This is a genomic window from Allorhizobium sp. nf9_anc, assembly GCF_056323085.1.
The window spans coordinates 229,580-287,250 of sequence record NZ_JBWHZM010000002.1; the positions used below are offsets into that span (position 1 = coordinate 229,580).

Below are 57,671 nucleotides of genomic sequence, written 5' to 3' on the forward strand. Positions count from 1 at the left end.
AGTACAAGGATGTCTGATGGACAGTTAAGAGCACACCAGTAAAATTCATTAAGAAAAGGCTGCTATTCAGGTATCTACAATCTTTAGTTCCAGTGTAGCGCACCTCATGCTCGTTCAGATCGATAAGTTCCAACTGGAGTTTGGCATGTTTGTGGAGGCCGTCGCGTGCCCTCATGAAGAGTTTCAGAAGAAGCGTTTTATTCTGAAAAGCCAGGCGGATCTTGCCGCGATTCTAGCTAGTTCTGCGCAAAGAGTAGAGATCAACACGAGCCTCGGCCACGCATGCAGAAAAGACATGCAGAGCGATGCAAAAGGCTTGGCCGCTGTTAGAAGGTCCGTAGATGGAGCGGTCAACGAGCTAGGACCAGCGCTTGGTAAGCTGGCACGAGATCAGAGCCTGGATGTCGATCAGCTGGCGAGTATTTCTTCTGCCTTGGGAAAGTCTGTCGAAAATGCGCCGGACGTGCTTCTCAAGGTGACGCGCCTGAAATCAAAAGACACGGTGACGTATCTCCATTCTGTCGCAGTAAGCGCGCTGATGATGCGTGTCGGTCAGGTTATGGATCTGCCAGATAATACAATCAGCGAACTCGGGATGGCAGGTCTGGTACATGATGTCGGAAAACTGCTGATTGAGGACGCGATCCTTAAAAAGACAGGCGCGCTTGCAGCTGACGAGAAGGCCCTAATTCGGACTCATCCGCAGATTGGTTATGATCTATTGAGATCGGCAGAAAACGTCACCCAAGTCATGCTGGATGTCTGTCTATGGCATCATGAAGTTCTTGATGGTTCAGGTTACCCGCATGGCCTCAAGTCGGCTCGACTTCCCCTATCTTGCAAGATTGCGGCAGTCTGCGACGTCTTTGAGGCGCTGACATCAGCGCGCCCCTACAAAGCCGCTTGGCCTGTCGGCAAGGCGCTTAAATGGCTCTATGAGCAACCTGACCTTTATGACTACAGGATCGTGGGGCGTTTGCATGAGGGCATTATGGCCAAAAATGCATCGATCGGATGATCAATTTGCTACACCTATTCTGGCTCAGTTTGGGAGCTGACAGTAAAGTCATATCACGCGCGTCTTACTCGCGATTGGAAAGGACGCGAGCCGAGGGTACCCACACCCCTGCTTGGCTCCCTTTGTTGGACTGATCACTAATAAAGCGCTCGAAATTAAACGGTATGCAGTCATGAAGCGCGTGCAACGCTGAATATCATGCCGCCCAAGGAGATGCACTAATCCACTCTCGCTCCAATCCGACTGCGCTCTCTTTCCGCTAACCTCTAAATGGCCGCCGCTCCTGATTGTCACTTCATCGCTGCGCGAGCTCTGCAGGCTCAGTCACCTTGAACGGCATTTTCGACCCTGGCGGCAGTCGTTATGCCATCGAGAGTCTAGAGACGTCTGGACATAATGGATCGAGTATTTACTTCGATCAGTTGGCCGGGCCGTTCAATAAGCTAGGTCTCAGCACGCCTTCAATAGTCGACCACGACAACATGCATCCCAATTCTGATATGAGCTTCATCCAGCCATTTGAAATGTACCTGGATGCAACGATCGAGTTCGACATCAGCATCAACAATGCGCCGGAGACCACCTACGTGATTGATCGGGGCGTGGTGGACGCGGCGCTTGGTACATCGGACGGAATGATCAACAGTGCAGCCGACTTTAAGGCGATTGTCGATTATCTCACGCCAAGCCTGGGCCTCGACGTTGAAACGAATGGAAACAAGGTATCGTTCAGACTCGATCAGACGGTACGTCCAGGCTATGGTTCCAAGGCGATAGCGTTCTTCATCTCCGCGTTCCGGCCCGATCCTCCCTTCACCCTGCGCTTTGACCTCGATGAAATCGACCTCGCCTCCGGAGCGTTTAGTGTTGATGACTACATTGACCGTTTCGAACATATGCTGAAGGAAGCCATCAGCAGCGCAAGCAGGCTTGGCGCGTTAAAGACGCGTGTTGAGATACAGCAGGAGTTTGCCAATAGTCTCATAGACAGCATCGACAGCGGTATCGGTCGACTGGTCGATGCAGATATGAATGAAGCGTCTACACGTCTGAAGGCACTTCAGACCCAACAGCAGCTTGGCGTGCAATTATTGTCGATTGCCAATTGCAGTAGTGAGGAATTGCTCACGTTATTCCGCTAAAGCCAGATCCGCGAAACGGGCGGTGACGCTATCATTTTCCAACTCGATGGATTCGGTCAGGATTTACTAACTTAGACCCGCGCGGGGGTCGCGAAGAGCGCGCCATCATCAGTTCCCGGAAGACCGTCAGGTCGAATGACCGTTGAAGGTCGAGTGCCACTTCCAGGCGGAGCGGATGATGTCGTCGATTCCGTGCTTGGGATCCCAGCCCAGCACCTCGCGGGCAAGCGTGTTGCTTGCGACGAGGCCCGGTGGGTCGCCGGGGCGGCGCTCGGTGCGCTTGATCGGCATGGGGCGGCCCGACACGGTCTCAATGGCCGTGATCAATTCCTTGACGGTCGTGCTGTTGCCGGTGCCGAGATTGATGGCGATGGTCTCGCCGCCTTTCAGCAGATAGTCGACGGCGCGCACATGGGCGTCGGCGAGATCGTTGACGTGGATATAGTCGCGAATGCAGGTGCCGTCGCGGGTGTCATAGTCCTCGCCGAAGATCGAGAAGAACTCGCGGCGTCCAAGGGCCGTTTCGATCGCAAGCGGGATGGCATGGGTCTCGGGCGAATGCCACTCGCCGATCCTGCCTTCGAAATCGGCGCCGGCGGCGTTGAAATAGCGCAGCATGACGGAGCGCATGCGGCCGCAGAGGTTCAAGTCGCCCAGCGCCTGCTCGACGATGTGCTTGGTGCGGCCGTAGGGGTTGATGGGCTTCTGGCTGTGCTTTTCGTCAAGCGGCAGGTATTCCGGCGCACCATAGGTGGCGCAGGTCGAGGAGAAAACGAAGTTGCGGATATCGGCTTCGCTCAAGGCCTGCAGCAGGCTGAGCGTGCCGGACACGTTGACGTCGTAGAAGTGCTCCGGCTCCTTGAAGGACTGGCCGACCTCAATGAGGCTGGCGAAGTGCATGGCCGCCTTCGGCTGGTACTTCGCGAGCACTTCCTTGAGGCGCGCATTGTCCCTGATATCGCCCTGTTCGGCCGGACCCCATTTGACAAATTCCGGATGACCCGAGGTGAAGTTGTCGTAGACGACGGGCAGATAGCCGCGCTCGGAGAGGGCGAGGCAGGTGTGGGAGCCGATATAGCCGGCGCCGCCGACGACGAGGATTGGGGTGGCAGTCATCTGTTTGTCAGTCCGTTATAAACCTGGTTTCTCATAAAATTCAACAAATATAGTCGCACTGGAAAGAATGGAGTAAGACCTGAACAAAGCCGAAAGAGAGCGAGCTTAAAATCATACCCGGGGGGCTTGTTGTCGCGCTACCGGTGAGTCCTAGCGAAAAAGAAGCTGACTGACCAGTATTCGGGACCTGATAGCGGCACGTATATCTTATTGTATGCAGGGAAATTTTACAATTTCTGTGGCATGTTTGAATCCGGCAAATGTGAACTGCCAGTTCGAATTAAATATAGAGGAAAAATCGTTGCGGAATAATTCTAAGCTTCGAAAAGCCGTATTTCCTGTCGCCGGTCTCGGCACCCGTTTCCTGCCGGCAACGAAGGCGGTGCCAAAGGAAATGCTGACAGTCGTCGACAAGCCGGTCATCCAGTATGTGGTTGACGAAGCCATCGAGGCTGGCATCGAGCATTTCGTCTTTGTCACAGGCCGCAGCAAGGCGGTGATTGAAGACTACTTTGACATACACTTCGAGCTAGAACATACTCTAAAGGCTCGCAACAAGGCTGCCGAACTCACGCTACTTGCAGAATTGCAGCCGCCGGCCGGACAGACCAGCTTCACGCGCCAACAAGAGCCGCTGGGTCTCGGTCATGCCGTATGGTGTGCTCGCGATATCGTCGGGCACGAACCCTTCGCCCTTCTTCTTCCCGACATGATCATGCGCGGAGAAAAAGCCTGTCTCAAGGGAATGGTGGAACTTTACCAAAAGACCGGTGGTAACATCGTGGCTGTCGAGGAGTGTGCGCCCGAACAGGCTCACAAGTATGGCATCGTCGGCGTGGGCGAGACGCTCGAAGGTGGCTTCAAGATCACCCAGATGGTCGAGAAGCCGGCCAAGGGGACGGCACCTTCCAACTTCTTCATCAACGGTCGATACATTCTGCAGCCTGAGATCTTCGAGATCCTGTCGACCCAGGAGCGCGGTGCTGGCAATGAGATCCAGCTGACCGATGGCATGCTGAAGCTTGCTCAGAGCCAAGACTTCGCGGGCTACCACTTTAGGGGCGAGACCTTCGACTGCGGAGCAAAGGACGGCTTCATTTTGGCCAATGTTGCCTTCGCCATCGAGCGTGCCGATATTCGTCCGACCGTTGAGCATCAGCTGAAGGCCCTGATCGCGGCTTTGAAATAACCGTCCAGGAATGCTGGCGCGCGTCTCGGTAAATTCGATCGAGGGCGCGCCAAATTTCTTCTACTGAGCCTTAACGACATTCAAGTCGCGAATTAAAAATAGCACTAGCCGCTCAGCTTAGTATGCTCCTGGCCTTCACCGGGTTGTTCAGGCACTTTCTTCTCCCATGTTAATAGTTCCGTCGACGCGGCCAACCCGGAGTCGGCGAGCGGGAGGAGTATCGAACCGCGGCATTTCTCTTTGGCTGCCTGATGGTCGTTCTGGGTCGATGATGCGCCATTCCCGTTCGAGCCGTTCAAGAACATTCATTGGGATGAGTTCCTTCATTCAGTTTTTCTTTCAGTTGCTGCCGGTACTGAACATGATGGGCGAGAGCTTAAATATATGATGCAGCTTAAAGTATAATAGGATGCTGCTCTGTTGCATATGTCAAACGTCACTCAGCGAACTTCTGCCTTTGATATTCTCATCGGCTATCATGAAACTCTTTATTGGGGTCGGTGAAGCTAAAATCCAAGCCGGCTGACACGTGACAGCTCTCAGGTGACCAACCTCAATGTGTCTTTTGAAAATTGCAGTTGATCCGCAAGAGCTGTCGCTTCGGGCGCAGTGATTGCCGCCGTATCAAATCTACCAGATAGACATTTGTGAGCAGTGATCCACAGGCGCCAGCGGACACTGTGCAGACCGGAAGGCGCAGTTGTCTTGAGCTCCAACTGCGTTTTGCTTGTGGTTCATTCGGCTGTTCGGGAGAACGCTCACCCTTCCCGACGCTGCTCGTCTAGGACACGTTGTTCGCCATAAATTAAACGGGTTCAATTTGAAACATATTAAGTAGGCATTTGCCGTAGTTTTGTTCAGACCAATTTTGGGTAAGTCTCTAGTTCGTTGCTGCAGCGCAACACGAAATGTAAATCAAGAACAGCAGAGTTAACCATCGGTTAAGAATGAGGTCGACGGGGGCATTAGACTGAAGTATGTGAATCGCGATTGTGGTGTGGTGCCGTTGGGCGCCAGCGTGTGTCGAACAAGTCATATAGAGATTTTGCTATGGTAGAATTTGGTGCCGTCAACAACGCAAGCAGTTACCCATCTGCCCACAGTTGGGCGCGCATTCGCCGTCAGCGCCCATTTGACTTCGTGTTGAAGCGGACGCTCGACATCGCGGTCTCTCTCTCGATGCTGTTGTTCCTGGCTCCGGTGCTCATTCTCATCGCTGTCTTGATCAGGCTAGAAAGCCCAGGTTCACCATTCTTTTCGCAGCTCCGATATGGTCAGCACGGGAAAAAAATAAGGATCTACAAGTTCCGCTCTATGCGTTCGGACTTGTGTGATCCGTCCGGTGTGGCCCAGACAGTGGAAAACGACCCGAGAGTGACGCGCTTTGGTGCTTTCTTGCGGAAGTCAAACCTCGACGAGCTTCCGCAGCTTTGGAATGTCCTGATCGGAGACATGTCCCTTGTCGGGCCACGTTGCCACGCCATCGGAATGCTGGCGGGTGGAGTTCTGTATGAGCATCTTGTGCCGGGCTATCACAAGCGTCACGTCATGCGCCCAGGCCTGACGGGATTAGCTCAGATGCGCGGTCTCAGAGGCCCCACGGATAAGCCATCCAAGGCGCGTGCCCGCATCAATGCGGATCTCCACTACATTGAAAACTATTCGTTCATGCTGGACGTGAAGATCCTAATCGGTACCGTCTGGTCAGAGTTGAACGGTGGCAAGGGCTTCTGAGGCGCACTTAGAACAGGGGTACTGTCTGGATGTCAGGTCAGCCATACCCCGCATTCACTCACCGACATGGACTACATGTCGTTGGTATCCTTGGCTCTCCAGGCAAATCCCGTCTTTAGGACGGTCAATTTGGCCGGAGCCATCGTTTTAGCGATCAGAACAATGGCGCTGGTTAGCTCTTAGTGACCCTTCAGATGGCGGCACCATGTTGGTCGGCCAGCTTGTTATCGACTACAGCGTCATCCATAAACGCGGATTGTCAGAGGATTGGATCTTCAGCCAGGTCAGATCTGTTCTTTTCCAGTTTTTGACCACGTCTGAACGGTTATCCAGGACAAGATCTCCCTTGGATGTCCTGGCGACCAGGACCGCATGCCCCTCACCAGCCACGGTGCGCGTGACTGCAATCCGCAGGGAACGCGGTGACCAACCCATGCGGATCAACTCTTTTCGTTTGGCGAGCGCGATATCCTCGCAGTCTCCGGAAGCAGTCGCCACCTTCCAGCCGTCGCCGAAGTCAGAATTCGTATCATCGTTGATCTGCTTGATACGCCTGTTGATCTCTCGGTTCACTGCAAGCAGGTCTGTTTCCATATCTTCCGTAGCCGTGTCCGCAGCCCCTGCCTGAGCAACCGCGCAGTCCTGCGGGTTTTTCATGCAGAACCGAACATGTGCGAACGGCGCCAGTGTTGGGGTCTTCTCTTTTATATAATTGACCGAGAGGCCAGGTGCTATGCCGCGCGCCATTTCGCCAGGTCCTGCCGCATGACCGAGTGTGGGCGCAAGACCGAATGTTGCAATGATGGTGAGGGCTCGAAAAGGCAGCTTCAGCATGTCGGTGTCGCTTTCTTATTCTTGTTCTTGTCTTTTCGCGTTGCGAGGGCATTGCGGTCGATCGAGCGGTTTGAGCCGCCTTCTGTCCGGCAAGATACCGCGCATGTTTTGCAGGCTGCTTAAATGGTTGTATTCAATTTTACATATCGCCGTTTTGGACACTGGAGCCTTTGCAGGAATGGCAAAGCCTGACGCATGTATTCGCCGACCCCAATCTCGTGGTTGGCCCCCGACTGACTGCGATCCACAGGCGTGAGCGCTCTCGGCAGACCAGACCGTTAGCTGCGAGGCATTGATTTCCACCGATCACGCTGGCCGATTGTGTCGGCCGGCCAGCCTTAGAACCGGGGGCAGTCTTCGATGCCTTGATTGCCGATTTGAGGCGCTCGTCCAATCTGGCCATGGGCGCGACCTGTGCTCAGGTTGTCGGTCGAGCATACGAAATCGCAGTGTGCGGCATGATGATGCGCCCATTCGGGAGGCGATGAAGAAGGTGGCATCCGAGCGGCGGCTCTTTGGTAACCGTCTCAGCTACGTCAGCTAGACCGGCAGCGGAGCGCTATGAACTTGAAGAAACTACGGCGTCTTTATCGGTAGGTGAAGCTGACAATGTGCAAGCGTGGCGGTCGAAAGGGGGCCTTGGGCACGAGACTTCATCTGGCTCTGCCCTCACGTCCCAATGAGCGCTGGAGCTTGGACTTTACCAGCGGTGACTTCAGCGACGGCTGCCGGTTCCGTATTCTGGCGGTGGTCGACGACTTCACCCGTGAATGCCTTTGCCTGGTCGCAGACGGCATTGCTCTGGGACCAAATCTTGGACTGCCGCGGGCGATGCATTCCCGCGTGAACTCATCGATCACGTTAAGTTTGCGGATTTTCCTGCCATTGTGCATCCGATCCTCAACAAAATCATAAGACCAGACATGGTTGGGGTATTCCGGTCGTAGTTCGGATGCACGAACTGTCGTTCAACCACAGCCGACCGCGCTTGGGTTGCTTGTGCGGCACTTTCAGCACCTGCCGTCGCCAGATGCGCTCGACCCGTTTGACATTTACGATCCAGCCAGCCTGATGCAGCATCGCAGTGATGCGGCGATAGCCATAACGGCCATGCTGGAGAGCGAGCGTCGTGACGTCTGCGGTCAACGCCGCTTCGTCATCCGGGGCCTTGGCGATCTTGCGCTGTGTGGAACGATGCTGACCGAGAACCCGGCATGCCCGTCTCTCGGACACTTTCAGTTTTTCGATGACATGATCCACGCGAGCGCGACTACGGGCGGGGCTCAGAAGTTTCACTTGGCGGCCTCTGTTAAAATCATCTTGTCCAAGGTGAGGTCGGAAACGGCGCGCCGGAGCCGAGCATTCTCCGCTTCCAGCTCCTTCCGGCGCTTCACTTGATCACCCTTCAAGCCGTCGTATTCGGAACGCCACCGGTAGTATGTAACTTCCGTCACGCCTATCAACCGAATCGCTTCCGCCATCGATTTTCCCTGCGCATTCAGCACGTCAACCTGACGAAGCTTCGTGACGATCTCTTCTGCCTTGTGTCTTTTTGCTGCCATTTCAATGTCCTTCTGAGGCTCATAAGCCATACTTCATGAAGGATCACTTTTCATGGGGCAGACCATTAGGCCGTGTTCGAATATTCGAAATATTCTACACCCCGAAACGCAAACATGTTAGACGCCGAATGCTGTCGCCCGTCGAGTTCGAGAAGCGGGAGAAAATCTAACCCGAGAGGTGTCTACGAAACTCTGTTTCAAGTTGGCGTTCGCAACCTTCCATTAAGCAAATTGGGAGCCTGCTAGATTGGATCCGCCTTGCAATGATGCACATGTCGTGCATCATGTAGTCGTAAAAACGTTTTTTTCTAAACTGGGTTTCTCCGTCATTGACAGAATATAGGCGTGATATTGATGGCCTTCGCGCGCTGGCCGTCCTACCCGTTGTGCTTTTTCACTTTGGTGCTACCTTCATCCCGGGTGGTTTCACTGGAGTTGACATATTCTTCGTAATCTCTGGCTATCTCATCAGCGGCACTCTGGTCGCCGATCTGGAGCGCGGCCGTTTCAGTATTATTGACTTCTACTGGCGCCGGTTCAGGCGGATCATGCCGGCGTTGACGGTCGTCCTAGTCGTATCGACTCTGGCCGCTTTCCTCATATTGCTGCCGCCTGACTTCGCCGAATACTGCGCCAGCCTGGTCGCCAGCGCGACATTCTGGTCCAATATTTACTTCTGGAAGACCACGAATTACTTCGCCACAGAAGGCGCACTGCGCCCTCTTTTGCACACTTGGTCGCTTTCGGTGGAAGAGCAGTACTATATATTTGCGCCTTTTCTTGTGTGGATGATCCATCGCTGGCTTGGTGGGCGTTGGATGCTAGCGTTGGCACCGATCATCATTGGAAGCTTCGCGATTTCGGTCTTGGCAACCTCTGCAGCGCCGACGGCGGGCTTCTATCTACTTCCTACACGTGTTTGGGAGCTAATGCTTGGAGCGCTGGTGAGGTTACATCGGTTCCCGGCACCGCGTAGCCGCGCCGCGGCGGAGAGTGTTGGTCTTGCCGGACTAGGGCTGTGTGCGTATGGCTTTTTCTGCCTATCCGAGACGGACGCTTTTCCGGGTTTGAACGCTCTCTACCCCTGTGTGGGCGCTGTTTTGCTGATCCAGGCAGGTCGTGGAGCGGCCGATGGCGGTCACATGTCTATCGTAACGCGTTTCCTTGTCCTTAAGCCGATGGTGTGGATCGGCCTCATTTCGTATTCGCTTTATCTTGTCCATTGGCCGATAAGTGCATTCGCGCACTACCTCAGCATGGACGAAGTAAGCGCCGCTCTTTCAGTAACAATGGTCGTCGCTAGCTTCGCGCTAGCAACGATGTCCTGGCGTTTTGTAGAGCAGCCATTTCGCCGTAACGAGCGATTGGGAAGGCCGAAATTAGTCTTCGCCCTATCCGGAGCAACCATCTCGGTGCTGGTTGCGATTGGATTGATTGGGACCATGCTGAATGGTGTTCCTAGCCGCTTTCCGAACTATCGTCCCGAGTCAATTGAGGTGGGGAATTGGAACTGGGGCACCTGCTTCAACCTAGGGGGTGACCCGCTGGAAAACTGGAACGCGGAAACTTGCCAGTTAACTAAAACGCACCGTACGAGAGTCTTACTATGGGGCGACTCTTTTGCGGCCCACTATGTGCCGGGACTTACTGCCGGAGGCGTTGATTCGATCGGCGCTGACGTGGTTCAGTACACTTATGCCGGCTGCCCGCCCGACCTCAGCTATTTCTCATATGCTCGGCGGTCTTGCTCTGACTTTAACCACAACGCACTGAGGTTCATAAAAGAGCTGGACATTGAAGCCGTGGTGTTGTCCGCCCGCTGGGTTGATTATGAAAATCGCGGATTTGAAGGGTTGCAGCAGACAGTAGATCGAATCCGTGCTCTCGGCGTTGCGGTTACGGTAATCGGCCAGTCACCGCAATTTGTAACCGACATTCGAAAGCTCGACTACTATATCCGTCAACGGGGAAGCTCTGATCAGGCCTGGAAGTTCGCTATGGATCCGCAGATAAACATGGAGCTGAAAAAGTACACGTTAGGCGCGGATTTCATCGACCCTCTCACCCGCCTGTGCGTAGGCGATATCTGCGCCTATGCAGGCCCGGAGGGCTACTACTTCTCGGACTACGGGCACCTTTCGCCCGCGGGCGCTAGAAGAGCGATCGAGCTCTACTGGCCACGCTTCGGCGCACAAGCCAAAGCGCAGGTATCTGGTGGCTAGAATTTTTGGCAAGTGTCGCGTTGTTTAGTCACGGAGCTACAGTCCTGTTTAATCCGGTCCATATCCAGCAGCATGCAAGCAGCTTTAGCAACATCTTAGCGTGAAAAGAAACTTTGATTTCTGATGATAGCGGACCCGGCAGGGTGACCTTGCCCCCAAGTTTTATCCAGTTCTGAGTTCGCTCCGGCTAATTTGGCTTGCTGCATTTGGGGCGGTAGAGGCGTGCTGCGGTGTGACCCTTACCTGTTGCACAGCACCGCATCATTTTGCGGGTTGAAGGTCTGAGCGAACTCGGCCGGTGTGAGCCAACCGAGGCCGGAATGTGGTCGATCATCGTTTTAGTCGCTACGCCAGCTTGAGAGCGTCGATCGGGCTTGGTTCTAGGACGAGAACGATCATCTTCGGCTTGCCACGCCTCTCGATGATCCGCTCCAACTTACGGGCAACGCGCAGGCCAGGAGGCAATGTAAGGCGACGAGGGCCAGGCATTCTCTGGTGCAATCATTAAAGATCGTCAGTACCCGGAGCCTTTGGCCATCGGTGAGTTGATCCGACACGAACTTCAGCGAACAATGGTCATTGGCTACTATCGGGACCAGCATCGGTGCTGGTGTACCGATCGCTCGTTTCCGGCCGCTAAGTTTGCACAGGGTCAGCTTCTGCCGATAAAGCCGGAAGAGCTTCTTGTGGTTGATGAGGTGCCCCGCGCGCTTGTGAAGCACATAAAGGCACCGATACCGAAGCGACGACGCTCATGCGCCAGCGCCCTCATCCGCTCGCGAAGGTCATGGTCATCGCTGCGCCTGGTTTCGTAACGAACCGTCAATTGGCAAAAAGTCGCTGGCTTTACACGCCCGACGTTCGCTCATCTGGTGATGATCCATCAGATACACGACAGCTTTCCGCCTTGCTGTGGACATCACCATCTCTTTCCCAACAGGTCATTCAGAGCTGCGTTGTCGAGCATCGCACCTGCCAGGAGCCGCTTCAGCTTCGTGTTCACGTCCCCAGCCTCTAAAGCCGTTTGGCCTCCGACACGTCTATGCCGCCGAACTTCGTTTTCCATTTATAGATGCTGGCATCGATGACACCGTGCCTACGGCAAAGCTCCATGACCGGTGTGCCTGTCTCATGCTCCCTCGATATACCGATAATCTGTTCGTCAATGAAACGCTTGCGCTTCAATCTCTGGTCCTCCCAACAGGCCAGAGCTTACTTCAAAATGGATTAGTACGGCGGGCAGAAGGTCATACTTCCCGGTGGTCCAAGTTTTCGTTCGCACCTCCTAGCGGGCCGCGCCACGTCAGCTCTCTGTGGAAATCAACACTGTGACCATCAACAGAGACGCTGACGGTCCCGTGCGATTACACCGGCTTCGCAATTCTGAGCAGAGTGCGGAGACGTTTTGTGATAGGCATCCGGAGATGGCGTAATGCACGCGGATTGCGCAGGGCCACTTGAAGAGATGCGATGAGCGATTTCTGCTTAATGTTCTCGACAAGGATGAGAAAGGCGCGCGCCTCTTCTAGACTGCGGCTCCGACGCTGCTGCGCAACGGCCGCAGCTGAATCAAGATTGTAGAAGGTTAAGAAGCGTTGGTCAGCGGCAACCATGGCATCCACGTGCTCAAGCTTCAGAACTCTCGATATTGAGCCTTCCCGGACGTTGTAGATATATCCGGGTTCGGGTTCGACTGCACATATCCCACCACTGGCAAGGGCAGAGGCCAGCAGGAGATAGTCTTCGCCGATCCTTAATCCTTCATCAAACTTTAAATCGTGATCCTGAAGGAAGTCTCGCGAAAACATCGGCTTGAGGTAACCGAAGTTGAACGTGGATCTGAACAGAACGTTGGAATCGATGAATTCCACCAGACTGAGTGTCGGCCGCTGCTCGAGGACTTGGCGTGAGAACATTGTCACGGGCTTAGACCCGGCTTCAGAGACCTTGAGGTTGTCAACAACGATTTGCGCTCGCAACCGTAAGGCTTGGGCGATCATGTTCGCTGAGCGATTCGGGAGGATTTCATCGTCTGAATCAAGGACGGCTACCCATCGGCCACGCGCCTGTTCGATGCCTCGATTGCGTGCAGCACCAGGGCCACGGTTCTCCGCCAGCCTGATCAGCCGAACACGTGGATCGATGACCTGTTGCACAACCTTGGCGGTGTCATCGGTGGAGAAATCATCCACAACGATGACCTCCACAGAGACATCAGTCTGGGACAAGGCGCTTGCCAGCGTCCTTGAGATGGTCTCCCGCGTATTGTAGGCCGCAACCACGAATGTGACATCGATGATATCGTCCACGCTCACGTTGCCTCCACAGAGCCGTATAGCCGCAATTCACGCATTCCTAAAAGGCCACCAATTGCCCCGAAATGCAGTGCAGCTCGCAGGAGAAACCCGGTTCGGCCGGGTGCTGAGAAGACGTTCGCGGCGCATGCTGTCAGGCAAAAAACCGCCTTTAGTCCGGCAAGACCCAACTCCTTGATAAGCCGAAGCGATGAAGAGCGCGCGCGTAGCAACCGCCCATGGGTCTGTCCCGATCTGAACCGTCTATTGATGAGCCAGGACAGACTTGCTCGTTTTGCAGGCACAGGCTCCTCGAGCTTCGCCTGCGGTGCGAAGGCTATATAGCCGCCGTCGGCTGTCACATTTGCAAAGAAAGCAGTGTCCTCGCCACCGCTTTGGCCAAGCGCCAGATCGAACCTCCGATGTTTGATGAAGCGGGAGTTCATGTCGAGAAGGACATTACAGGTATAGCCGGTTTTTATCTGCCCATTAACCCATACTGGCTGCGTGGAGTGAAAATCTCCCTCCTTCATCCAGGTCGGCGCATTTGTGGCGTAGATTGCCTTGACTGGACCGAGCACGACATCGGCCTTTGTCTTGATCGCAGTTTCGAGAAGACTGGCTATCCAGGTTGGACCGGCTGTTTCATCGTCATCGATAAATGCTAGATAGTCTCCACTGCTTTCATCGAGGCAGGCATTCCGAGCCAGGGATATATTCGACATAGGGCAATGAACGTAGGAGACTTCAAATGGGGATCCGCTACGCAAGCTGTCAACCAGCGCCTCGGCGCTCGGAAGCTCATCATTGTCGGCAACAATCAATCGAAGTTTTATGTTTGACGATAACTCCTGGGCGAACAAGGACTGAAGCGCATTTGCAAGTTCCGAGCGGCGAAACGTACAGATCCCCACGTCAACTTGTACCGTCATTGGCTGTTCCCCGATCTTCATGTCCACACTTTCCGCGCTCTCTTCCACAACCGTACTTCCTTCTATAAAGCATGGATTAGGGGGTCATTCGGAAGTGATTTTTGCCGCATTTGCGAGTGTTCGAACTAAGGCTCTGCAGCCCGTCTCGTTGATGGACCAACTCGTGTCGTCCGTTTTTGCGAGAGCACCTGACATTGCCTGGTAATCTGAGAGTTGCAGGCTTGCAAAACACGACATGAGCGTTTCAGGCTCAGCATCATCGAGCAGCAAGCCCAGGCCCATGGTTTGGAGATGCTGCCCCGTTTGAGTACTTTTGAGTGCGATGGGAATTGCACCATGAAGTGCGCCTTCATAAAGCCGATTCGGAAGTAGCCACTCCGAGTTCAATCCCTCTTCGAAGAAATCAATGGCCCAAACAAACTGCACTTGGTGATAGATGTCCGCAAGATCCTCGGGATTGCGATAGGCTCCGTGGAAAGAGATGTATGGGTGCGACGCGATCTGCTGTTCGAAATCCGGAAATTCTCTAGGTGAAACGCGACCGCGAATGACAATCTCGACCTGGCCCTTCATGGAGATTGCGAAATTTGACAGCAGATCAAGGCTTTTGCGACAGCGGATCGCCCCGAACCATCCGATGCGCCATGGTTGGCCAGGGCCCGGTGGACGAGCGTCACGAGTGCTTCCACTTGTTCCCCCGAGATCCAGCACCTTGTTTTCAACAAGCAAGAACGGCAAATTGAGTTTTGAAATAGGTTTGAAGTAGTGAGTAACGAAGGCGGGTGAACTGGTCATGAGCAATACAGCAGCCTTGCCGAAATGCGCTTCCGTGGCTCGTAAGAGCCGGCCCTTTATCCCGCGATCTAGCAGCAGCCGGTGGATGTCAAGGCATTCGTAGACGATCGGAACCCCGCCGAAACAGCGCGATACTGCTTTGGAAAGCACTAGCATCTCGAGATTGCGGGCTATGATCAGATCGGGCTTTGGAAGGCCTTCCAACAAGCGTCTCAGCCTGATCCACGCAATGAGGACGGCCCTGATTCTCTGGCCGAGACGGCCGTCAGCCGTTTTGCCGAGAAGCACGAGAGACAAATCTGCGTCGCTCTTGAGCAGGTTGTCGTCACGCAAAAAGCCTGCCACGGATAGTCTCGCGCCCCCGGCTTTCAGCATTAGAACTCGGCGTCGAATGGCGGGGTCAGACACATCATGCGCTAGATAAAGTACATTTGGACTCATGATATCTTTTAGCTCATATGTGGCCGCCACAGATATCTGCGCTCATATCCTGCAAGGAACATTCAATCAAGCTTCACGCTTTATTCGCAGTAGATGGCGAATGAAGAGTTTATTCTTGTTCCCTTGAGTGGCCGCGGCAACCAGTGAAATCAATTTTCGGTATTCAAAGGGAATTATCGACTGGCATCAGCAGACGGGATCCAGCAGTAGAGGACGAGTCTCGAGCGAGGATGAACTTCATCTTGTCCCGCAAAATGGCGGCCGTAACGTCTCTGAAGCGTCGTGGTGATTCAGACAGGAAACTTGCGGCTGCAAGAAGTCCGCGGGACCGCTTCAAATCCAGAAACCACCGATGCTCGTAGCGCGATCTGATGTGACCTGCATGATCCGACAGCACAGATCTCAGGTCTTCGCTCAGATCTGGCTTGGTCAGGACCTTCATGTCGGCTAGATAAAGGTTCTTCAGATCTTCCGTGGCATGCTGGCTGCTCAGGGAGTTACGCCTGACCACGGCGCAGTAACCGCAGGATTTCATGAGTTTGAATTTTGCACCGGCGACGAGGCATCGGAGATAAAGATCATAATCTTCACCAAGCCTCATGGTTTCATTGTATCTCAGATCGTGTAGGTCCAGGAATGCCCGCGAGACGACGGGCTTCAGGAAGCCGAGTTGTCCACGTGCGAATTGCTTGTTCGGTAAATTCCCCGCAACAAACGCTGGCGCGTTCAGAGAAATTGGTTCCTGCCGCATATCCGTCGGATCTTTGAACTCTTTGCATTGAGTGACATCCGTAACGAATAGAATGTTGTCCGCGAGCAAATCCCAATCGCTGACTTCAAGCATCGATTTGAAGCGTCCGGGAATGAAAAAGTCGTCAGCGTCAAGAATGGAAATCAGTGGCGCCGTCGAGGCCGCAATCGCCTTGTTCCTGCCGATTGAAGGCCCGAGATTAACCTCGCTCCTGATCACCTTGAGCCTTTTCGACCCATCATCGGCAAGCAGCGCTTCGGCCGAGGTATCGTCGCTTGAGGCGTCATCAAAGACGACCACTTCGAGAACCTCCGGTTCTGCTAGGGCCGAAGCAATGGCTCTTTGGATCGTATCGCGAGCATTGTAGGCCGCAATCACCACACAGACCCGAGCGAGTTCCATCGATTGCCTTTCCCCGAGGAATACTGTTGTCGCCAGCTTACATCAGTTTCTGGCAACCGGTGCGATATAGATCCGTTTCCACAATTTTTATGCGTCCTCGCATTGATGATCGTGAGCAGGCTTATCACTGGTGGCTTTGTTCAGCCTATATCTTTGAGTGTATTACGCTGAAGTCATTCCCTGAAATCCGGACGGCGGAAAGAACGCCCGTTGCAAAGGCGCCGGTATCAACATTGATTCGGTTCGGCTGAATGCTGACATCCTCGACCGGCGTATGTCCGTGAACAACAGTGAATTCGGCGCCCTGGTTGGGCCATTTGAAATCCTCAGGGCGTGCCCACATGATCGTTGTCTCCTTCTGCTGTTCGAAGCTGCGCTTGGGATCCACGAAGCCGTGAACAAACCAGTAGTTTCGCAGCCTGATGGCGGATGGAAGGCTCCTGAGAAACTCAATATGAGAGAGCGGCACGGCCTCTGCCGCTTCCAGCGCCAGCTGTCTGGCCGTTTTGTTCGCTGTTCTGATACCATAGGATTTAAGAGTTTCAATTCCCCCATAAGTGAGCCATTTTTCACTATCACCGGTCGTATCGATGAAGGAGAGAAACATCTCCTCGTGGTTTCCGCACAAATTCAGGAGCGTTATTCCGGTGTCGACCTGAGATTCCAAGCGCCTGCAGAAGTACTCGATAACATGCGCCGAGTGCGGGCCCCTGTCGATGTAGTCGCCCAGGTATATGATTGCCTTCCGCCCAGGGAGAGTTTTTGCCTCCGACAATATCATGTTGTCCAAAATCATCAGGTTCTTGAGGCATCCATGGATGTCCCCGACGGCATATATGATGCTTGGAATATTTGTGATCGACAGCCGCCGCCGTGAGGGTGGCGACTGCGACGTCGTGCCGCCTATGATCTTTTTGAAGATGGAACGTAACAAAACCTGTCCTGGCGTGTCCAAAGTGATCCGGCTTCCTAGGCTTCCAGTGCATTCGTCCCTCTCGGTGGTCGCGAAGCTTGCCGGGAGGTCAATCTAATCGATCGGTACGGTTCTTGTCGATCATCCGAGAGTGCGCTGCAAAATGCTAACTCGAAACGACTCTTGCATGACGGCGGATCAGGAGAGCAGTTGTGTCGACCGTGTCATGTCATTATCTGCCCCGTATTTCAATCAACCTGCAATTAAGGAGTGGTCCGCCGATCAAGACGAGAATAGGCCGATTGTGTCAGGTGGTTGACGTGCGCGGGTCTGATATGACGTGTATTGAAGACGCCTGTATCTCAGACTTGTTGGAATCGATCAAAAATTTCGTTTAGTGCTACAGGTTAGATCATACTAGAAGGGTTGAAGCGCAGAAAATGCCTAGCATCATTCTCGATGACTGGATGAGGGACTTTGCATGAGGATCGGGATTGTTCGCTCCCTGGCGCTCCTCGCAATGATTGCCCTGTCACTGGTGCCCGCCTTTGCCACATTTGCCGCGCTGATTTTTCTGTTGGCTGGCACCGCTGTTGTTGCCCTGACTCTCAACCGTAGTCTGGCGGCCATGAGCTCGACTGCGATCACACTGATCCCGGTCTACTGCTTCGCATCCGTTTTGTGGTCGGATTATCCGACTATAAGTGCCCGGCTTGGTATTTTTCTGGCGCTAACCATCGCAATTGCCATCTCCGTCGGATCGCATCTGAGTATCCAGACAATTGCGCGGTTTACGTTTTGGTCGCACCTAGTGCCAGTTGTGCTCAGCTTTGCGATTGGGAACATCCCGTCCAGTGCCCCGTGGTCCGGGATCTTCGGAAGCAAAAACCAGTTCGCGATTTACGCGCTTATCGTTCTGATATGTGGCATCTATGTTCTGAGCTACTATAGAAACATATACATGAGAGTGATCGTATATGCCTCAATACTCGGCTCAGTAGCGGTTTTGATCGGAGCCCAATCTGTTGGGACGATAGTGAGCGCCTTTTCCACCTTAGTTGCCTACACGGCTTTCATGCTCCTCAAGAGATATGAAATGTCGACGAGAATCTCGCTGCTTCTGATGGCAATCCTCGCCTTACTGGTTGGCATCGTTCTTAACGAACTTGTCGGCGAGCTGCTTATTCAGCTGATTGTTTCGACCGGCAAGGATCCGACCCTAACGGGAAGGACGGATCTCTGGGAAAAGGCCATCGAGTATATAGGACAGAACCCTGTCTTTGGGCTCGGCTATCGTGCATTCTGGGTGCAGGGCAATCCCGAGGCTGAGGAGCTTTGGCGGATGTTCTACATTGAATCGCGTTCCGGCTTTCATTTTCACAACACCTATCTCTCGAACGCGGTGGAGATCGGGCTCCTTGGCATGGCTTTACAACTCTACGTCCTCTGGTCGATTTCAATCCGTGTCCTCAAGTTGGCGTTTGTGCAGCCGCAACCAATCTTGGCCTGGGCAGCTGCCTTTGTCTTCCTGGTACTAACGAGAAGCCTTGTTGAAGTTGATGTTTTCTCTGAATTCTCTGCCATCACGTTTGTTCTGGTCTGCGTTGCCAGTTCACTTCAAGCATCCGCGCGGCAGCAGCGCACCATCGAACAAAATGAGTTTGTCAGGATCATGGGTCAAGGGGATCGATTGGGTGGTGTGGTCGCCGGTGGCGGCCATGCTGCAGATGTCTCTTCGAGAGCAGGAGTTTAAAGATGAAGCAGCATCAAAAGTTCAAAAGCGTCATCGCTGCCGTGACATTCGTTTCAGTCTTTGTGGCTTGCCAACACGTACGCGCTGGCGGTGGTGTGAGCTTTGTTGAGAACTTCAACAATCTTTCTGAACAAAAGTGGTACGTATCTGACGGTTGGACAAACGGCGCCCATCAGAACTGTTACTGGACGAAGTCGAATGCTCGGATCCGATCGGGCATCCTGCAGTTGCATTTCAATCAAGGATCGGGTCGCTACCAGTGCGCCGAAGTTCAAAGCACGGAGATCTATTCCCATGGAACATTCGAAGTGAGAATGCGTGCGCCAAAGCCTTCTTCTGGCTTCAATGCTGCATTCTTCACATACACGGGCCCTCATATGGGAACGCGGCATGACGAGATTGACGTGGAACTGCTGATGCGTCAGCCGTCGTCAGTCTGGCTTAACGTCCATGTCGACGGCGACGGCGCCAACGGGATAGACATTCAGGATCAACCTTTAAGTGCGCAATTTAATGACTACGCATTCGTTTGGAAACCTGACAAGCTGGAGTGGTTCATCAACGGTAAATCTGTGAGGATCATTGACGATCCGGACAAGATACCGGTGACGCCGCAGAAGATTTTTGCAAGTCTGTGGAGCTCGGATACTTTGACAGACTGGATGGGGGAATTTGTTAGGCCCAGCATCCCCTATTTTCTGGAGATAGATCGTATTTCTTATACGAGGCTCGGAGATAAATGCCAGTTTAGAGGGTCTGTTGCTTGTTCTGCCAACTAGGCCGGACAATGCCAGCAAAAAAAGAGGCAATACACACTTTGAATATTCGGGCGGCGCAGGGCTGGACTGATCTTGAAGAGGTAGATTTCGTCGTGGGGGCGGCGGAGATCGGCAGGTTTATCCGACGCCACGCGCGCCTCATCGCTTGTTCGGTTCTCATCTGCCTCGTCATCGGCATGTTTGCTCTGGGGCGATCGACGCTGATTTATGCATCAACCGTCGTGGTTAGTGCGGAGCGTGGCAATATTTTCGAGTTTGCAGATATGCCTTTGTTTGGAGCGCCGGATGTTGATGACGTCTGGCTCATGACCCAGGCTGAACTGGTGCTTTCGGATCTGGTCGTGTCCTCGGCAGTCGAGCAACTTAACCTAGTGCAGGATCCCCGTTATCTGGCCCCCGGTAAAAGCTACCTGGATTATCTCCGAGGGCGACCGAGCATTCTGCCGGAAGCGAACGAAATAGGCCAAGCCGAAGTCCCTCAGTGGCTTATCGTACAGAGCATTCAGCAATCAACTGTCGTTGATGTCGTGCGCTCCGATGCAATACTCGAGATCACTCACTACGCTACAGATCCGCAACTGGCCGCCGATGTAGCAAACGCTCTGGCTCGGGCATTTGCCTCGGATGGGCTCGTTTCCAAGCTTGACGCAACCACACTTGCCAATGAGTGGATTGAGACGCGTGTCGACGAGTTGGAGCGCAGTGTTCGCAATGCCGATGAAGCGGTTCAGCGCTACAAAAACCTTAATAATCTCGAGGGGAGCGAACCGAGTTCGCTGGTCCGTGACGATCTTACCAGGATCACGCAGGCTTTGTCTGACGCTACCTCAAGCCTTGCCAAGGCGGAAGCCCGCTATGACTCTCTGACGCTGGCACTCGTGTCGGGACAGAAGCAGGCTGTGATTACTGAAGCGCTCAAGAACGCCACATCAACTGAATTGAGGCGTCGCTATCTTGAGGCTCAGCAAATGGCGGCTGAACTTGCCGCCAGCCAAGGGCCAGATCATGCGCAGACGAAGCGCTATGAGGAGGAGATGTTGGCCTTCGAACGGCAGATGGCTGAGGAGCTCGAACGGATACGACAGGGTATTCGCAGCCAAGTGGGTATCGAAAGGTCCCGCGTTGAGGCACTTCAGGCAGAGTTCGAGCAGACACTGAAGGAGGCTGGACAGGCAGGGACAGCGGAAGCGGGGTTGAGGGAACTTGAGCGCGAGTATTCTTCTTTAGAAAGTGTATATACCGAGTTTCTGGCTCGTTATCAGGAAACTCTCCAGAAATTACCGGTTCCTCTGAATGAGGCCGCAATCATCGCCCCCGCCCGCGCGACAATTCATCCGGCTCTTCCAAATCCTGCCATGATCATCACCGCGTCGCTGCTAGCCGGGCTCATCGTCGGCACGGGCTTGGCAGCCTTCATCCAGCTGCGGGACAAGTCCGTTACGGATGCTGAAGTGCTGTTGAGTTCCTATGGTGTCGACTTGGTGGGCGCCTTGCCAAGGTTCGGTACAAGATCCAGGTTGATGCGGAGGCGCAATAGAGCAGGTCTGCATGTTGCCAACGGCAGATTTTCTTACGCGATCGATCATCCGGTAAGTCCATACGCAGAGACCTTGCGTCGTGCGTATCTGCTCATCAGCAGAGATAGACCTGCGGCCGTGGCCAAAATGGTCGGTGTGACCTCCGTGCTGCCCATGGATGGTAAGTCGACATTCGCGGTCAATCTGTCACTGCTGCTCGTGAGTGAAGGAAGAAAAGTTCTTCTGGTCGACGCTTCCTTCAACAGAAAGAACCTGACATCCACTATAGCCCCTGAAGGTCTCTCGGGATCTGAAAATGGTCCGAAGGCGCGGATTTTTCATGACGAAGCCACCGGGCTGGACTTTCTCTCTCTTACTCAATTCCGATCAGGACCGGAAAGTAATCTGGATCTCATGCTCAAATCCTGTATCGAGCATGCCCGATCGCAAACGGATTTATATGATCTTATCATCCTCGATATGCCTGACCTGAGCACATTACGGGATCACGCGTCGGCCTATGGTTCTGTAGAGGAGCTGATTCTAGTCCTCGCACCACGCAAGACTGCTCGCATAGCAGTCTTGCGGGCACTCGAGGAAAACAAGTTCATCAGGTCGAGGCGGCTGAGGGGCGTGTTGAACCTGAAATAGCTCAGTCTCCGATCATTCAAATAAAGTCGCCTTTCGTATCCCGATGCCAACGCTTGAAGACATCAGCGAGTGCTGCCGGAAACGGAAAATTGTTATCGACGAGCCATTGGGGGTACACATCGGTCGATCGGACAAGTTTCATGACGCGGTCCGGATGTATCCCAAGATCGAGAAAGCCGGCTGCGCCAATGACCTTGGCGGCTGATGTAACAGCTATACGCGGGACAGTCACAGTCCTGGCGCCAGTGAAATAGTCTGTTTTCAAAGCAGTCACAATCTCTTCCAGTGTCGGCCGCGATGGATAAGAGCCATTTACGACTATATGTCCCTCATTTCGTTGTCGAGCAAACTCCATGGCGTCCAGCAGGTCGTCGACGTAAATGCAGGACTTAATGGTGTCCTTGCGACCTGGATAAATGAATATGCCTTTTTTCAGAAGTTTCGCGAGCCGTGTAAAGTTTCCATATTCGCCTGCTCCAAACACGACTGCGGGGCGCATCACCGTAAGTTTTTTATTGGCAGAACCGGTTCCGAGCCAATTCTCGTGGATCCTTTCCGCCTGGAGCTTTGAATGTCCGTAGTCGGAAACGGGCTCAGGTGAGCTGTCCTCAGTTTTCATGGTCTCGCTCGGACCATAAACTGATATCGAGCTGGTAAACACAATTTCGCCCGCCCCCGCCCGATCAGCAAGCCGTGTCACTTCCAGTGCACCCAAAACATTTGTAGAATAATACTCGTACGGTTCATGCCCGGGCGTCGTATGAACTGCAGCAAAATTGTAAATTATATTAAGTGGCGTATTGATCTGAACATGACTGAGATCGCGCACATCTGCATTGATGTACTGTACACTTGGGTGAGTCTCGCGGGGCGGCTTTCGGTCCAGCGCAATTACCGTTCGGCCTTGTTTCACGAGCCGGCGGATGAGGTGGGTGCCAATGAAGCCCGAGGCGCCGGTGACGAGGTTGATTGTATCTTCACTGGAAACGGACACTGTAAACTCCTCGAATTGCTTGCTTGGGAGGCAAAGGATTTTTGATGTTTTCTCTCATCGATTTAATTTTAGCCGAGCTAAACACACAATCAGCTCCGGTCGTTGAGATCAGTGTTATTAGTCGATCGGCCATTAACCAATTCAATTATATTAGGCGCCCGTCTTACAATCTCCTCATCGTGCGTGATCATCAAGATTGTCATTTCCTGTCTCAAGCGAAATAGCGAATCAAGGATGAGATCTCGATTGCCGGAATCAAGGCCACTGGTGACCTCGTCCAATATGAGGAGACCCGGAGAGCGAACGAGTGCGCGCGCCAACGCCAAACGTTGCAGCTCTCCCCCAGATATCTGGGTACCACCGTCTCCGACCAGAGTGTCGAGTCCGTGCGGCATGCTGTCAACTAATGCACGAGCATTTGAGCGATCGAGTGAAATGTAGATATGTTCATCCGTTGCGCCGCTAGTGCCGAAAGCTAGATTTTCTCTAACCGTAGCAGAGAGCAAGAAACTCTGCTGAGGCACGTAAGAAATATTGTCCCGCCATATTTTCATATTGTCGACCGATAGGATCTGGTCCCCCACATAAACAGCTCCGCTTTGCGGTTCAAGCAGGCCCATTACTACATCAGCAACTGTCGTCTTACCACTACCTGAATCCCCACAAATCACTGTCAGATCGTTCCTTCTAATGCGTAAACTGACGTCTCTGAGTACAAAAACGCCTCCTCTGACTAGAGAGATGCTTTCCAGTTTAATATCGCCCTCAAATATATTCAAATCATCTGCAGATGTATTGTGCGATGGCTCAGCCCGCGAAATACATTCACGCTCCAAACTCCTAATATCGAGAAATACAGGAGAATCCGCCAACAGTTGCTCAAAGTTGCTCTGAAGCGATGAAAAGCGTGGGTTTATTCGAAGGAATATAACAAACAAAAATATTACATACTCGATTGATAAGCGCACATAAACAAGCGCTACGTACAATACGAGCACTGCAAATATAATGTTGAGCGATTGAACAATCAGACTGGACAATGTGACGCGAGATATGTAGAGTTTGTATTCTTTATCCGCTTTTTCGAATGCATCGTTGGCGATCCGCCTAAATATGGGTTCTGCTGAGTTGCTTTTAACGAGCTTCAGCCCATGTACAAAGTTTGATGTGAAGCGAAGTTGATCTTTTGATAACTCAATGTGTCTCTTGCCGAACTGCACACTTAATTTCCGCGCATTCGAGGATAGTAAAAACAATATTATCCCGGATAAAAAGGCTGCTAGAGTGGTCATAGGTGAAACAGCAATTGAAATGCTGGTGTAAAGCATCAGCGCTATAACATTTTGGACAAGAGAGAACGCCGCTGACATTGCTCCCTGGAGTTTTTCGATACTGCCGTTCAGCAAGTATTCAATGTCTGTCTTCCTTTTTGACGATATAAATCCCCATTTTGCCCTGCTGATAGCGTCAAATAAGTCAATGCGGATCATTTTCGTCGTATCTAAAACAATACTCGAAATAAAGAGCGTCTTAGCTCTATTTATTGCTGAGGCTAATATGATTAGAAAAACGAAAAATATTAGTATTTCGTGAAGCGTGAATGCGAGGTCACGATTCCACAACCAATCTGGAAGGCTTAATATTATTGGCTGGCTGATATCTGTGTTGCGTGCGGCAAGAAAACCAAATAGCGGTATCAGCAAGAACACTGACACGCCCTCGAGCCCGATGCCGAGAGTTAAGGCCGCTACGGCTATCCAGAACCGGGTTGGGGATCTATCTTTAGCATAGCGCAAGAGCGGATATGCCTCATGTTCAAAGCGTCTATGAACGGATGGGTTATCGGCCATCGGTCACTGCCTGCTCCACAAGCTTTACAGATTCAGATATCTGGTCGATGCTATCTACAGATGTAAGTTCATAAACAGGTATCCGATTTGAAGTGGCTGCGACGTTCTCAACGAATGATTTACTGACGCTAATTCGCAGTACGTCATTTCCAAATCGGATTGGGTAGCTGTATCGCATCAGACAAGCAAATGCCTCTTCGTCCGTTAGTCGGCGTAGCCGGGGTTCGGAACCTCTTCCAAGAAGGAATAAGCTGGCGAGAGGTACGCTGGTTCGATGGGGTTCGGGCAGTTTCACAATATGCTTGTCGCCAATTGGTGACCGCGCAAATTGAGGTTGGCCGTCGAAGGCTTTAGGAAAGGCGGAGAGTGTCGCCTCAGATAGTTTCATCGACGGGTATCCATATTGGCAAACGTCCAAGCCGTTCTCGACTTTGATAGCGGCGATGTCATCAGCGACGAGTTGATGCCCACCTTCCATTAGTGCTGCAGCTATAGTTGATTTACCAGCACCCTTGTCTCCCATGAAAGCGACGCCTTTTCCCTCCAAGGCAATACAACTAGCGTGCAGCGTCAAAAAAGATTTTGTGTGCAAAATCATCCCTATAACCGGCCCGACCAATGCAAAAGAAAAAAGGGAGATATCTACATCATTCAGCGGTGTAAAGATAACTTTTTTTCCAGAATAAATCTCAGCAATTCCAAGAAATGGCCAGTATAATCTCTGGTATTCGTCTTCAAAGTGACTGCTTTTCAAATATTCAGGGAACTTCCCATCAATTTCAGGCGCAAAGCGGACAATTATGTCGGCGTCGCCTACCAGTGACGGCGGTAAGTTTAAATCTACTGCGCTATCGATTACATAGCCGTACAATTTATATAGATTCATTTCACGCACCATGCCTCATTACGCGCAGCCACTCATACAGTACAATTGATCGCCAAACCGTAAGCGTATCTATGTTGGCGGAAGTTTCATCCCCACTCTGAATGTTCGTCCATGATTTTCGAACGGTGTTGATGTTCATCATGTCGTCCATTGTGTTGGAAGAAAGAATTGCATTCATAACAGTCGCAGCATTATTGCGAAGGCCTCTCGCCATATGAACAGTGAAGTCGAATTTTGCAGGCCGGAGGCGTATCTGATCCGGTACCCTTCCCTTTAGGGCTTGTCTAAATATTGCCCGTGCCCATTGTTCGTTAAGTTTAGCGCTTTCCGGTAGAGACAGAGCGTATTCTACCAATTGCCTATCGAAGAAGGGAAATCGAACCTCTATCCCTCTCCTGGCTGCGGCCAGCTCTAGGATCTCCAGACTTTCGCTCACTCTCGGTCCGAAGACGCTCGCGATATGATCAGCGTTCGAACCAGGTTCGGTGCCTTTTAGCGCTGTTACGTCTATGTTTGACTCTTCGGCTTGAAATCGCGTTCCAAGAATCTCTTCGACCTGACTCTGTCGCGCTAATAGATCTATTAGCCGCTTCCTAATCCGGTAGAACCTATGCGTACAGTAGCGCAGGAAATAGAGTATAAATAACCGTGCCCTCGGTTCTCCCCATGTCTCGTGTGCCGCCTTAGTGCAGCGCCACAACGTGAGCCATTTCTTTTCACGCGCAAGTTCCGCTAAACGGTAAAAGCCATGTGACATAACTTCGTCGCCTCCATGGCCGTCCATGAAGGCTGTACAGTCTGATGCTTTAGCGGCTCGGTAGAGTTCACCGGTCAATACCAAGCCGGGCGCGTGGAATATTCTTGACTGCTCCTGTAAATGCTGTGCAAGCTCACCGACAGGATCATAATCACTCATGTCAACAAATTTCGCATCTGCGGACAAATCATCTACGGCTATTTCTATGAAGGATCTTTCGCTGTCATTCGGTGTTTCGTCAAACACGATAGAAAAGGTCCTTAGGGGCTGCGAAACCTGCCCTTCAGGCGTTACGGCGGCATAGCAAATTGACGTCGAGTCCAAGCCCCCGCTGCAAGCGTATCCGACTGCTCCGATGTTTCTTGACCTCAACCTTACAGACTCGGCTAAAAGACACCACAGCTTTTCAGGCGAGGCCTCACCCTTGACCTTAATCGAATAAGGATCCCAGTATTGTAGAGCTTGTGGCTTGCAGTTACGCGTCATGGTAACAGTATGGGCTGCCGGTACGCGGAAGATGCCCTTTATCGCTGTTTCGTCGGTATCAGTCGACTGACCTAATAAAAAATTCTTGATATGCGCTTCACTAAGCAAACATTTGTCGTTCAGGTCAGCCAAAGGCGCTATTTCCGACGCGAACACGAGGCCAGCCGGTGTCCAACAGTAGAACAGGGGTTTTACTCCAAGGGGATCGCGGCCCAAAAGAAGACGTGAGTTTCGTTTTTCGTATATAGCAAAAGCAAAATCGCCTAGTAGCTTTTCCGCGAAACATTGCCCCCACTTTAGCCAAGCCCTGTAGATCAGTTCGTGATCGCTAGCCTCTTGAAGTCCGAGATCGTTTAAAAGGTGCTCTCGATTATCGATGCGGGAGTCGCTGGTGACAAAGACGTTCTCATCGAAATCAACCGCTGGCGGATGTATGCTATAGCCGCAATGCGGTCTACGATACAAATTTACGAAAGCTGCACCCGCTTCCGCCGCGGTTGAAGATCCGTCGATCGCGCGATAGCTCATTTTGGTAGCCAACGAGAGCGAGATATCACTCTGTTCTTTCGAGCTAAATACAATGCCAGCGATGCCGCCCATGTATATTAATCCAGTACTCGTATTGTCTTGAAGGTTTGGACAACCTCCTGCGGTCCGCCTGAAACGATGAATTCACCACTCATGGTCCATGCATGAGCCACTAGATTCCCATCGACTGTGTTTACTCCGATGTATATCGGTGCTTTATACCCTTGCCGAGCGAGTACCAGTCTAGCAAGCAGAGCCTGCGGAAGGCAGGTCGCGAACCTCACGCTTAGTGATGCGGCTCTGATTGAAACGAAGGTTTCGTGCGCAAACCTTTTGGGCGCTTCTAAAGAGCCATTCTGCGGAAGAACTTTGATTAAATTCTCAGCCCTAACAACGCGCAGCAAGAAATGGAGGGAAGCGAGGCAGAGCACGAACTTTAGATGGCGGAGTTTACTCTTTATCGGAGTGAACATTTCTGTGTATGAGTCCGTTTTCCGCTAATGTTATGAGCAAGTTGTCTACATCCATTGCTGCGGCCTCATGAGTAACATCAAATTGTAGACATAGGTCTTTGACCGCAGAATCGCGATCCTTACCTTCGCTGATGCTTGCCCAAACAGATCTGCCCGTATCGTTCAGCGTGTAATATGTACCTGACTCCATATCCAGCAGCGCCAATTTGTCTGCTAGTTCGGTCACGAATACATTCTGCTTGCAGGTGTACAGCATTCTAACTTCCAATTTGTTAGTAGCGGGGAGTGTTACTCCCCGCTACACCGATACGGCTCAGGACAGGGTTAACGAACCCACTAGGGTGCCGCCAGTGAATGTCATGTCGATATAGTTCCCGGTTTTGTTCTGTTGAGTAACCGTTTCGAAACTCCCGACTTTCGTCAGCTGAGGCGCATGGTAAGACTTTTTCTGGGTATTGTTCATTTTTCTACTCCTGTTAAGGTCTGAACTTGATTTCAGCATTATTCTGATACTGCGGCGCAGCGCAAGAGTCGAGTCTGTTCGCGAAGTCAACCTTCGCTTCTGCTGTAAACCTTAATTTCAACAAATGTGTGCACACTCTAGGGAAAGCCACTAAAGGAAAACACGTAAAAAGCGTGTGCACCCCCGAAATCGCAGGCAGAAACAATGAGTAAACTCCCGCAGGTTATCGTGATCATTCCGACGCTGAACGAAGCGGCGAACATCGCAAAGTTGATCGAACTCCTTGCAATGGAACGTACTATTTTTTTTGAGTTCGATATTGCTGTTGTTGATGGCGGCAGCACAGACGGTACGGTCGAGATCGTGAAGCAAATGAGCAGCCGGTTCCCATTCGTATACTTGCGCCACAACGAGAGGCGCATCCAGAGTGTCGCGGTCAATATGGCAGCGAATGAATGGAAGCATTGCGCAATCATGATCCGTTGCGATGCCCATAGCGGCTACAGACACGGCTTCCTGCACGGCGTTGCCACTACTTTGTTGTCGACAGGTGCTGACTCAGTTGTTGTTCCCATGGATTCGGTCGGTAGCAACTATGTCTCGTGTGCTATAGCCTGGCTCTCTGACACGCCTGTCGGATCCGGCGGCTCCGCTCACCGCGGAGGGACGAAAAGCGGCTATGTCGATCATGGGCATCACGCAGCATTTCGTCTGGATCGGTTCCTCGAGCTCGGCGGCTACGACGAAACGTTTACGCACAACGAAGATGCTGAGTATGATTGCCGTCTGAGAAAAAGCGGAGGACGCATCTATATGGACAGCGACCACCGTATTTCATATTTTCCTCGCAGGACGCTTGCCGCTCTTGGGCGTCAGTACTTTAGTTATGGGCGCGGGAGGTCACGGACCGTCCTGCGTCACCCAGAATCCCTGCGTCTGCGGCAATTGCTGGTCCCGGCCAATTCGGTCGCTGTGCTTTTGAGCGGTCTGTGGTTTCTGCTCGATCCGAGCCTTCTCGCCGCAGCTTTGCCCGTGGCTTATCTCGGAGCGCTCTTTGTCGTTTCGCTCCATCTTACAATCAAGAATCGATCGGCGGCAGGATTGATTGTGTTGCCCGCTGCTATTCTGATGCATTTTTCATGGGCTGTGGGTTTTCTCACCCAGCTTATCCGAAGCAAACGGGAGCAGTATCGGTCCAAAGCGCTTGATGATTGTTCTAGGGGGGCTGCGTGATCTCTACTCTCGGGATGGAGAAGCCACCCATGACGGCAGCCAGGCACAGAACTGTAGATGACCTCATTGAGGTTTGCCGCTATTCGCTCGACAAATCGCAAAAGCCGTCATTTCGGACAGTAGACCAGGAGCTGATGATTACCGCGATCGGTAACAAGGCGGAAGCCTTGGTTTGTAAGGCTGCCGATGATGGAGTGATAGAAATTTCTGAGGATGCAAAAGTCAGTCTGCGGCATTTCGAGGAATTCAAAAAGGCTAAGAATGCCCACTCCGCGGCTTCGGTTCTTATCGCTCAGAGTGCCATGCGTGGCGCTGGCATCGACTGCGTGCACTTCAAGGGTACCGTCTTTCAATGGTTTCTTTACGGCAATCCATTCTATCGCCTCTCCTGTGATGCAGATATCCTCGTGGACGAAAACGATTTCAGGTCCGCAGCTGAGGCACTAAAGTCGAAAGGGCTGAAGCGTCGCCATCATGGCAATGGATTCTGGTGGGAGCATTTTCTGGAAGAACTTCATTTCGATGATGAAGAGGGTAACCGCAATGTGGATTTGCATAAGGGTATAAAGCAGCCCGGAATTCCGAGATATGATGATATCGGCGGCATTATCAGACGGTCGAAGTCTGCAAGATTCCTCGGTTGTGAACTCAAGGTGCCATGCCCGACGGATTCATATGCGATCTTGCTGATAAACTTCGCCAAGGCCCTTATCAATCGCCAGCCGGCTCTCTGTTATCTTATGGATATTCTGGCGTTGGCAAAGAAGTACGATCATAGCTGTAATGATGATGCGCTTACCAATCTTCCGCATTCACTTAGGCCCGTTCTGAACCTCTCACTTCACACCGCCGGCGTTCTATTCGGCCCGGTCGAAGGTAGAAAGGATTGGACGACTCGGCAGGGTATTCATATGGCTGACGGAGACTTGGTGGCAGCTGTGTTTCCTGGACAGTTTTCTGAAGCTGAGTTGCCCAGACGCCGAGAATTGCTAAAGCACCTCCATGCCGGTCACGCCGCAGGCTACCTGCACGAGGTTTGGAACCTGGCATCCTCAGAAATACTGAGGCGTTCCTCGCATTCTTGAATCCAAGATGCCTGGCAGGCGCTGATGCGGGACCGCGTTGCTCGCCAAATGCGGCCTGGTCACTTGCACCCGAGTGGTTAAACGAGAAGTCCGGCATGCAATAGTTACCAGTTCGTTAAATGGTGTTTGCTAACCATGTATGGTTGTGCCAAAGTCTATAGTATATCGAGACAACGTAATGAGTTACTTTCGATGCTTAAAATTGTTGCACCGACCAGATACCCTTGGACTTTCAATGGTCCTAGAGCCTCAAGGCACATGATCAAGCGATGCAGTTTTGTACCTTTCAACCGCGTCAATTCAAGCTTCGATGGCTTCACCTTGTTTCCGCCGCTCGAGACCAGTCGTTGTGATCTGATTCATGCGTTCAACCGGATACCTTTGGGCCGGAAAAAATTTGTCATAGGTTTTGAGTCCCACCTTCCCCGCATGTTTGGTGGCCTGCCTCATCGTCTGGAGCGACATCTGTGGTCGTCTCTCGTTTCCGACCGGTGCAGAGGGATCGTTGCGATATCGCTATTTGCGCGCGATAGTTTTGTCGAACAAGTTGAAGCGGCTTCACTTCCCAGTTCCGACCAGGCTTTACTATTAAAGAAGCTGACGACAAGATATCCGAACCTACCGCTCCCCGCCTACGAAAACTTGAATACAGAGTTCGTGACGGGAGGCCCTTTCAGATTTTTGTTTGTCGGCAATCATTTCGCTCGAAAGGGTGGCTGCGTTGTCCTGAGAATGGCGGAGCTTTCTCTCAGGCGAAAACTCCCGTTTGAGTTTGCCATCGTGTCCGATTTACAGTGCGGCGGAGCGATATGGTCTGATCCTTTAGGTGTCGATTGCTTTGATAGATACTTGAAACTGCTGACACTGGAGAATGTGGAGCATCACCTGGCTCTGCCAAACGCGGACGTCATGAATTTGCTGAAGAACGCACATATGGGGCTTCTTCCGACTTTTAGTGACACATTCGGCTACAGCGTCATTGAGGCGATGTCGCTCGCCAAACCAGTACTCGTGACTCGTCAGGGAGCACTTCCGGAGATCGTCGATGATGAGTGTGGTCTGATTGTCGATGGAGCAAAGGCCCCTGGCCGATCCGATTGGAGTTGGGATTTCGACCGACGAGATGATCCAGAATTCATAGCCGCGTTCCATTCCGAGGTTGACCGTATAGCCGTTGATGCGCTCTCGAGACTCGAGCATCTTTTTTCCTCGCCGAGCCTTTATGTCGATATGGCAAAACAGGCATATCTTCGTACAAAGAGCCAGTTTGATGCCGAAACTGCGGCGACTTTCTGGGACGAAACCTACGAACAGCTATCTCATGCATAGCCAAAAATGCATCCTCTTCGTACTCGTCTGCGCACACAATTGGCTTGTGCGACCGGTTTCGGCCGAAGACGGCGTGTCGTCTGACAGCCGAATTCTGTCCTATCAGATGAACTCTCCTGTCAACTGTGTGTACTGTATTGCAGAAATCTAGGCAGCGCCTCTTAATGATGTTTTAGGCGGTCCTTTGTACACTCGATCAATGAGGGAGAGTGTTATGAGTTTCCGTCTAAAGTCCTTTCTGGTCGTCATCCAGGTTTCGTTTTTGATTTGGGGGGCCATCATATATGCTGGCTTCGTGTTTGCGATGGGTAGTGATCCGGAGGTTGATCATGTCCACACAGCGAGCGTGCGATAGCTGCTCTGCAAGTCCATGTTTTCACATTCTGTGATGCCGCAACCTAAGCTCAGGCGCCGTATCCGAGATCCGGTTTTTCAAAAGTCTATGTGCGAGAAAGGGCGGGTGAACTAAGGGCCGCGTGGTGGCCTTGTCGCCGCCTAGACGCGGTAACGACATATCCGGCAGGGACCTCATGTTTGCCAGCATTTCACGGGCTTTGGTGCTTGCAATACCGCTGCTTGCGCTGTCCATGAAAGGGGCCGTCGCCGTCGAGGCTCAGATGGGGCTGGCGGTGCTGGTTGCTCTCACTGTACTCCTTGCTGCGGCCAATGGTCGACCTATCGCAGCAACATACTGGGTTTTCAATGGTGCAGCCGCAATCGCTGGATTTCTGAGCTTGTACATTCTGCTGCAGGCCCATGTTCCTGCCTGGAGCTTACATGTCATTGATATCTGGGCGAAAGCCGCGGAAGTATCTGGCCTTAGTTCAAGCTTTGTATCGCTTGCGCCAGCCGACACAATCGCCTCGGTCGTGGCCATTACAAATCCCCTCCTTTTATTCTGCTGCGGTCTGCTTGTTTGCAGGGACGATCAATCAGCCAGGACGATGATTGACCGTTTGGTCACAGGCGGCGGACTGCTCGTTTTCGGCACACTGGTCCTTTTTCTGGTCGAACCCAATGCCTTGCTGATTTGGCAGAGAGAGCATTATTTCGGAAGTTTCACTGGGACCTTCGTCAATAGAAACACTGCCGCAACATTCATCGGCCTTGTTACCATTATGCTAGTCGCTCAGATCATTCGAAAAGCAGATCGGCAAACGATCGCGGGGATGTGGCGCTGGCTATCTGGAGAGAAAATAAGTCCTCGCTTGCGCCGACTCATCGTCTTGAATGTCCTACATGTAATTCTTTGCGCCGCGTGTGCTCTGGGCCTCGTTCTCACTTCGTCACGCGCTGGCATCGCCAGTTCGCTTGTTGCTATGGCTTGCCTTTTTTGTTTCCACTCTTGGATCCGTCCCGAGCTGACTCGGTTTTCGTCCAAACGATCCGGCCGGGTGGTGCCGAGGTGGCTTGTTATGCTTGGAGGCATGGCGGTGCTGCTGGTCTTTGCGTCGCTATTTACAGGTCTCGCGCAGATCAGGCTCGCCGCCGGCATCGCCGATGATGCACGGTTTTGTATCTATCCGGCCGTCATTCAGGCTATTCGTGAAAACTGGCTTTTTGGGACAGGATTCGGCACATTCACCCAGAGCTTTGCACCATATCAACCAGCGTCATGCGGTCTCGACGGAATATGGGAGAGAGCTCACAATTTCTATTTGGAGGGAATGCTTGGACTTGGAATTGTTTTCTTGCCTTTGCTGTTCATCGCAATCTGGACATTAACGAGAGCTTTCAGCGTCGGAATGCGCCAAAGGAAGCGCGAAAGAATCTATCCGGCAGCTGGCCTTGCCGCAGTGATTCTGGTCCTGTCACACTCGATGGTAGATTTTTCTCTCCAAATACCTGGTTTCAACCTATACTTTGCCGCGATACTTGCACCATTGGTGGTCTTGTCGCTCGGTCGTGGCAAAAGCCAGACGCCAGTCATTAAGCCCGCAGCCGCTCGCGCTGATGCATCTTTTTGATGTATTTAACCTTTATGTTGTATTGTTGCTAAACAACAACATGGATCCATCTATTCGATACCCTTGTGGAAAAACCATCTCCGCCCGACTGGTGGCGCTACCCAATGCATGGCATAGGACGAAGACAAGAATGGGCGGGCTGATGACGGTAACAAAGACTCATATATCTCTTTTGGCCAGCGTTGCGATGTTGAGTGGGTGCAATGCCCTATCGGCATCTGGTCCCGCACACAGGGCCATTGATGGCGCGGCTGCAGTCAAGGTTGAGAGTCAAGATAAGCGCGTGGGCATAGACTATGCCCTAATCGACATCAGCAAAGCGATATTGCCGTTTTTCAAGGTTGAGCCTGTCACTTCTTTGAAGGATGGTTTTGGCGGTGGGCGTGGGGCTGCTCCAAATATTCCTCTTGGTGCTGGTGACACTGTCGAAATATCGATCTTTGAGGCGCAGGCCGGTGGCCTGTTCATTCCTGCCGATGCTGGAAGTCGACCGGGTAACTTCATTACCCTTCCTCCGCAACAGATCGACAGCAATGGTACGATTACCGTGCCCTATGCAGGCAGGATCCCCGCAGCGGGTCGACCTAAGGAGCAGGTCGAAACGGAAATCGAGGAGATGCTAGCCAATCGTGCGATCGAACCGCAGGCCCTGATCACGGTAACCTCTAGCCGGTCGAATCAGGTGTCAGTGCTGGGCGATGTGAACGAGCCGCAAAAGGTCTCGATTACGGCCGCCGGAGAGCGCGTCCTGGACGTCGTGGCCACTGCAGGTGGTATCTCTTCGCCAGGCATAGAGACCTACGTTACGCTGCAACGGCGCGGTCGAACTGCAACCGTCTCTTACACCAAGCTGTCAAATTCGCCGGCGGAAAACATTTTCCTGGCCCCTGGCGACACGGTATTTGTGAATCGGGAGCGCCGCACGTTCACCGCCTTCGGTGCAGCGGGAACCAATGGTCGTTTCGACTTTGAAGAGACGTCTTTGACGCTTGCGGAAGCACTTGCAAAAACAGGTGGATTGCTTGACGGTCGGGCTGATCCCGCCCAGGTCGCTCTCTACAGGATGGTTGACCGTTCTGTGTTGCAGCACCTTGGTGTTGATGTTGCAAAGTTCTCCGAGGAGAAGATACCTGTGATCTTCCGCGCGAATTTGCGCGATCCGTCAGCATTCTTCGCTGCCCAGCAATTTGCAATGCAGGACAAGGATATTCTCTACGTTTCGAATGCTGACGCTGTAGAATTGACCAAATTCCTCAGCATCATAAACAATGTTTCCACGACGGTGTCTGGTGTTGCAACTGATGCAGCCAACGCCCGTACCGCTGTTGAGCAGTTGACGGATTGAGTGATGCCAGCCGGTACCGCTTAACTCTAAAATCGTGTAATGATTGCATGTAGCGTGCAACGTGTTATTTCTGCGTTGTAGTGTTGGCCAGGAGTTTGAAGTTGGCAAAACTTAGTCGAATCTCGGGTCTGTTGATGCTGGTATCCGGAGGGCTCGTGTTCCTCGGGCATGGTGAAGCTTCTTCTCAAGGGGTCCCCTCGGCTTGCTTCGTCTCTCCGGCAAAACTGCCCGACAATGAAATTTCTGCTTTCATCGGAAATCCTAACGGATTGCTGGTCGATAATCCTGCTGGAGGATTGCCGATGTCCAGCCGTGTTCGTGCGCTCGCGGGGTCAAGTGGCGCAGCTGTGCAGGCTGTTGTTTCCTTGGTTCCCTCGGCCAACATCGAGCAGCGTGCCGCGATCGGTTCGGGCCTTGCACGCGCTGCGCGCGCCTGTGCGCGACCTAACCCGCTCTATGCAGCATTCATTCAGGAACAGGTAGCAAGCATAGAAGCCGCCGAGGTGATTACGGCTTTTCTTGCTGCGTCCGAAGAAGTCCAGACTGCTGCAGTAGCCGGGGCCGGTGGGGCTGCGGGCGGTGGCGCTCCAGCGGCCGGACTGGGCGCTGGTGGATTGGCTGGCCCATTTTCCGGTGGCCTGTCCGGTGACGATGCCGTAGCGCAATCGGCTGACGCTGTTTCGTTGTCGGCTGCCCGGTCACTGTTCTCTACCGGCGATACGATCGTCGTCGTTAGCCCAGTCCAGTGAGGCTGATGGCGGCGTCAAGCGTTTCACTAGCGGGGATATAATAGTTGCTGTCTCCAGATAACCTGTATTCCTCAGGCAAGCGCACAGGCGCAAGCGATCCGCAGGCTGACATCTCAGCTTCGGTTGACCAGATTTTTTCGTTTGTTCGGCGTCAGTGGCGCATAGCTGCAGGCTGTGGGCTGGTCTCGCTGCTTCTTGGTTTTGTTTACATCTTTTCAGCGGTGCCGCTCTACACAGCGGCGACCACGGTGCTGATCGATCGCAACAAGAGCGACATCGTCAACCAACTTTCTGCAATCGGCAGCTCTGTGGATGATGAAGCGTCCATCCTCAGCCAGCTGGAGCTTTTAAGATCCGACACTATTGCTGGATACGTGGTCGACAAGCAGAAACTGGCAGAAAATGATGTATTTCTGGCGCAGGACGTGAGCTTGCCGACCAAGGTGCTCAACGGACTCCGATTGATAACAGATCCTGCCTCATGGTTTGCTGATGAGGAGGTACTTAGTGCTGCAGAGAAGGCGTCTCGGCGTCAAGCGGCAATAACCAAGGTGATTGCCGGCACGAGCGTCGAGCGCGTGGGGCGTACTTATGTGATCCGGATTTCATTCGTGTCGCCCGTCCCGGAATTCTCATCTGACATCGCGAATGCAATTGCTGACGCGTACCTGCTGGACAAGCTGAACTCGAAATACGAAGCAACGCGGCGTGCAAGCGACTGGTTGTTCGAAAGGATCGATGAGCTACGTGAACAGGCGCGGGCCTCTGACCTGGCCGTGCAAAAGTTCCGCTCAGATAACGGCTTGGTAGTTGCAGGTGACAGATTGGTGAGTGACCAGCAGCTTTCAGAGCTGAACAGTCAGCTGGTGGGAATGCGAACCGATACCGCCCGGGCGAAAGCACGCTTGGAGCAGATAACCAAGATATTGGAATCTGGCGCAACCGATGCGACGGTCGACGATGTTCTTCAAAGTTCCATCTCGAATGAGCTCCGCCGTAAGTACCTTGATGCGTCGAAGCTGGAGTCGGAGATATCAAGGCGCTTAGGGCCAGATCACGTGCAGGCCGTTCGTCTTCGGGAAGAAATGCAGGAGTATCAGAGTTTGATGCTTCAAGAGCTCCGGCGTATCGCTGAAAGCTACAGAAACGAATTGAATGTTGCTGAAGCCCGTGAAAAATCGATGCAAGAAAGCGTTGATGCTGCGCGTGGCGTGAGCGCTCTTGCTGGTGAGAAGCAGGTTGAACTGCGTGAGCTTCAGCGGACAGCCGATACCTACCGTAATCTCTATGAAACCTTCTTGCAGCGTCATCAGGAAGCCCTGCAGCAGCAGTCCTTCCCGGTGACCGATGCGCGCGTCATCAGTCGTGCCTCCGTACCGACAGGTCCGAGCTCGCCTAAGAAAAAGCAGGCGCTGGTCATCTTCCTTCTGCTCGGCGCCATGACCGGTGGGGCGATCGGCGCATACAGGGAGCTTCAGGATCGATTCTTCCGGACCGCGGATCAGGTCAAGAAGCTGCTGGACGTTGACTATCTCGGGCCGGTTCCGTTGATCGAAGCGTCAAACGTGCTGGCTGGCGAAGGAGAGCACAAGCGTCATATCAGGCACCTTTCAACCCTAACGTCCTTCAGCAGCGACAATCCGCGCTCGGGATTGGCCGAAACACTGAGAGCTACGAAGTTCGCCGTGGATCTTGATAATTCGTCCTTGGCTTGCCGGGTTGTGGGGATTGTCTCAAGCTTACCCGGAGAAGGCAAGTCGACGTTTGCAATCAATTTCGCTCAGTTGCTCGCGGCGCAGGGAGCCCGTGTACTTCTGGTGGATGCTGATTTGCGTAATCCGGGCGCGACCCGGTCCATCGCGAGACATGCGGACGCGGGGTTGCTTGAAGTCATTACCGAGGGACGCGACGTCAAGGACGTTGTTATGCTGGACCCGAAGAGCAAACTTGCTTTCATCCCAACGGTTTCCTGGCGTAGACTTCCTCATTCATCAGAACTTCTACGCTCTGAGGGTATGGAAAAATTCATGTCCAGCGCCCGGACCAAATTCGACTACATCGTTGTGGACCTTCCGCCTCTGGCGCCAGTCATTGATGCCAAGGTCATGGTACCGAATATCGACAGCTTCGTTTACGTCATTGAATGGGGCAAGACATCCCGCTCGGTCGTGAGAAGCAATATGGATGCAAATTCTGACGTCATGCAGAAATGCGTCGGGGTCGTTTTGAGCAAGGTCGATCAGAAGAAAATGAAGCTCTATAGCGAATACGGATCGAGCGAATACTACGCAGCACGCTATCGGTCATACTACCAAGACGGAGCCTGACGAAATTGACCAAGGCTGTCCACCTGAGCCGGGCAATTTTGGTTTGCGTGGGGTTGTTGTCGGGGGCGATTGCGACAGCGGAGTTAGGCAAGTCCATTGAGCTTTCATCGGTTTCCGTGCTGGCGGACCGGCTTCGGAAAGACGATCCAATTGACTCGCACGTTCTCTCGAAAATTGCGACTGATCTTGGAACAGACAACGACATGGTGTCATGCCGAAGTGACATCTTGTCTGACGTGCTCACTGTCCATCTCCATTATCTCGATCGACTTGATGAAACGGAAAACTATGAAGAGTGGGCCCGTGGCATTGAGAGGGCCTCTGCGGTTGTCGAAGATGCCATCGGCTGTTTCCCAGCAGACGGGAACCTCTGGGGCAGGTTGGCAATGCTGCGCCAGGCTGCAGTGTCTTTGCCGGCCGAAACTGCTGAATTGATGAGTCGATCGGTTGAGCTTTCTCCTGCTCAGATACACGTCATTTTGGCTAGATTCGAGGTTTGGCGGAAAATGGATGTGACCGAGCATGGAGTTGAGGAGGCCACGCTCACTGCTGATCTTGCTCGCTTGCTTTCTTATGGTCGTAGACACGACATCGAAGCTATAAAAGCGAAGTTTAGTGGACCTGTATTGCCGCTCGTCAGGTCCGTGGTTCTGACGCTTCCAGAAGAGAAAAAAGCCCGCCTAGTCGGCATGGGGTCGAACTTATTTCCTCTTGAACCTAGTGATCCATGACCATTTAGTTGGTTGCCGTAGTTGGTGTGTTGCTGAGATAGTTAATTGTAAGATGAGATGGGTGTGATCGTTATGACGTTGAAACAGCGCAAAGTTGCAGTGATAATTCCCTATTTTCAACGTGAGCCAGGCATACTTCGTCGCGCGTTAGTAAGCGTGCTTCAACAGCAGCTTGCAGACGACGTTTCAGTTGACGTGTTCGTTATCGACGATGCGTCGCCGCATCCGGCCTATCTTGAAATGGACGATATCGAAACCAGCGGACAGTTCAACTTCGTCATTAACGTCCAGGCAAATGGCGGGCCCGGTGCGGCGCGTAACAACGGTCTCAGAATGGTGGAAGAGCGAGGTTGCTACGAATTCGTAGCATTTCTGGACTCTGACGATATCTGGTTAAGTGGACACATCAAGGATGCGTTAGTCGCGTTGGACGAAGGTTACGACTTCTACTTCTGTGACAATCGCCGAGACGGTGCTTACTTGAGCTACCACTCAGAATTGGAAGTTTTGATCGACCGAGCCGCATCGATCAGATCTAGGGCTGATTGGGTTCCCGAAGATGGTATGTATCTAGGGTTCCCTAAGTTGGCCCTCAAGGATGAGATGATTGAGACATGTCTTTGCCATACTTCCTGTGTTGTGCTGCGAGCAGAGACTGTCTCACGAGTACGGTTCGATCTGGAACTGAGGTCTGCAGGTGAAGACAGGATGTTTTGGATCGAACTGGTAATCGCGGGAGCGCGTATTGCCATCTCGTGGTCGTGCAATGTTGAGTGCGGAAGGGGCGTAAACATCTTCTTTTCGTCTTTCGATTGGAATAAAATCGAAACACTTGATAGGATATGCAACTTAGCGCTTTTCGGTGACAAAATTACTCGCCTTTCAAACTTAACAAAAAGCAATAAGAAAGCCGCGGCTTCAACTCGTGACAAGTATAAACGTGCTTACGCGTATCTTGTTATGCGAGCGTTATTTAAGAGGCAAGAATTTCTATCGGAATCGTTTTATAGGTTTTGCAATTCTAATCCTACATATCCGCTTGCGATCCCGTTTCTTGCTTTGTCCGTTGCTTTGGATCGTCACCCAGATGCGAAAAAGTTCTGAGCTCGGTGTCAAATGGTATTTTCCAATAGGCTGTAAAAGTGAAATTTTAACGAGCAAAAAATTCAAGTTTAAGATCTCGGATTACTGTCTACATCGGAAAAGCTTAATTACGGTAGTTCAAGATCTTCTGCTTGGGTGCTAATCTTAAAAAAGATCGAAGATCCGGCTTGTTTGGGGGGGGCTTCAACCTATGGGGGGGCTCAGAGGTGATAGTCACGTCGAACTCCCTCAATGACGTCTAAGAACCGAGCTTTGCGTTCTGAAAGTATAGCATCCGAGCTCAATATAGGCTGAGCTCGGCTCGCATTCCAAAGCGCTAAAGTCGACGGTGCAGCAAGCGCCTGCTTAACCGCTAAGCGTACCTTGCCTTGCTTAGGTGTTTCTCCACTTACGCCCAGCCCACTATCTAACTGTGAACCCTTCTGGACTGTGGGAGCGGGTGCCCGTTCATTGCTGAACTCGATACCCCAGAAACGCGCCCCTTTAGTCTGTGCCTCAGCACGAGAGGAGATTGGCACCCTCCGCGGTGAATATGAAACTGCAAGGGTGGCCGCCCAGTCATTCCATTTGAAGCTATTGATGCTGCTTGAGGTAGTTACTGCAACCCACGGCACACGAAATGCGTCAGCTAGGATGGCGCCGTGCATAGATTCTGCGACAATCGTCTCTGACTGGGCAATCTCACGAATCACGTGCTTCGCTTCGCCTCGTGGATCGATGTAATGAAGTCCTATTGTCTCGCAAATCGCCGGCCAAGCGCCTGCGATCGCTGATTCCCAATGTGGAACAAAGCTTTTGCGATAAATCTTCGGCAGATGCATAAATTCTGGCATCTCCGCTACCATGACAGCTGGATCGATGATGCCCATGTCAGGGGGAAGGCCCGCTTGCGCTGCGGTGAGTGGTCCCCGCACGCATCGTATATCCCACTTCGAACGGTCAGATAAATCAGGCAGTTTACCGTAGCCGTAACCGCTTCCGACAACCAGTTTGTGGCCTTCGCTTGGTAGCAAGGCCGAGTTTAAAACAGTGCCAACGCCAACTAGAAGGGTTTCCGGATGAGTGTCACGGAATCCTGGCAGCAGGTAATCCCAAAGCCAAAGATTCAGGTCATCGCCAAAATTGCCGTGATGCGATTCCCAGTAATACGGTATCATGATGCACTCCCGAGTGTGCCCAAAATCGATTGGACATGGTCTTGTGATAAGCGGTGTTAGCAAATTGCAATTCTAGGCTTTGAGCGAGAATTCCCTAATTACTGCCTTGTGATTGCTTGTTTCAGTCAAGGTAATGTCTCTGTGCTGCTCTTGCCTCTTTATAGATAATTGATCCTATCAAAAACATAAAATCGCTCGGCCTCATTGCAACCATATAGACAGTTGGATTTGGTCAATGCAAAATGATTGCTGGTGCCGACACGGCGTTGCTGTCTGTGCGGTGCCGGGCTCATCTGGACGGGTAAGCCGTACAAACTTAATTGGGTCAACATTCAAACGCTTGTTTGCTGAAGCTGGACAACGTTTTGTATGCAGCACACAAAAATGCCCGTTCCGAGACTCGGTGCGCGCATGGCATGTTAAGTTGAAGTAAATTTTGCGACAGAATTCAAAGTTGATGCGCCCGAAGGCCGCTTCTGAGCGATTAACATTGACTGTCGAATGATACTTTCTGTCGCAGTCTTTCGCGTCTGGAAATTTCTTGGCTTTTTTGATCATGTTAAGAGATGCAATGTACCCATGCAGTATCAGTTACTATAGACGCGCCTGCCATTTTGGGCGTGTCGTTGGGTCTCGAGACAGGGGTTTGGAGCGCTAATCACAAACAGCCACATCTTCTCCGTTGCCACTACATCTACATTAACGATATAGCGTGTCACCAATCCGTACGGTGCCTTATATGCCGGGCATTTATTCCTTACAACCCTCAGGTTTCGTTTATGCCTTCATCAGTGGACGCCAATTCTGTGACACGCAACGTCGGATGGAGCGTTCTCTCGAAGGCCGGGACATTCGGGCTCAAATTTGTAACTGTGCCCATCTTGGCACGGATACTTTCGCCAGAGGAGTTTGGCGCGGTGGCTGTCGCGCTCACGTTGGTGCAGTTTCTGGCCATGATCGGAGGCGCGGGTTTCGCTTCGGGCCTGATCATCCAGCGCGATGAAGATATGGTGATGGTCCACTCCGTTTTCTGGACCAATTTTTTGATTTCTATAGGTATGGCATTCGGCCTGTATGTTTGGGCTGACTATCTTGCCTCTCTACTAGGTGCACCGGAGGCCGGTGACCTTCTTCGCATTATGAGTTTGCTGATACCGCTTCAACTCACAGGAGATGTGGCATATGCCTTGTTAGCAAGACGTATGCAGTTCGCCCGTGATGCCATGTGGAGCATGATATCCGAAGCATCTGCCGCACTCATTGCAGTTGGCCTCGCATTGATGGACTTTGGGGTTTGGGCGCTAATTGCCCAACTTTTTTGTGCCTCACTCATACGCCTTGCCGGCCTCTTTGCGGTGACGCATTACCGTCCGAAGCTAGTTTTTCGTTTTCGCGCCGTCTACGTGCTTGGGCGCTTTAGCCTTGGCATGATGGGATCTGAAATTGCCAATTTCATCACTTTCCAATCCCCGATGATAATCATTTCACGGTATCTCGGATTGGCTGATGCCGGTGCCTATTCTGCTGCTAACCGGTTCGCGAGTATACCTAATCAAGTCGTCCTGTCCGGCGTCATGGGGGTTCTTTTCCCTGCATTTAGCAGTATGTTAGACGATCGTGAACGTCGCCTACAGGCATTGACTCTTAGCACCCAAGTAACCACTGCGTTGCTCGCGCCAATGATGTTCGGGCTTTGGGCGCTTGCGGAACCCAGTATGCGCCTGCTTTTTGGTCAACAGTGGGCGGACGCGTGGCCAGTGCTTGCTTTGTTGGCGCTATCAAAAGGCATTCTGACACCCTGCAGTACATATATCCCATATTTGAAGGGGATAGGCCGAGGCGATGTCCTATTCTGGTGGGCTCTATTGCGCGCTCTCGGGACAACGGGCGCGGTTGCATACGCGGCTATCCATGGAGGTCTCATTGATGCGATGATCGCGCTATGTGTCGTAAACGCCTTGGTGTTGGTCGCCTACTCTTGGGTCGTGCATTACGCGGATCGGGCGCCGCTGGGTAGCTTCGCATTAACTAATCGCCCGATGTTGTCGGCAATCGTGATGGCACTTGTATTGCGCTATGTTCTAGAGAATTACGGACAATTGATCTCCCACCCGCTTCTGCAGATCGTTGCTGGTACTGCCCTCGGGGGGCTTATCTATGGTGTTCTGTCTTTGCTGTTTGAACGTCGGCTTATCCATACTCTAAAGCAAATGCTGAGCAAGCGTGCGAAGTCCGCGGTTCCTCTATCAGATCCATAACCAGTATCCAGGACGTAAAATATCAGCTTTGCATGTCGCAACTTCATAAATTTGAAGCACTTGGTGTTTTAAATCGGCAGCGCGTACAGATATTGTTAAGACATCTGCGGAAAGTTTGCATTATTGACTTGAGTTTTGCCCTTTCTGAAGTGTACTGCCTTGCTGCTCCCGCCATATATCGCCGGTTGAAATCTTGGCGTGATGGAGACGCCCGATGACATTGAAACGGGTCGGATCAATATGCTCTTGGTTCATCTCGACAACATAGGGCCCCAAAATCATTTGGAATTTCTCCCATCTTGCAATTCGGTTCGAAAGGACTGAGATGAATTCCTCGGTCTTTAGGAAAAACCCACCGAAGCGTTGGAGAAATTTGAGCCCTTCTGATACTAGCGTTTTCGATGCTATTCCTTGCGTGTTGAACTTCAGACGAAATGAATTCACCATACCTGTTTGGTCTGTCTGGATCTGTATGAAAACTGATGTCGATGCTTGGCTGCCGCCATCGCGGTAGAGCACCATGCATTGAGAGAACCTATCAGTCTCGGTGTACACAGGAAGTTCCTGATCGGTCAGTGTCAGTGATCTGCATCTGTTTTCTGCGCTCGCCAACCGCACAAGCGGCATGGTGTTGGTCGATGGTATTTCAAGCAGTTGCGGCCGGTTAGGTGCTGGTTCTGGCGATTGAGATTGTGTCGTAGCTGGCGGCTCAGGAGATACGGCCGACTTCGGACCTAGGACTAACTCGGTCAGCAAGCGAAAATTTCTTTGATCGTTTGCAAACAGGATTGTGGCCGCAATAGCGAAGAATACCGCGGCACTCCAGAGCGCTATGGGCGCGATGTGGACGTGGCTTCGTTCGGTTGGGTGACGGTGTGGTTCAGAATTCACGCCCGCTCGCACGCTCGTTACTGGTTCAGCACATTACGCGTGCTATAGCCTGCATGGACGGGAAGTTCCAGTCAGTAACAGCCTGGTGCCCACGAATCCGGTTGATCTCGTTGGCCATTCTCCCCTGGCGTCAAGCGGCATTTCGGCCTTTTACGGCCCGGACGACTATTTCGAGGCTGGGGTGATTGGGAACTTCTGATCGCGCGATCGTCCAAGTGTCCGAGCGATGTCGATAATGTCATCTCGGGCGGCGGTCGGATCGTCCTTGCTCCAGGCAACACCGAGCCCGATCTTCAGATCGATGCCCTTGACCTTCTTCAGCACCACGTTCCGGCCCGGCAGATTTACTGTCCATTCCGGTGCAAAGCCGACACCAAGGCCTGACGACACAAGCGAGATCAGCGAGAAGGTGTCGTCACAGGTATAGGCGACATTGTCATTCAACCCATACTCGTCAAACGTCTCAGCGAAATAGCGCTCCGTATAGGAGAGGTTCTGACGCTTGAATGCTATGATCTTTTCAGCCTTAAGATCATCGATCGTCACCTCAGTTCTTGATGCAAGCGGATTTCCCATCGGTACCGCGAGCAGATATCGCTCATGAGCAATCGAGAAGAAGCGCAATGACCCGATGTTCTCGACCGGTCGGATGAAGCCGAGGTTCAGTTTGCCGCATTCCAGCTGTCGGATGATGTCGGAAGTCGAACCATTCGACACATGCAGGCGGATATCGGGGAACTTCCGGCCAATCCGGGCCAGAAACGCCGGCAGCACACCCGTCGTTGCCGGATAGATCGTCCCGATCCGGATCTCGCGCATAGTCCTGCCCCCTGCTGTACGCGCCATCTCTGCTGAGAGATCAAGCTCCCCTAGCATCCTGACACAGCGATCATAAAACACCTCCCCTGCCCGCGTGAGTTCGACCTTGCGCGTCGAGCGCGTCAGCAACTGCACGCCAAGCCCCTTCTCGAGCGCCAGTACCTGCGTGCTCAGCGCCGGCTGAGCAATGTTCACGCGCATGGCGGCACGACCGAAGTGCAACTCCTCGGCGACAGCGACAAAGTAGGAAAGCTGGCGGAGTTCCATGTCAAGGCTCCATCGAGACCCGAGAAAATATCTGAATTTAAGATAACTGATTTTCAGATATAGTCAAAGAGCTCATCACAACGATTGGTGAGCAATTGTGGTAAAAACACTTGGCACAAAAAGACACGAGTTTTTGGTCAAACGCCTTGTCTCAAGGCGTTTAGAAGTCGGTCTGACGCAGATGGAGTTGGCGCGCAATCTCGGCCAATATCAGTCGTTCGTGGCGCGATTGGAGAGTGGACAAAGGCGGGTGGACGTTATCGAATTTTTGCAGCTTGCTGAGGTCTTACAGTTCGACCCATTCGAGATGTTGCGAGAAGTGCAGTCGATGAAGGCTTGAACTCAGATACTGCTTGATCGTTAGACGCAGCCGCTAACCCTGCGTTCGAGTTTCTATGCCGTCCGTAGATCAATCCTCTGGGTCATCAATTAGAATTTGCTTCGTAGTCGCAGCACTTTCTCTCCGGGAACAACCAGAAGAGAGTGAGAACTGCCATGGGCATGCGACGTATGATTGTCGGTCTTTTTCCGTTGATTGGGATTGCCGGACCAGCGGATGGAGCTTTGGCCGATCAGCTGATTTTGAACAGCTACGGCGGCCCCTATGAGGAAATCATCCGCTCACGGATCATTGAGCCTTTCGAGGCGGAGACAGGTATTCGTGTCGTCTATGATGCAGTCGGGTCCTCCTCGCAGGACTATGCGAAGATCAAGGCCACCGGCGGACGCCCGGGCTTTGATGTCGTCGTGATGACGGCTTCCCAGGCATTGCAAGGGTGCCAGGAAGGGCTGCTGGAGAAGCTGTCCGTTGATGTGGTTGGCGAGCTTTCTGCTGTGTCATCGCGACTGTCGGCCGTCGCTGGGCCCTGTGGTGCGGTCCATGAAGTGCAATACATGTCGTTGCTTTATCGGACGGATCAGGTGGCTGGAGTTCCATCGTCGTGGAATCTGTTGCTGGATCCTGCTCTATATGGGCGTGTGATCCTGCCGACGTTTCAGAATGTTATGGCGGTCAATCTCCTGCAGGTGATGTCGGTCATGAATGGCGGCGGGCTCGTGGATAATCTCGACCCGGGTTTTGCCGCCATGGCCAGCGTTGCCCGGCAATCGATCGGCTTCGAGCAGTCATCAGCAATTCTAGAAAGCTACATCAAGGATGGGTCGGTCTGGGCCATGCCCTTCTGGAATGGACGGGCGCAGTTGCTGGTCGACGCCGGTGCGCCTGTCGACTACGTCCGGCCTTCCGAGGGCACGATCCCGCTGATTGCTACGCTCAGCGTGCCCGTTGGTGCGGAGAACAAGGAAGCGGCCTATCGCTTCATCGATTTCTTCCTTCGGAAATCCAGCCAGGAAGCCTGGGTCGCGGGATACCGCGTCGGCAGCGCAAGGACGGATATTGTCGTGCCTGAGGAGCTTCGCGATCGTCAGATCACGGAGGCCGAGCTCGATGCACTTCTGTTGCCCGACCTGGCTCTTATGGCCGAGCGCATGGCCGAATGGTCTGAGCGCTGGGATCGGGACGTCGTTCCGGCGGCGAGGTGAATTCAATGGCGAGCACTGTTTCTCTTGTCCTGCCCGCGACGCGATCGCGGGCATCGGGGCCGACGCATCTTTATCTCGCGCTTGCGCCCTCCGTGCTGATGCTTCTTGTCTTCTTCGCCCTACCCATGGGCATGATGATCGGGCTCAGTTTTTCTGATCCTCAATCCGGACTGCCCTCGCTTGCGAGCTATCATCGCTTCTTCACCGATGGGCTTTCGCTGCCGGGAATCCTTCGGACGATCTCGATGTCGCTTTGTGTCGCCGTCTGCGTCACCGTGCTCGGCTATCCCGTCGCCTACTACCTGGCTCGTGCCAGGGGCCGGACGCGTGCATTGGTGTTTGCGTTGGCGCTGGCACCCGAACTCGCCGGGGTCGTGCTTCGTACCTATGGCTGGCTCATCATCCTGGAGGATCGCGGCTTTATCAATGATGCGCTCCTGCATTTGGGCCTGATATCCTCGCCTCTGCCATTGTCGAAAAACATGCTTGCCGTCGTCGTCGGGCTCACACACGTGGTGCTGCCCTTTGGAATCCTGTCACTGATGACAAGCATCCAGGGGATCGATCCCAACCTCGAGCGGGCCGCCCAGGTCCTGGGTGCCTCCAGGGCAAGTGTGATGCGGCACGTTGTATTGCCGCTCTCCGTTCCGGGGATTGTCAGTTCGTTGATGATCTCCTTCACCATGGCGGCCAGTGCCTATGCCACCCCTGCCCTTCTTGGCGGTGCTGGCTTCAAGGTTCTGGCGACGATGATCGCCGAGCAGGTGCTCTTTTATGTCAATTGGTCCTTTGCCGCCGTCATGGCCAATGTCCTCTTCCTGATGATGCTCGTGGTGTCCTATCTCGGCATCCGTTTCGAGGCGCGTCGACGGGGCAGGCTGAGCGGTCGTGGAGGACGCGCATCATGAACAGGATCTCCAGCTTTCTGTTTTGGGCGTCGCTTGCCGGTGTCCTCGTCTTCATCACCATGCCGATCATCGTCGTGCTTGCAGCCTCCTTCAGCCCGACTTCAGAAGTCTCGCTTGATCCGCGGCTCTGGACACTTCGTTGGTACGCCGATTTGTTCGAACCGCGCTGGCTCGACCCCTTTTGGCTGAGCGTGAAGATTGCGGTGATCGTGAGCCTTATCAGTGGCATTGCTGGTCTCTTTGCCGCCTATGCCATCGTCTTCGAGCGGTTTCCGAAGAGCGAAATGGTCATGTCTTTCCTGTTGTCGCCTCTTTCAGTGCCGCAGATCGTCAAGGGGGTGGCCATCGTCCTTTTCATCTCGCAGCTTGGTCTGCAGCAGTTTCTCGGAACGGAAGCACTGATTGCCGCTCACGTGGTGCTTACTCTGCCCTTCGTGACACGCATGGTGGCTGGCTCGATTGCGAATTTCGACCGGGGGCTGGATCAGGCAGCGCAGATCTTGGGGGCCAACAGATTTGCCCGACTTCGATACGTGCTCTTGCCCTTGATCAAGCCAGGGCTGCTCTCGGGCGTCACTTTCGCCTTCATCATCTCCTTCAACAACATTCCCCTGTCTGTGTTCCTGGTGCGGCCGGGGGACACCACCCTGCCGATCAAGGTGATCAACCATCTCGAATACAGCCTCGATCCGGTCATGGCTGCCGTCAACGTCGCATCAATGATCTTCATCCTTGCGGCGATCTTCATCTTTGAGAAAATCGGCGGCTTTTCCGCCCAACTCCACGGGGGAAGCAAATGAGTGCTCTCGATATCGAATTGCAGGCCGTCACGAAATCCTATGGCGCGGTCCCCGTCGTCCAGAACTTGAGCCTCGATGTGCCACGCGGAGAGTTCGTCAGCATTCTGGGACCATCCGGCTGTGGGAAGACCACGACGCTCAACATGATCGCAGGTTTTGCCGCACCCTCGTCCGGAGACATCCGGATCCGCGGCAAGAGTCAGGTTCGTGTCGCACCTGAAAACCGCAATATCGGTCTCGTCTTCCAGAACTACGCCCTGTTTCCGCATATGACGGTCGCCGAGAATGTCGGTTTTGGATTGAAGATGCGCAAGGTGGCGCGCAGCGATATCGACGGGCGGATCCTGGAGGCGCTTGAAAGCGTGCATCTTTCTGGTTTTGCCGATCGATATCCGAGGGAGTTATCCGGCGGCCAGCAGCAGCGGGTGGCACTTGCCCGGGCGATTGCACCACGCCCGTCCGTGCTTCTCCTCGATGAGCCTCTTTCGAACCTCGATCTTAAGCTTCGCGAAGCGATGCGTATTGAGCTGAAGGAAATCCAGGCCGCACTCGACATGACCTTCGTCTACGTGACCCATGATCAGGAAGAAGCCATGGCCATGTCGGATCGGATCGTCGTCATGTGGCAGGGAGAGATTGCCCAGGAAGGACGGCCAGGCGATATCTATCGGCACCCGAAAACCAGTTTCGTCGCGGACTTCATCGGACGTTCCAACATCATCCCGGTCTCCTCGTTTCGCTCATCGAGCGAAGGGACAGAGGTGATGCTGGCAACATCCGGTTTGCGGCTGATTTCGTCGGAGTATCCATCAGAGGAGCCACGATTCCTTTGCATTCGACCCGAGAGCCTGCGCATTGCCGCTGACGGTGCTGCGGCATCTGGACAAAATGGCCTCTCAGGCACGCTGAGGCGGATCGTCAATCTCGGCGCCCAGCTTGAGCTCTTGCTGGAGATCACGCCGGATCTTTCAATCACTGTGGTGATCCCCTCGTCCCAGTCCGGGGGGCTGCCTGCTTTGGGCTGCGCAGCGCAAGTCGTCGTTGCCCCTAGCGACGTGACTCTTCTTAGCCACTGACATGTGCCACCGATCGGGCTCGCCTATCAATCGGGCCCGATCGGTATTGGAGAGCCGGTCTTCAAACCGCCTAGGCTCTCATCGACGGCAATTGGTCGTCTCCGGTGCATTTGGCACCGCCAGAACATCCCCGAGGAGACTTAAGATGATGCTCAAGGAAAAGATCCACGCGACGCAGAATTCCACCAATGTCTGCGCAGAGATCGAAGGCTTCGATTTCCATGACTATGATGACCGTGACATTGCGGAGCTTCGCCGGCTCTGGCTGGAATATGGTGTACTGCGCTTCAAGCGGACCCGGATCAGCGATGCAGATCAGGTGCGGTTTTCCAGGCATTTCGGGGAGTTCGTCATCCACCCCAAACAGCTGCAGGAAGGCGGTCATCCTACCCATCCGGAGATCCTGGTGATCTCCAACCAGATGAAGGACGGCAAGCCGAGCGGCGCACTCGGCAACAGTGAAGCGACTTGGCACACTGACACCTGGTTTTACGAGCGTCCGCCGGCTGGCGCCATCCTGAGGGCGATCCAGGTGCCGCCGTCTGGCGGTGACACCTACTTCCTGTCGACCTACCTCGCCTATGAGAGCCTGCCCGAGGCGCTGAAGAAAGCCATTACCGGCCGGCAGATCTTCTTCCAGAATGTCTACGACAAGACTGGCAAACTGCGCCTCAACAAGCTGGAGCCCAAGACTAAAGATTTCCGTGAATGGGATGGCGTTGTCCACCCCCTCGTGCGCACGCATGGCGAAACCGGTCGCAAGGCGCTTTATCTGGGCGGCACGATCGAAGGCGCCTGGATCGTCGGCATGCCGCAGGACGAGAGTCTCGGGCTCCTGCGGGAACTGTGGGATCACACCACAGGTATGGCTGATGTCTTCGTCCAGACCTGGGAAGAGGGCGACATCATGATGTGGGACAATCGTTGCACCATGCATCGCCGTGATGGTTTTGACCCCACAACGATCCGGATCATGCACCGGACAACGACGTCCGGCGAGCGACCCGTCTGAGATAGGTTGCGAGAGCAGGAGTAGACCATGAGCGTCCATTATCATGTTGCACATAGCCACCCGCCTCTGCCGACGGAGCTCGTTGACCTGCTCTCGCAGACCGAAACTGCAACCATCGGTCATGTCGAGCATGTCGGCTTCGTCGGTGATGCCATTCTGCCCCTCTATCCGACGCGGGCGGCGGGCCAGGCCGTGACGGTGGCCGCGCCGGGACGTGACGGCACTGTCATCTACAAGGCGATTGATCTTTTGCAGCCAGGCGACATGCTGGTCATTTCGAGAGTCGACCGGGACGACATTGCCTGTGTCGGGGGCGGCGTTGCACTCGCTGCACGGGCGCGGGGTGCTGCAGGCATCGTTATTGATGGGCCTGCAACCGATCTCGAAGAGATCATGGCCGTCGGACTTCCCGTCTGGTGCCGAGGACGATCATCTCGCACCAGCAATCGGCAGATTGCTGTCGGCGGGTCTATCAATGTTCCCGTCGCCTGTGGGACGGCAGCTGTTCTCCCCGGGTATGCCGTGCTCGCTGATCAGGAGGGTGTCTTCGTCGCCGAGCGGCACCGGATGGAAGCGCTTGCCCGTTTTGCCATCGAGCGTCAAACGCGCTCGGTTCGTTTGCGCGCCCATCTTGCCGAGGGGCGCTCCATCTTTGACTTCGATCGGGAACACAGCGCATGAAAATCTCCCTCTTACAGATGAGTTCGCAGCCTGATCGGGCAGCCAATCTCGCACAGGCCCTGCGTTTGATGCGCGATGCCTGTGCTGGAGAAAAACCCGATCTCCTGGTGTTGCCGGAGCATTTTGACTGGACTGGCGGCACGCCAGCAGACAAGCGTGAGGCTGCGGATTTCGTGCCGGGTGGTGAGGCCTATGAAATGGTGCGACAGTTTGCGAGGGATGCCGGGGTTGCGATCCATGCCGGCAGCTTGCTTGAACGACGCCGAGATGATCCCAGGGTCTATAATACTTCGGTCGTGTTTGACGGATCGGGGAGCGAGATAGGTTCTTACCGTAAGATCCATCTTTTCGACATTACAGCGCCTGATGGCAAGCGATATGCCGAGTCGTCGGTGGTTGCGCCCGGGGATAGTCTGCTCGTCTATGAAATCGCGCGCTTCCGTGTCGGTTGCGCAATTTGTTACGATCTGCGCTTCTCGCGTCTGTTTGATCGACTGGCGAGCCTTGATCTGGATTTGGTGATCCTGCCCGCTGCATTTACCGAGCAGACAGGGCGAGACCACTGGGAGGTCCTGTGTCGGGCACGCGCCATCGAATTCCAGTGTTTTTTTGCCGCCTGCGGGCAATGTGGCAGCTATCTTGCCCCCGACGGCGAACGTCGTTTCATGTTCGGCCACTCGCTGGTCGCCGATCCCTGGGGACGTGTTCTGGCTATGGCTGGCAACGAGATCTGCGTGCTGGAGGCCAACCTTGAGCCATCGCTCGTCAAGCATGTCCGCGAGATGATCCCAATGCATGCGCATCGCAGGGATATCAAGGACATGTCGATCCTGATGGCTGAGACAGGTGACCGCTAAGGCGGATGCAAGGCTTGCGTCAGTGACAGTCTGTGTCGATCGCCAACAGGTCGAGATGGCTGACTTCCAGCGTCATGGCGAGCTCATGAATGGTCACGATTGTCGGATTTCGCCGTCCGTTTTCCAGACCGCTCAGATATTGCTGGCTGAAGCCGGAGCGCAAGGAGAGTTCCTCCTGTGTCAGGCCCTTTTCCCGACGCAGGCGCGCAAGGTTCCGGCCGACCAGTTTGCGCATGTCCATGACTGTCTGATGGCAGGCTGGTCGCGCGAAGTTTATCAACTATAATATGTAATGTGGCCTGGTCGGTGCGGAAGCCGGCTTGGTCTTCGCCAGCAAGTCGAAGAGCGGCTGCGATTCTCATTTTCCAGAAGCGAGGTCTGCCGGATGCGCAAAGTGACATCGCTCGACCATGCGCTTGCGGATATCCTGCAGAAGCGGCGAGTGGCCCTGGCTTTAAGCCCGCGTTCCTTAAAGGCGCTGGCCGGTATCGAGCCATGCGATCTTGCGCGCTACGAGAGTGCGGCAAGTCCGATACCGAAGCGCCGTCTCTCCCGGATCTGTCAGGCATTGTCGATCACACCCGACGAGCTTCTTGCCAGCGCCTCGACCAATGGGGCGACTTGTCTGCCATCGGCGGACCATCAGGATCGCGAGGGCACAGCAGGACAGTGATCGCTTGGCCAGGGTCTCGGACGCCTTGGCCGCACATGCATGGCAGCCCTGCACGTCTGTGGCTGGTCCGAACCACTTCAAGATGCAACGGTAGGGAACGTCTGGGAGGGATCGGGGATCGTTCTAGATCCTCATCCAAGCTCTGCCGCCCGTCTTGCAGGGACCGCCTTCATTGCTATCATGGATTGATGAACATTAGAAGATTCGCCCTTTTTGCCGCCTGGATTGGTCTGGCTCTGATTGTCTTTGTGACCATCTCACCGATCGACGCCCGGCCGTCGGATGTGACCTCGACAGATCTCGATCGTGCGCTTGCCTTTGTCGTGATGGCCGGTTTGTTCATCATCGCCTATCCCAGAAAAGTCCTGGTCGTTTCGATCATGCTGTTTGTCGCCGCCTTCTTGATCGAACTGACACAGTTCTTCTCCTTGACCCGGCACCCACAGATGCATGATGCAGTCGTCAAGGCATTCGGTGTGATGATCGGCGTGAGCCTCGGCATTTTTATGAATCTCCTGCTCCGCAAAGCTTCGGATGGCGACAGCACAAGAACCCTTTGACCTTTTGCCCGGGCGTCTGAGTTTGCTCGTGCCGTGCCAGCCAGCCCTTCGTTGATTCTGATCCTGTACTGAATTCTCTGATCGGCGCCGTTCCATCGAACTGAGGCATGTCTGCGACAGTTTTGTGCGGGGCGTTTGCTCCGGCGCACGACTTCCAAATCCTGTGGTCACAGGCTTTAAGCCGACAATACGCGGCCAGGTTCGTGCTTTGCTCGAGAGTGCGACCGTGGCCGTGACCAAAGCCGGTACCGATCTTGTTGCCCTTGCAATGGCAGGTTTGGCTATGCTGTGTCGCCGTCGGCGCAGAGTGCTAATGCCAACCTGATCCCGGAAGTTGCCGTTTACAAACGGGCTGATCATTTCGTGAACTCGCAGTGTCTCTCGGCTGCTCCTGGCTACCCGATTTCATGTCCGGCCAGTCCTTGGGGCCAATTGCAAATGCAGGCCCGACGATTTGCGCCAGTTCGGGTGCTAGCTAGCGCCGTGGCTCACAACTTCTAATCGCCTGGCTCTTTCGCCTGCGCAACCATTTCGATAGGCTCCAACAGCCAATTTGCTGGGGAGCACCATGAACAGACTTATCCTGACCTCGATCTTGCTGGTTACCGTCACATCTTGCGCCAAGCGACCGGATGCCATCGTGCCCGTCGACATTCCAATGGCGGTTTACAACAACCAGTCCTGCGGTGAACTTGGCCGCGAGTTGATCAAGGAGCAGCAGAATCTCGCTGCCGTTTCCAAGGCTCAGAACGAGGCTGCGACCGGTGATGCAGTTGGCGTCTTCCTGATTGGTGTCCCGATGTCGTCTGCCGTCGGCGGCGACAAGGAAGGTCAGGTGGCCGTTGCGAAGGGCAAGGTTCAGGCGATCGAAAACACCTTGAAGAGCAAAGGGTGCAAATAGGCGACAGACGGTCGTAGATTTCAGACGGACTCGGCCATCAGGACGAGCTCGCATCTGGATTGCGCGCCGCTCTCACAAGCCTGGGCCTTCAGTGCCAAGACGTCGCCTAGTTTTTCTTTCCGGCCGTATTCGGCAATCAGCCGATGTGTCCGGAAGCGTAAAACCTGGCCGCAGTTCTGACAGGTAACAACTATCTCGTTGCGGGGAAAATCGACCAGCGCCATCTGCTCTGCCTCTACCGGGTTTGGTAGAGGAGCCGCGGTGGCGTGCCCATCATTCACATCGTATTCCACAGCGGTGGAAGCTTGGGCAGACGATGAGAAAAAGCCGCCATCGTCCGCTGTTTCGCGGGTGCAGCACGCTAAATATCTGTCTTCGTTGTGAATGATTACACCGCTCATGCTATATGCCCCACTGAGCAGGTGCAGCAAGTGCGAAATATAGCCCTCTCAATGTTGTCTGACTGGGCTGCCCTTGGAGGGTGTATTTAACTCCGAACTGATGCCCTGCTTCACCTTCAAGACTTCTCCAAGACTTCTCCCAGACTTTGCCTCCATTTGCCTCTGGTCCCGCTAACATCAGCTTGGATCGCGAAGGCCGCAAAGAGGAGGATGTAGTGATGGGAGACTATGAACCAGTGCCGAGAACGGTGTCGAACCCGCCAACCATTCCTGTCCATTTCGAGCCGCTGATGCTTGATGCGGCAAGGATCGCAGAGCATGCCTGTGCGCTATCCGTCGGGGAAGTACATGACGTACTGGACCAGGGCTGGGCGGATATCCGAGCTGGTCGAGCAATGGGGGCGAAGTCGGTTCTGTCGCTGCCTGAAGAGGGTTTTTGGGCTCAAGCGGGCTATGAGGGCCGCCCGGCCGATTTCGCCGGGGAGCGGCTCGGCTGGAAGCTTTCCTGCCTCTATGGCGTCAATCCACGCTATGCCGGCGTCAAGGTGATCGGAGCCAATGCCTTCAACCGCATGCTGGGTCTTCCGCGCTCGAGATCGACCTTCATCCTTCTGGAGAAGTTCTCGATGCAGCCGCTCGCAATCATTGATGCGACGGGGCTTTCGGCTGCCCGAACTGGCGCTTATGCGTCTCAGGTTCTTCGTCTTTGCCTGAAGAAGATCGAGTACATCACGGTGTTTCTCTTCGGCGCAGGCCCGATCGCCGAGGCAATTCTCGCCTCGCTTGCTCATCGTGCTGCCGGGCGCATTGCCCGCATCTATATCCGGGCGCGCAGGCTCGAAAGTGCAAAGGCACTTGTAACGTCACTGTCCTCCACGCTTCCCTTCGAGTTGGTCGCTGTCGAAGACAATCATTGTCTCGCCCAGGCAGACTTCGTCATTACCGCCACGAATTCCGATCGACCGGTCTTTGCCGACGACGAACTGAAGCGGAATGCCTGTCTTCTGCATCTCGGCGGCGATGAGGTGCCAGTCGAGACCCTGCGCCGGATCTTGAGGCAGGGCCAGCTCGGCTGCGATGATCTGGCCACGGTCTCGCGAAGAAACTCGCAAAGTCTCTCCCTGCAATATTCCAGGGCGGGAACAACACTCGAGGCACTCGGTCCGCATCTGGGGATCCTCGAATTGTCGAAAACGGGTGAATGGCAGCTTTCTCCTGACGAACCGGTCTCTGTCACCTGTGTCGGATTGCCGATGCTCGACCTTTATGTGGTGGCCGCCCTCTATGAGAAATATCGCGCGGTGTCTTGAGACCTTTTTGGTCTCGCGGCTGGCAATGTGTGGTCATGTTTCAAGAAGCGGGAAGCACTATGTCCTATTTGACGCGTCGGCTTGCCGATCACGCCCTGTCGATTGATGTGGAACGGCTGTCCTTGGAGGTGAAGGAGGTTACGCTTCGTTGCATCCTCGACCTTCTCACAGCCGCAATCGTCGGTCTTGGCTCCGCTGCCCCGGCCGCTGCACTGGAGACTTCTGATCTTCTCTATGGCAGTGGTCGCGCACCCGCCTGGTTTACGGGGCAGACCTCTTGCCTGATGTCGGCCCTGCTTCACAATGCGCTTTGCGCCTCTGCACTTGATCTCGATGACGGCAATCGTGCGGCCCGTGGTCATCCCGGTGCAATCGTCATTCCAACCGTACTGACCCTTGCATCCACCATGCCGCAGCTTGGTGCCGCGGATATCCTGTCTGCCATTGTTGCAGGCTATGATGTTGGCGTCAGGATTGCGGCCGCTCAGAAACTGGAGGCCATTCCCACACGTCAGACTGGACGGTGGGCAGCTTTTGCCTCTGCAGCCGCAGCTGGTCGTCTCTTGAGGGTGGATCCGGGTGTGCTCGCTGAGGCTCTTGCCATTGCAGGGGTTACAGCACCAAACCAAAGGGCCAATGGCAGCTCTGGCTATTCGCGGCTGACGGGTAACCTGGTCAAGGAAGGGATAGGCTTCAGTGCCCAGACAGGTCTTCAGGCAGTGTTCCTGGCAGGGGCCGGCTTCTCTGGTCCTGTCGACCTCCTTGATCATCGGCAATTTTACGATCGCGATCGGATCCTTGATCGGCTAGGGGAGCATTGCGAGATCTCAGACACCTATTTCAAGCCCTATGCCTGCTGTCGTTATATCCACCCCGCCCTCGATGCCTTCATCGGTCTCCAACGCCGCTATGGTTTCTCAGCTGTCGAGATTGATCGGATCGAGGTGAACACCTTCCGCTTTGCGCTGAGGCTCGCCAACAGTGCGGATCCGAAAAACCTTACAGCCCTTCAATACAGCCTTCCTTACTGCCTGGCGGTGCTTGTCCTTGAGGGGCAAGAGGCGCTAGCGCCCATCGCGCCTGGCCTTCTTCACCGCGCCGAGCTCACAGCCTTCGCCGCGAAGATTGTACTGCATGAGGATATGGAGGCCGAGGCCCGGTTTCCGGCGGAGACTTGCGCAAGGGTCACTGTTTTCCTGACGTCTG

General features: G+C 53.6%; 51 protein-coding genes and 2 pseudogenes (1 of these 53 cut by a window edge). 31 read left to right on the plus strand and 22 right to left on the minus strand.

Annotation, left to right across the window (positions count from 1 at the left end; translation table 11 throughout):
* Window positions 1–106 precede the first annotated feature (106 nt).
* Entirely contained in the window at window positions 107–1,018 is a 912-nt protein-coding gene (locus tag AC02Y0_RS23165; protein WP_476384217.1) for an HD-GYP domain-containing protein, read from the plus strand.
* Window positions 1,019–1,347: 329 nt separating this feature from the next.
* Entirely contained in the window at window positions 1,348–2,160 is an 813-nt protein-coding gene (locus tag AC02Y0_RS23170) for a flagellin (protein WP_476384218.1), read from the plus strand.
* A gap of 126 nt (window positions 2,161–2,286) precedes the next feature.
* Here the strand turns inward: AC02Y0_RS23170 and galE are convergent, their stop codons facing one another.
* A complete protein-coding gene (gene galE, locus AC02Y0_RS23175) occupies window positions 2,287–3,276 on the minus strand; it encodes a UDP-glucose 4-epimerase GalE (RefSeq protein WP_476384219.1) in 990 nt (329 codons plus the stop codon).
* 301 nt (window positions 3,277–3,577) lie between these two features.
* Between galE and galU the strand changes: the two genes are divergently transcribed.
* A complete protein-coding gene (gene galU, locus AC02Y0_RS23180; RefSeq protein WP_476384389.1) occupies window positions 3,578–4,465 on the plus strand; it encodes a UTP--glucose-1-phosphate uridylyltransferase GalU in 888 nt (295 codons plus the stop codon).
* Between the two features lie 147 nt (window positions 4,466–4,612).
* Here the strand turns inward: galU and AC02Y0_RS23185 are convergent, their stop codons facing one another.
* Entirely contained in the window at window positions 4,613–4,792 is a 180-nt protein-coding gene (locus AC02Y0_RS23185; protein ID WP_476384220.1) for a hypothetical protein, read from the minus strand.
* Window positions 4,793–5,644: 852 nt separating this feature from the next.
* On the opposite strand from AC02Y0_RS23185, the gene AC02Y0_RS23190 reads away from it, so the two are divergent.
* Window positions 5,645–6,199, plus strand: coding sequence for a sugar transferase (locus tag AC02Y0_RS23190; RefSeq protein WP_476384390.1), 555 nt, complete (start codon window positions 5,645–5,647; stop codon window positions 6,197–6,199).
* Between the two features lie 231 nt (window positions 6,200–6,430).
* Here AC02Y0_RS23190 and AC02Y0_RS23195 read toward each other — a convergent pair whose 3' ends face one another.
* Together AC02Y0_RS23195 and AC02Y0_RS23200 are read right to left on the minus strand one after the other, a co-directional pair.
* Window positions 6,431–7,033, minus strand: a complete 603-nt coding sequence (locus tag AC02Y0_RS23195) for a transglutaminase-like cysteine peptidase (RefSeq protein WP_476384221.1) — start codon at window positions 7,031–7,033, stop codon at window positions 6,431–6,433.
* A gap of 827 nt (window positions 7,034–7,860) precedes the next feature.
* Window positions 7,861–8,595, minus strand: a pseudogene (locus tag AC02Y0_RS23200) (IS3 family transposase); the annotation flags it as partial.
* Window positions 8,596–8,924: 329 nt separating this feature from the next.
* On the opposite strand from AC02Y0_RS23200, the gene AC02Y0_RS23205 reads away from it, so the two are divergent.
* A complete protein-coding gene (locus AC02Y0_RS23205) occupies window positions 8,925–10,817 on the plus strand; it encodes an acyltransferase family protein (RefSeq protein ID WP_476384222.1) in 1,893 nt (630 codons plus the stop codon).
* Window positions 10,818–10,979: 162 nt separating this feature from the next.
* Here the strand turns inward: AC02Y0_RS23205 and AC02Y0_RS23210 are convergent.
* From AC02Y0_RS23210 to AC02Y0_RS23235, 6 genes and pseudogenes are all read right to left on the minus strand, one after another.
* Window positions 10,980–12,002 (minus strand): annotated as a pseudogene (locus AC02Y0_RS23210) (transposase).
* Between the two features lie 179 nt (window positions 12,003–12,181).
* Window positions 12,182–13,126 carry a glycosyltransferase family 2 protein gene (locus AC02Y0_RS23215; RefSeq protein WP_476384223.1) on the minus strand — a complete coding sequence of 315 codons (945 nt, stop codon included), beginning with the start codon at window positions 13,124–13,126 and terminating at the stop codon, window positions 12,182–12,184.
* A gap of 2 nt (window positions 13,127–13,128) precedes the next feature.
* Complete coding sequence (locus AC02Y0_RS23220; protein WP_476384224.1) at window positions 13,129–14,064, minus strand: glycosyltransferase; 936 nt, start codon at window positions 14,062–14,064, stop codon at window positions 13,129–13,131.
* Window positions 14,065–14,127: 63 nt separating this feature from the next.
* Window positions 14,128–15,183, minus strand: a complete 1,056-nt coding sequence (locus AC02Y0_RS23225; protein ID WP_476384225.1) for a glycosyltransferase family protein — start codon at window positions 15,181–15,183, stop codon at window positions 14,128–14,130.
* Between the two features lie 259 nt (window positions 15,184–15,442).
* Window positions 15,443–16,432 carry a glycosyltransferase family 2 protein gene (locus AC02Y0_RS23230; protein WP_476384226.1) on the minus strand — a complete coding sequence of 330 codons (990 nt, stop codon included), beginning with the start codon at window positions 16,430–16,432 and terminating at the stop codon, window positions 15,443–15,445.
* Between the two features lie 145 nt (window positions 16,433–16,577).
* Window positions 16,578–17,366 carry a metallophosphoesterase family protein gene (locus tag AC02Y0_RS23235; RefSeq protein WP_476384227.1) on the minus strand — a complete coding sequence of 263 codons (789 nt, stop codon included), beginning with the start codon at window positions 17,364–17,366 and terminating at the stop codon, window positions 16,578–16,580.
* A 460-nt stretch (window positions 17,367–17,826) separates the two neighbouring features.
* Between AC02Y0_RS23235 and AC02Y0_RS23240 the strand changes: the two genes are divergently transcribed.
* The 3 genes from AC02Y0_RS23240 to AC02Y0_RS23250 are packed head-to-tail and all read left to right on the plus strand — an operon-like array spanning window position 17,827 to window position 22,045.
* A complete protein-coding gene (locus AC02Y0_RS23240) occupies window positions 17,827–19,098 on the plus strand; it encodes an O-antigen ligase family protein (RefSeq protein ID WP_476384228.1) in 1,272 nt (423 codons plus the stop codon).
* Between the two features lie 2 nt (window positions 19,099–19,100).
* The gene (locus AC02Y0_RS23245) at window positions 19,101–19,877 is read left to right on the plus strand and encodes a family 16 glycosylhydrolase (RefSeq protein ID WP_476384229.1); all 777 of its coding nucleotides are present in this window, start codon (window positions 19,101–19,103) and stop codon (window positions 19,875–19,877) included.
* Between the two features lie 8 nt (window positions 19,878–19,885).
* The gene (locus AC02Y0_RS23250; protein ID WP_476384230.1) at window positions 19,886–22,045 is read left to right on the plus strand and encodes a GumC family protein; all 2,160 of its coding nucleotides are present in this window, start codon (window positions 19,886–19,888) and stop codon (window positions 22,043–22,045) included.
* A 16-nt stretch (window positions 22,046–22,061) separates the two neighbouring features.
* On the opposite strand, the gene AC02Y0_RS23255 is transcribed toward AC02Y0_RS23250, so the two are convergent.
* The 7 genes from AC02Y0_RS23255 to AC02Y0_RS23285 all read right to left on the minus strand — a co-directional run bounded on the left by AC02Y0_RS23255 (window position 22,062) and on the right by AC02Y0_RS23285 (window position 28,482).
* Complete coding sequence (locus AC02Y0_RS23255) at window positions 22,062–23,039, minus strand: NAD-dependent epimerase/dehydratase family protein (RefSeq protein ID WP_476384231.1); 978 nt, start codon at window positions 23,037–23,039, stop codon at window positions 22,062–22,064.
* A gap of 89 nt (window positions 23,040–23,128) precedes the next feature.
* Window positions 23,129–24,889: an ATP-binding cassette domain-containing protein gene (locus AC02Y0_RS23260; RefSeq protein WP_476384232.1), complete on the minus strand. Its 1,761-nt coding sequence runs from the start codon at window positions 24,887–24,889 to the stop codon at window positions 23,129–23,131.
* A complete protein-coding gene (locus tag AC02Y0_RS23265) occupies window positions 24,879–25,775 on the minus strand; it encodes a hypothetical protein (RefSeq protein ID WP_476384391.1) in 897 nt (298 codons plus the stop codon). The genes AC02Y0_RS23260 and AC02Y0_RS23265 overlap by 11 nt, the downstream gene beginning before the upstream one ends.
* 1 nt (window position 25,776) lies before the next feature.
* Window positions 25,777–27,618 carry an asparagine synthase-related protein gene (locus AC02Y0_RS23270; RefSeq protein WP_476384233.1) on the minus strand — a complete coding sequence of 614 codons (1,842 nt, stop codon included), beginning with the start codon at window positions 27,616–27,618 and terminating at the stop codon, window positions 25,777–25,779.
* 5 nt (window positions 27,619–27,623) lie between these two features.
* Complete coding sequence (locus AC02Y0_RS23275; RefSeq protein WP_476384234.1) at window positions 27,624–28,019, minus strand: lasso peptide biosynthesis B2 protein; 396 nt, start codon at window positions 28,017–28,019, stop codon at window positions 27,624–27,626.
* Window positions 27,997–28,245 carry a PqqD family protein gene (locus AC02Y0_RS23280; RefSeq protein ID WP_476384235.1) on the minus strand — a complete coding sequence of 83 codons (249 nt, stop codon included), beginning with the start codon at window positions 28,243–28,245 and terminating at the stop codon, window positions 27,997–27,999. The genes AC02Y0_RS23275 and AC02Y0_RS23280 overlap by 23 nt, the downstream gene beginning before the upstream one ends.
* 87 nt (window positions 28,246–28,332) lie before the next feature.
* Window positions 28,333–28,482 carry a lasso RiPP family leader peptide-containing protein gene (locus tag AC02Y0_RS23285; protein ID WP_476384236.1) on the minus strand — a complete coding sequence of 50 codons (150 nt, stop codon included), beginning with the start codon at window positions 28,480–28,482 and terminating at the stop codon, window positions 28,333–28,335.
* 204 nt (window positions 28,483–28,686) lie between these two features.
* On the opposite strand from AC02Y0_RS23285, the gene AC02Y0_RS23290 reads away from it, so the two are divergent.
* The 9 genes from AC02Y0_RS23290 to AC02Y0_RS23330 all read left to right on the plus strand — a co-directional run bounded on the left by AC02Y0_RS23290 (window position 28,687) and on the right by AC02Y0_RS23330 (window position 40,352).
* Entirely contained in the window at window positions 28,687–29,715 is a 1,029-nt protein-coding gene (locus tag AC02Y0_RS23290) for a glycosyltransferase family 2 protein (RefSeq protein ID WP_476384237.1), read from the plus strand.
* 29 nt (window positions 29,716–29,744) lie between these two features.
* Complete coding sequence (locus AC02Y0_RS23295) at window positions 29,745–30,800, plus strand: nucleotidyltransferase family protein (RefSeq protein ID WP_476384238.1); 1,056 nt, start codon at window positions 29,745–29,747, stop codon at window positions 30,798–30,800.
* Window positions 30,801–31,058: 258 nt separating this feature from the next.
* Complete coding sequence (locus AC02Y0_RS23300; protein ID WP_476384239.1) at window positions 31,059–32,129, plus strand: glycosyltransferase family 4 protein; 1,071 nt, start codon at window positions 31,059–31,061, stop codon at window positions 32,127–32,129.
* Window positions 32,130–32,659: 530 nt separating this feature from the next.
* Entirely contained in the window at window positions 32,660–34,096 is a 1,437-nt protein-coding gene (locus tag AC02Y0_RS23305) for an O-antigen ligase family protein (RefSeq protein ID WP_476384240.1), read from the plus strand.
* Window positions 34,083–35,441, plus strand: coding sequence for a polysaccharide biosynthesis/export family protein (locus AC02Y0_RS23310; protein WP_476384241.1), 1,359 nt, complete (start codon window positions 34,083–34,085; stop codon window positions 35,439–35,441). The genes AC02Y0_RS23305 and AC02Y0_RS23310 overlap by 14 nt, the downstream gene beginning before the upstream one ends.
* A 101-nt stretch (window positions 35,442–35,542) precedes the next feature.
* Window positions 35,543–36,190: a hypothetical protein gene (locus tag AC02Y0_RS23315; protein ID WP_476384242.1), complete on the plus strand. Its 648-nt coding sequence runs from the start codon at window positions 35,543–35,545 to the stop codon at window positions 36,188–36,190.
* A 44-nt stretch (window positions 36,191–36,234) separates the two neighbouring features.
* The gene (locus AC02Y0_RS23320) at window positions 36,235–38,517 is read left to right on the plus strand and encodes a polysaccharide biosynthesis tyrosine autokinase (RefSeq protein ID WP_476384243.1); all 2,283 of its coding nucleotides are present in this window, start codon (window positions 36,235–36,237) and stop codon (window positions 38,515–38,517) included.
* Window positions 38,518–38,522: 5 nt separating this feature from the next.
* Window positions 38,523–39,248 (plus strand): hypothetical protein, encoded by a 726-nt coding sequence (locus AC02Y0_RS23325; RefSeq protein WP_476384244.1) that lies wholly within the window; start codon window positions 38,523–38,525, stop codon window positions 39,246–39,248.
* Between the two features lie 57 nt (window positions 39,249–39,305).
* A complete protein-coding gene (locus AC02Y0_RS23330) occupies window positions 39,306–40,352 on the plus strand; it encodes a glycosyltransferase family 2 protein (protein WP_476384245.1) in 1,047 nt (348 codons plus the stop codon).
* 200 nt (window positions 40,353–40,552) lie between these two features.
* Here AC02Y0_RS23330 and AC02Y0_RS23335 read toward each other — a convergent pair whose 3' ends face one another.
* Window positions 40,553–41,509 carry a polysaccharide pyruvyl transferase family protein gene (locus tag AC02Y0_RS23335; RefSeq protein WP_476384246.1) on the minus strand — a complete coding sequence of 319 codons (957 nt, stop codon included), beginning with the start codon at window positions 41,507–41,509 and terminating at the stop codon, window positions 40,553–40,555.
* Window positions 41,510–42,288: 779 nt separating this feature from the next.
* On the opposite strand from AC02Y0_RS23335, the gene AC02Y0_RS23340 reads away from it, so the two are divergent.
* Window positions 42,289–43,767 (plus strand): lipopolysaccharide biosynthesis protein, encoded by a 1,479-nt coding sequence (locus tag AC02Y0_RS23340; RefSeq protein WP_476384247.1) that lies wholly within the window; start codon window positions 42,289–42,291, stop codon window positions 43,765–43,767.
* A 120-nt stretch (window positions 43,768–43,887) separates the two neighbouring features.
* On the opposite strand, the gene AC02Y0_RS23345 is transcribed toward AC02Y0_RS23340, so the two are convergent.
* Window positions 43,888–44,658, minus strand: coding sequence for a DUF6030 family protein (locus AC02Y0_RS23345; protein WP_476384248.1), 771 nt, complete (start codon window positions 44,656–44,658; stop codon window positions 43,888–43,890).
* 165 nt (window positions 44,659–44,823) lie between these two features.
* On the minus strand, window positions 44,824–45,744 hold the full coding sequence (locus AC02Y0_RS23350) for a LysR family transcriptional regulator (protein WP_476384249.1): 921 nt from the start codon (window positions 45,742–45,744) through the stop codon (window positions 44,824–44,826).
* A 97-nt stretch (window positions 45,745–45,841) separates the two neighbouring features.
* Between AC02Y0_RS23350 and AC02Y0_RS23355 the strand changes: the two genes are divergently transcribed.
* From AC02Y0_RS23355 to AC02Y0_RS23390, 8 genes are all read left to right on the plus strand, one after another.
* On the plus strand, window positions 45,842–46,084 hold the full coding sequence (locus AC02Y0_RS23355; protein ID WP_476384250.1) for a helix-turn-helix domain-containing protein: 243 nt from the start codon (window positions 45,842–45,844) through the stop codon (window positions 46,082–46,084).
* A gap of 170 nt (window positions 46,085–46,254) precedes the next feature.
* Complete coding sequence (locus AC02Y0_RS23360; protein ID WP_476384392.1) at window positions 46,255–47,286, plus strand: ABC transporter substrate-binding protein; 1,032 nt, start codon at window positions 46,255–46,257, stop codon at window positions 47,284–47,286.
* 5 nt (window positions 47,287–47,291) lie between these two features.
* Window positions 47,292–48,194: an ABC transporter permease gene (locus tag AC02Y0_RS23365; protein WP_476384251.1), complete on the plus strand. Its 903-nt coding sequence runs from the start codon at window positions 47,292–47,294 to the stop codon at window positions 48,192–48,194.
* Window positions 48,191–48,994, plus strand: a complete 804-nt coding sequence (locus AC02Y0_RS23370; protein WP_476384252.1) for an ABC transporter permease — start codon at window positions 48,191–48,193, stop codon at window positions 48,992–48,994. Before AC02Y0_RS23365 ends, AC02Y0_RS23370 begins: the two co-directional genes overlap by 4 nt.
* Window positions 48,991–50,070 carry an ABC transporter ATP-binding protein gene (locus tag AC02Y0_RS23375; protein WP_476384253.1) on the plus strand — a complete coding sequence of 360 codons (1,080 nt, stop codon included), beginning with the start codon at window positions 48,991–48,993 and terminating at the stop codon, window positions 50,068–50,070. The genes AC02Y0_RS23370 and AC02Y0_RS23375 overlap by 4 nt, the downstream gene beginning before the upstream one ends.
* Before the next feature lie 145 nt (window positions 50,071–50,215).
* Window positions 50,216–51,082 (plus strand): TauD/TfdA dioxygenase family protein, encoded by an 867-nt coding sequence (locus AC02Y0_RS23380; protein ID WP_476384254.1) that lies wholly within the window; start codon window positions 50,216–50,218, stop codon window positions 51,080–51,082.
* Between the two features lie 27 nt (window positions 51,083–51,109).
* Window positions 51,110–51,763, plus strand: coding sequence for an RraA family protein (locus AC02Y0_RS23385; protein WP_476384255.1), 654 nt, complete (start codon window positions 51,110–51,112; stop codon window positions 51,761–51,763).
* Complete coding sequence (locus AC02Y0_RS23390; RefSeq protein WP_476384256.1) at window positions 51,760–52,620, plus strand: carbon-nitrogen hydrolase family protein; 861 nt, start codon at window positions 51,760–51,762, stop codon at window positions 52,618–52,620. Before AC02Y0_RS23385 ends, AC02Y0_RS23390 begins: the two co-directional genes overlap by 4 nt.
* Window positions 52,621–52,639: 19 nt before the next feature.
* Here the strand turns inward: AC02Y0_RS23390 and AC02Y0_RS23395 are convergent, their stop codons facing one another.
* Complete coding sequence (locus AC02Y0_RS23395; RefSeq protein WP_476384257.1) at window positions 52,640–52,861, minus strand: helix-turn-helix domain-containing protein; 222 nt, start codon at window positions 52,859–52,861, stop codon at window positions 52,640–52,642.
* A gap of 144 nt (window positions 52,862–53,005) precedes the next feature.
* Here AC02Y0_RS23395 and AC02Y0_RS23400 point away from each other — a divergent pair, with 144 nt between their 5' ends.
* The 3 genes from AC02Y0_RS23400 (at window position 53,006) to AC02Y0_RS23410 (ending at window position 54,754) form a co-directional block, all read left to right on the plus strand.
* Window positions 53,006–53,293, plus strand: coding sequence for a helix-turn-helix domain-containing protein (locus AC02Y0_RS23400; protein ID WP_476384258.1), 288 nt, complete (start codon window positions 53,006–53,008; stop codon window positions 53,291–53,293).
* Window positions 53,294–53,481: 188 nt separating this feature from the next.
* A complete protein-coding gene (locus AC02Y0_RS23405) occupies window positions 53,482–53,853 on the plus strand; it encodes a VanZ family protein (RefSeq protein WP_476384259.1) in 372 nt (123 codons plus the stop codon).
* Between the two features lie 568 nt (window positions 53,854–54,421).
* On the plus strand, window positions 54,422–54,754 hold the full coding sequence (locus tag AC02Y0_RS23410; RefSeq protein ID WP_476384260.1) for a hypothetical protein: 333 nt from the start codon (window positions 54,422–54,424) through the stop codon (window positions 54,752–54,754).
* Window positions 54,755–54,774: 20 nt separating this feature from the next.
* On the opposite strand, the gene AC02Y0_RS23415 is transcribed toward AC02Y0_RS23410, so the two are convergent.
* Complete coding sequence (locus tag AC02Y0_RS23415) at window positions 54,775–55,155, minus strand: hypothetical protein (RefSeq protein ID WP_476384261.1); 381 nt, start codon at window positions 55,153–55,155, stop codon at window positions 54,775–54,777.
* A 218-nt stretch (window positions 55,156–55,373) separates the two neighbouring features.
* On the opposite strand from AC02Y0_RS23415, the gene AC02Y0_RS23420 reads away from it, so the two are divergent.
* Together AC02Y0_RS23420 and AC02Y0_RS23425 are read left to right on the plus strand one after the other, a co-directional pair.
* Window positions 55,374–56,465, plus strand: coding sequence for an ornithine cyclodeaminase (locus AC02Y0_RS23420; protein WP_476384262.1), 1,092 nt, complete (start codon window positions 55,374–55,376; stop codon window positions 56,463–56,465).
* A gap of 59 nt (window positions 56,466–56,524) precedes the next feature.
* Window positions 56,525–57,671 carry the 5' portion of an MmgE/PrpD family protein gene (locus AC02Y0_RS23425; RefSeq protein ID WP_476384263.1) on the plus strand. Its footprint extends 206 nt past the window's final position, so 1,147 of the gene's 1,353 nt are visible here — the first part of the coding sequence; the start codon lies at window positions 56,525–56,527; its stop codon lies beyond the right edge, outside the window.

Excerpts from the sequence above, each read along its gene's own strand:
- AC02Y0_RS23300 (WP_476384239.1), top strand. The coding sequence starts at position 31,059 with ATGATCAAGCGATGCAGTTTTGTACCTTTCAACCGCGTCAATTCAAGC.
- AC02Y0_RS23350 (WP_476384249.1), bottom strand. The coding sequence starts at position 45,744 with ATGGAACTCCGCCAGCTTTCCTACTTTGTCGCTGTCGCCGAGGAGTTG.
- AC02Y0_RS23420 (WP_476384262.1), top strand. The coding sequence starts at position 55,374 with ATGGGAGACTATGAACCAGTGCCGAGAACGGTGTCGAACCCGCCAACC.
- AC02Y0_RS23365 (WP_476384251.1), top strand. The coding sequence starts at position 47,292 with ATGGCGAGCACTGTTTCTCTTGTCCTGCCCGCGACGCGATCGCGGGCA.
- AC02Y0_RS23250 (WP_476384230.1), top strand. The coding sequence starts at position 19,886 with ATGCCAGCAAAAAAAGAGGCAATACACACTTTGAATATTCGGGCGGCG.
- AC02Y0_RS23335 (WP_476384246.1), bottom strand. The coding sequence starts at position 41,509 with ATGATACCGTATTACTGGGAATCGCATCACGGCAATTTTGGCGATGAC.
- AC02Y0_RS23270 (WP_476384233.1), bottom strand. The coding sequence starts at position 27,618 with ATGGGCGGCATCGCTGGCATTGTATTTAGCTCGAAAGAACAGAGTGAT.
- AC02Y0_RS23385 (WP_476384255.1), top strand. The coding sequence starts at position 51,110 with ATGAGCGTCCATTATCATGTTGCACATAGCCACCCGCCTCTGCCGACG.
- AC02Y0_RS23285 (WP_476384236.1), bottom strand. The coding sequence starts at position 28,482 with ATGAACAATACCCAGAAAAAGTCTTACCATGCGCCTCAGCTGACGAAA.
- AC02Y0_RS23370 (WP_476384252.1), top strand. The coding sequence starts at position 48,191 with ATGAACAGGATCTCCAGCTTTCTGTTTTGGGCGTCGCTTGCCGGTGTC.
- AC02Y0_RS23340 (WP_476384247.1), top strand. The coding sequence starts at position 42,289 with ATGCCTTCATCAGTGGACGCCAATTCTGTGACACGCAACGTCGGATGG.
- AC02Y0_RS23415 (WP_476384261.1), bottom strand. The coding sequence starts at position 55,155 with ATGAGCGGTGTAATCATTCACAACGAAGACAGATATTTAGCGTGCTGC.
- AC02Y0_RS23185 (WP_476384220.1), bottom strand. The coding sequence starts at position 4,792 with ATGAAGGAACTCATCCCAATGAATGTTCTTGAACGGCTCGAACGGGAA.
- AC02Y0_RS23310 (WP_476384241.1), top strand. The coding sequence starts at position 34,083 with ATGCATCTTTTTGATGTATTTAACCTTTATGTTGTATTGTTGCTAAAC.
- AC02Y0_RS23245 (WP_476384229.1), top strand. The coding sequence starts at position 19,101 with ATGAAGCAGCATCAAAAGTTCAAAAGCGTCATCGCTGCCGTGACATTC.
- AC02Y0_RS23190 (WP_476384390.1), top strand. The coding sequence starts at position 5,645 with ATGCTGTTGTTCCTGGCTCCGGTGCTCATTCTCATCGCTGTCTTGATC.
- galE (WP_476384219.1), bottom strand. The coding sequence starts at position 3,276 with ATGACTGCCACCCCAATCCTCGTCGTCGGCGGCGCCGGCTATATCGGC.
- AC02Y0_RS23395 (WP_476384257.1), bottom strand. The coding sequence starts at position 52,861 with ATGGACATGCGCAAACTGGTCGGCCGGAACCTTGCGCGCCTGCGTCGG.
- AC02Y0_RS23275 (WP_476384234.1), bottom strand. The coding sequence starts at position 28,019 with ATGTTCACTCCGATAAAGAGTAAACTCCGCCATCTAAAGTTCGTGCTC.
- AC02Y0_RS23410 (WP_476384260.1), top strand. The coding sequence starts at position 54,422 with ATGAACAGACTTATCCTGACCTCGATCTTGCTGGTTACCGTCACATCT.
- AC02Y0_RS23360 (WP_476384392.1), top strand. The coding sequence starts at position 46,255 with ATGATTGTCGGTCTTTTTCCGTTGATTGGGATTGCCGGACCAGCGGAT.
- AC02Y0_RS23240 (WP_476384228.1), top strand. The coding sequence starts at position 17,827 with ATGAGGATCGGGATTGTTCGCTCCCTGGCGCTCCTCGCAATGATTGCC.
- AC02Y0_RS23265 (WP_476384391.1), bottom strand. The coding sequence starts at position 25,775 with ATGAATCTATATAAATTGTACGGCTATGTAATCGATAGCGCAGTAGAT.
- AC02Y0_RS23260 (WP_476384232.1), bottom strand. The coding sequence starts at position 24,889 with ATGGCCGATAACCCATCCGTTCATAGACGCTTTGAACATGAGGCATAT.
- AC02Y0_RS23165 (WP_476384217.1), top strand. The coding sequence starts at position 107 with ATGCTCGTTCAGATCGATAAGTTCCAACTGGAGTTTGGCATGTTTGTG.
- AC02Y0_RS23230 (WP_476384226.1), bottom strand. The coding sequence starts at position 16,432 with ATGGAACTCGCTCGGGTCTGTGTGGTGATTGCGGCCTACAATGCTCGC.
- AC02Y0_RS23295 (WP_476384238.1), top strand. The coding sequence starts at position 29,745 with ATGACGGCAGCCAGGCACAGAACTGTAGATGACCTCATTGAGGTTTGC.
- AC02Y0_RS23290 (WP_476384237.1), top strand. The coding sequence starts at position 28,687 with ATGAGTAAACTCCCGCAGGTTATCGTGATCATTCCGACGCTGAACGAA.
- AC02Y0_RS23390 (WP_476384256.1), top strand. The coding sequence starts at position 51,760 with ATGAAAATCTCCCTCTTACAGATGAGTTCGCAGCCTGATCGGGCAGCC.
- AC02Y0_RS23375 (WP_476384253.1), top strand. The coding sequence starts at position 48,991 with ATGAGTGCTCTCGATATCGAATTGCAGGCCGTCACGAAATCCTATGGC.
- AC02Y0_RS23380 (WP_476384254.1), top strand. The coding sequence starts at position 50,216 with ATGATGCTCAAGGAAAAGATCCACGCGACGCAGAATTCCACCAATGTC.
- AC02Y0_RS23195 (WP_476384221.1), bottom strand. The coding sequence starts at position 7,033 with ATGCTGAAGCTGCCTTTTCGAGCCCTCACCATCATTGCAACATTCGGT.
- AC02Y0_RS23330 (WP_476384245.1), top strand. The coding sequence starts at position 39,306 with ATGGGTGTGATCGTTATGACGTTGAAACAGCGCAAAGTTGCAGTGATA.
- AC02Y0_RS23400 (WP_476384258.1), top strand. The coding sequence starts at position 53,006 with ATGCGCAAAGTGACATCGCTCGACCATGCGCTTGCGGATATCCTGCAG.
- AC02Y0_RS23405 (WP_476384259.1), top strand. The coding sequence starts at position 53,482 with ATGAACATTAGAAGATTCGCCCTTTTTGCCGCCTGGATTGGTCTGGCT.
- AC02Y0_RS23220 (WP_476384224.1), bottom strand. The coding sequence starts at position 14,064 with ATGAAGATCGGGGAACAGCCAATGACGGTACAAGTTGACGTGGGGATC.
- AC02Y0_RS23305 (WP_476384240.1), top strand. The coding sequence starts at position 32,660 with ATGTTTGCCAGCATTTCACGGGCTTTGGTGCTTGCAATACCGCTGCTT.